General features: G+C 65.1%; 42 protein-coding genes, 1 tRNA gene and 1 other RNA gene (1 of these 44 running past the window's edge). 17 read left to right on the plus strand and 27 right to left on the minus strand.

The genetic code is table 11. From position 1 onward, the window contains the following. A partial coding sequence (locus tag ACH2CY_RS25255) for a beta strand repeat-containing protein (protein WP_395022610.1) occupies positions 1-6,497 on the minus strand: 6,497 nt, incomplete at its 3' end. Between ACH2CY_RS25255 and ACH2CY_RS25260 the strand changes: the two genes are divergently transcribed. Then, complete coding sequence (locus ACH2CY_RS25260) at positions 6,462-7,043, plus strand: hypothetical protein (protein ID WP_395022611.1); 582 nt, start codon at positions 6,462-6,464, stop codon at positions 7,041-7,043. The genes ACH2CY_RS25255 and ACH2CY_RS25260 overlap by 36 nt on opposite strands. Before the next feature lie 415 nt (positions 7,044-7,458). Here the strand turns inward: ACH2CY_RS25260 and ACH2CY_RS25265 are convergent, their stop codons facing one another. The 6 genes from ACH2CY_RS25265 to ACH2CY_RS25290 all read right to left on the minus strand — a co-directional run bounded on the left by ACH2CY_RS25265 (position 7,459) and on the right by ACH2CY_RS25290 (position 14,898). Continuing rightward, entirely contained in the window at positions 7,459-8,925 is a 1,467-nt protein-coding gene (locus ACH2CY_RS25265) for an HlyD family type I secretion periplasmic adaptor subunit (protein WP_395022613.1), read from the minus strand. Positions 8,926-9,099: 174 nt separating this feature from the next. Further along, a complete protein-coding gene (locus ACH2CY_RS25270) occupies positions 9,100-11,250 on the minus strand; it encodes a type I secretion system permease/ATPase (protein ID WP_395022614.1) in 2,151 nt (716 codons plus the stop codon). Positions 11,251-11,853: 603 nt separating this feature from the next. Further along, the gene (locus tag ACH2CY_RS25275) at positions 11,854-12,528 is read right to left on the minus strand and encodes a hypothetical protein (RefSeq protein ID WP_395022615.1); all 675 of its coding nucleotides are present in this window, start codon (positions 12,526-12,528) and stop codon (positions 11,854-11,856) included. Then, entirely contained in the window at positions 12,525-13,460 is a 936-nt protein-coding gene (locus tag ACH2CY_RS25280) for a DUF5131 family protein (protein ID WP_395022616.1), read from the minus strand. Before ACH2CY_RS25280 ends, ACH2CY_RS25275 begins: the two co-directional genes overlap by 4 nt. A 2-nt stretch (positions 13,461-13,462) precedes the next feature. Then, the gene (locus ACH2CY_RS25285) at positions 13,463-13,858 is read right to left on the minus strand and encodes a hypothetical protein (protein ID WP_395022617.1); all 396 of its coding nucleotides are present in this window, start codon (positions 13,856-13,858) and stop codon (positions 13,463-13,465) included. 146 nt (positions 13,859-14,004) lie between these two features. Beyond that, complete coding sequence (locus ACH2CY_RS25290) at positions 14,005-14,898, minus strand: conjugal transfer protein TraD (protein WP_395022618.1); 894 nt, start codon at positions 14,896-14,898, stop codon at positions 14,005-14,007. A 416-nt stretch (positions 14,899-15,314) separates the two neighbouring features. Here ACH2CY_RS25290 and ACH2CY_RS25295 point away from each other — a divergent pair, with 416 nt between their 5' ends. The 4 genes from ACH2CY_RS25295 to ACH2CY_RS25310 all read left to right on the plus strand — a co-directional run bounded on the left by ACH2CY_RS25295 (position 15,315) and on the right by ACH2CY_RS25310 (position 23,103). Further along, entirely contained in the window at positions 15,315-18,932 is a 3,618-nt protein-coding gene (locus tag ACH2CY_RS25295) for an AAA family ATPase (RefSeq protein WP_395022619.1), read from the plus strand. A gap of 294 nt (positions 18,933-19,226) precedes the next feature. Continuing rightward, positions 19,227-19,685, plus strand: a complete 459-nt coding sequence (locus tag ACH2CY_RS25300) for a hypothetical protein (protein WP_395022621.1) — start codon at positions 19,227-19,229, stop codon at positions 19,683-19,685. Between the two features lie 96 nt (positions 19,686-19,781). Next, positions 19,782-21,329 carry a hypothetical protein gene (locus ACH2CY_RS25305; RefSeq protein ID WP_395022622.1) on the plus strand — a complete coding sequence of 516 codons (1,548 nt, stop codon included), beginning with the start codon at positions 19,782-19,784 and terminating at the stop codon, positions 21,327-21,329. Between the two features lie 595 nt (positions 21,330-21,924). Further along, complete coding sequence (locus ACH2CY_RS25310; RefSeq protein WP_395022623.1) at positions 21,925-23,103, plus strand: tyrosine-type recombinase/integrase; 1,179 nt, start codon at positions 21,925-21,927, stop codon at positions 23,101-23,103. Between the two features lie 71 nt (positions 23,104-23,174). On the opposite strand, the gene ACH2CY_RS25315 is transcribed toward ACH2CY_RS25310, so the two are convergent. The 12 genes from ACH2CY_RS25315 to miaA all read right to left on the minus strand — a co-directional run bounded on the left by ACH2CY_RS25315 (position 23,175) and on the right by miaA (position 35,913). Next, positions 23,175-23,250: transfer RNA gene (locus ACH2CY_RS25315), tRNA-Lys, on the minus strand. Positions 23,251-23,373: 123 nt separating this feature from the next. Continuing rightward, positions 23,374-24,546, minus strand: a complete 1,173-nt coding sequence (gene rodA, locus ACH2CY_RS25320; protein WP_395022624.1) for a rod shape-determining protein RodA — start codon at positions 24,544-24,546, stop codon at positions 23,374-23,376. After that, positions 24,546-26,420 (minus strand): penicillin-binding protein 2, encoded by a 1,875-nt coding sequence (gene mrdA, locus ACH2CY_RS25325; RefSeq protein ID WP_395022625.1) that lies wholly within the window; start codon positions 26,418-26,420, stop codon positions 24,546-24,548. Before mrdA ends, rodA begins: the two co-directional genes overlap by 1 nt. Further along, positions 26,417-26,947 carry a rod shape-determining protein MreD gene (gene mreD / locus ACH2CY_RS25330; RefSeq protein WP_395022626.1) on the minus strand — a complete coding sequence of 177 codons (531 nt, stop codon included), beginning with the start codon at positions 26,945-26,947 and terminating at the stop codon, positions 26,417-26,419. The genes mrdA and mreD overlap by 4 nt, the downstream gene beginning before the upstream one ends. A 21-nt stretch (positions 26,948-26,968) precedes the next feature. Beyond that, entirely contained in the window at positions 26,969-27,886 is a 918-nt protein-coding gene (gene mreC / locus ACH2CY_RS25335; protein WP_395022627.1) for a rod shape-determining protein MreC, read from the minus strand. 136 nt (positions 27,887-28,022) lie between these two features. Beyond that, positions 28,023-29,066 (minus strand): rod shape-determining protein, encoded by a 1,044-nt coding sequence (locus tag ACH2CY_RS25340; protein WP_379953501.1) that lies wholly within the window; start codon positions 29,064-29,066, stop codon positions 28,023-28,025. A 351-nt stretch (positions 29,067-29,417) separates the two neighbouring features. After that, positions 29,418-29,984 carry a dimethylsulfonioproprionate lyase family protein gene (locus ACH2CY_RS25345; RefSeq protein WP_395022628.1) on the minus strand — a complete coding sequence of 189 codons (567 nt, stop codon included), beginning with the start codon at positions 29,982-29,984 and terminating at the stop codon, positions 29,418-29,420. An 8-nt stretch (positions 29,985-29,992) separates the two neighbouring features. Next, positions 29,993-31,240, minus strand: a complete 1,248-nt coding sequence (locus tag ACH2CY_RS25350; RefSeq protein WP_395022630.1) for a glycosyl hydrolase family 8 — start codon at positions 31,238-31,240, stop codon at positions 29,993-29,995. Positions 31,241-31,412: 172 nt separating this feature from the next. After that, entirely contained in the window at positions 31,413-32,432 is a 1,020-nt protein-coding gene (ilvC, locus tag ACH2CY_RS25355) for a ketol-acid reductoisomerase (protein WP_395022631.1), read from the minus strand. A gap of 56 nt (positions 32,433-32,488) precedes the next feature. Then, a complete protein-coding gene (gene ilvN, locus ACH2CY_RS25360; RefSeq protein WP_395022632.1) occupies positions 32,489-32,998 on the minus strand; it encodes an acetolactate synthase small subunit in 510 nt (169 codons plus the stop codon). Positions 32,999-33,058: 60 nt separating this feature from the next. Further along, positions 33,059-34,819: an acetolactate synthase 3 large subunit gene (locus ACH2CY_RS25365; RefSeq protein WP_395022633.1), complete on the minus strand. Its 1,761-nt coding sequence runs from the start codon at positions 34,817-34,819 to the stop codon at positions 33,059-33,061. 110 nt (positions 34,820-34,929) lie between these two features. Continuing rightward, complete coding sequence (gene miaA / locus ACH2CY_RS25370) at positions 34,930-35,913, minus strand: tRNA (adenosine(37)-N6)-dimethylallyltransferase MiaA (protein WP_395022662.1); 984 nt, start codon at positions 35,911-35,913, stop codon at positions 34,930-34,932. Positions 35,914-35,941: 28 nt separating this feature from the next. Between miaA and serB the strand changes: the two genes are divergently transcribed. Both serB and ACH2CY_RS25380 read left to right on the plus strand, forming a co-directional pair. Next, a complete protein-coding gene (serB, locus tag ACH2CY_RS25375) occupies positions 35,942-36,853 on the plus strand; it encodes a phosphoserine phosphatase SerB (protein WP_395022634.1) in 912 nt (303 codons plus the stop codon). A gap of 125 nt (positions 36,854-36,978) precedes the next feature. Beyond that, entirely contained in the window at positions 36,979-37,521 is a 543-nt protein-coding gene (locus tag ACH2CY_RS25380) for a hypothetical protein (protein WP_395022636.1), read from the plus strand. Positions 37,522-37,542: 21 nt separating this feature from the next. On the opposite strand, the gene ACH2CY_RS25385 is transcribed toward ACH2CY_RS25380, so the two are convergent. From ACH2CY_RS25385 to hflK, 3 genes are all read right to left on the minus strand, one after another. Then, positions 37,543-38,985, minus strand: a complete 1,443-nt coding sequence (locus ACH2CY_RS25385; RefSeq protein ID WP_395022637.1) for a DegQ family serine endoprotease — start codon at positions 38,983-38,985, stop codon at positions 37,543-37,545. 164 nt (positions 38,986-39,149) lie between these two features. After that, complete coding sequence (gene hflC / locus ACH2CY_RS25390; protein ID WP_395022639.1) at positions 39,150-40,115, minus strand: protease modulator HflC; 966 nt, start codon at positions 40,113-40,115, stop codon at positions 39,150-39,152. Beyond that, entirely contained in the window at positions 40,112-41,314 is a 1,203-nt protein-coding gene (hflK, locus tag ACH2CY_RS25395; protein WP_395022640.1) for an FtsH protease activity modulator HflK, read from the minus strand. Before hflK ends, hflC begins: the two co-directional genes overlap by 4 nt. A 216-nt stretch (positions 41,315-41,530) precedes the next feature. Between hflK and ACH2CY_RS25400 the strand changes: the two genes are divergently transcribed. Further along, positions 41,531-42,691, plus strand: a complete 1,161-nt coding sequence (locus tag ACH2CY_RS25400; protein WP_395022641.1) for an Mrp/NBP35 family ATP-binding protein — start codon at positions 41,531-41,533, stop codon at positions 42,689-42,691. Here ACH2CY_RS25400 and ACH2CY_RS25405 read toward each other — a convergent pair. From ACH2CY_RS25405 to thyX, 3 genes are read right to left on the minus strand one after another with little or no spacing between them, the layout of a single operon-like run. Next, a complete protein-coding gene (locus tag ACH2CY_RS25405; RefSeq protein ID WP_395022643.1) occupies positions 42,645-43,733 on the minus strand; it encodes a questin oxidase family protein in 1,089 nt (362 codons plus the stop codon). The genes ACH2CY_RS25400 and ACH2CY_RS25405 overlap by 47 nt on opposite strands. A gap of 4 nt (positions 43,734-43,737) precedes the next feature. Further along, the gene (locus tag ACH2CY_RS25410; protein ID WP_395022644.1) at positions 43,738-44,310 is read right to left on the minus strand and encodes a murein L,D-transpeptidase family protein; all 573 of its coding nucleotides are present in this window, start codon (positions 44,308-44,310) and stop codon (positions 43,738-43,740) included. 7 nt (positions 44,311-44,317) lie between these two features. After that, positions 44,318-45,256 (minus strand): FAD-dependent thymidylate synthase, encoded by a 939-nt coding sequence (gene thyX / locus ACH2CY_RS25415; protein ID WP_395022645.1) that lies wholly within the window; start codon positions 45,254-45,256, stop codon positions 44,318-44,320. A 73-nt stretch (positions 45,257-45,329) separates the two neighbouring features. Here thyX and ssrA point away from each other — a divergent pair. The 5 genes from ssrA (at position 45,330) to ACH2CY_RS25440 (ending at position 48,044) form a co-directional block, all read left to right on the plus strand. Further along, positions 45,330-45,686: a transfer-messenger RNA gene (ssrA, locus tag ACH2CY_RS25420) on the plus strand. A gap of 107 nt (positions 45,687-45,793) precedes the next feature. After that, the gene (locus ACH2CY_RS25425) at positions 45,794-46,327 is read left to right on the plus strand and encodes an SspB family protein (protein WP_395022646.1); all 534 of its coding nucleotides are present in this window, start codon (positions 45,794-45,796) and stop codon (positions 46,325-46,327) included. A 495-nt stretch (positions 46,328-46,822) separates the two neighbouring features. Then, positions 46,823-47,062: a hypothetical protein gene (locus tag ACH2CY_RS25430; RefSeq protein ID WP_395022648.1), complete on the plus strand. Its 240-nt coding sequence runs from the start codon at positions 46,823-46,825 to the stop codon at positions 47,060-47,062. Positions 47,063-47,174: 112 nt separating this feature from the next. Continuing rightward, positions 47,175-47,570, plus strand: a complete 396-nt coding sequence (locus tag ACH2CY_RS25435) for a TfoX/Sxy family protein (RefSeq protein ID WP_395022649.1) — start codon at positions 47,175-47,177, stop codon at positions 47,568-47,570. A 66-nt stretch (positions 47,571-47,636) separates the two neighbouring features. Further along, positions 47,637-48,044, plus strand: a complete 408-nt coding sequence (locus ACH2CY_RS25440; RefSeq protein ID WP_395022651.1) for a response regulator — start codon at positions 47,637-47,639, stop codon at positions 48,042-48,044. 10 nt (positions 48,045-48,054) lie between these two features. Here ACH2CY_RS25440 and ACH2CY_RS25445 read toward each other — a convergent pair whose 3' ends face one another. Together ACH2CY_RS25445 and ACH2CY_RS25450 are read right to left on the minus strand one after the other, a co-directional pair. Then, positions 48,055-49,197 carry a two-component system response regulator gene (locus ACH2CY_RS25445; protein ID WP_395022653.1) on the minus strand — a complete coding sequence of 381 codons (1,143 nt, stop codon included), beginning with the start codon at positions 49,195-49,197 and terminating at the stop codon, positions 48,055-48,057. A 13-nt stretch (positions 49,198-49,210) separates the two neighbouring features. After that, positions 49,211-53,233, minus strand: coding sequence for a response regulator (locus tag ACH2CY_RS25450; protein ID WP_395022654.1), 4,023 nt, complete (start codon positions 53,231-53,233; stop codon positions 49,211-49,213). 332 nt (positions 53,234-53,565) lie between these two features. On the opposite strand from ACH2CY_RS25450, the gene ACH2CY_RS25455 reads away from it, so the two are divergent. From ACH2CY_RS25455 to ACH2CY_RS25470, 4 genes are all read left to right on the plus strand, one after another. Then, positions 53,566-55,131 (plus strand): trimethylamine methyltransferase family protein, encoded by a 1,566-nt coding sequence (locus tag ACH2CY_RS25455; RefSeq protein ID WP_395022655.1) that lies wholly within the window; start codon positions 53,566-53,568, stop codon positions 55,129-55,131. A 69-nt stretch (positions 55,132-55,200) separates the two neighbouring features. Continuing rightward, positions 55,201-56,610 (plus strand): class II fumarate hydratase, encoded by a 1,410-nt coding sequence (fumC, locus tag ACH2CY_RS25460; protein ID WP_395022656.1) that lies wholly within the window; start codon positions 55,201-55,203, stop codon positions 56,608-56,610. A gap of 12 nt (positions 56,611-56,622) precedes the next feature. Beyond that, on the plus strand, positions 56,623-57,636 hold the full coding sequence (locus tag ACH2CY_RS25465) for an ornithine cyclodeaminase family protein (RefSeq protein WP_395022658.1): 1,014 nt from the start codon (positions 56,623-56,625) through the stop codon (positions 57,634-57,636). Next, on the plus strand, positions 57,636-57,671 hold the beginning of the coding sequence (locus tag ACH2CY_RS25470; protein ID WP_395022659.1) for a ribbon-helix-helix domain-containing protein. The gene runs 201 nt beyond the window's last position; 36 of the gene's 237 nt are visible here — the first part of the coding sequence; the start codon lies at positions 57,636-57,638; its stop codon lies off the right edge, out of view. The genes ACH2CY_RS25465 and ACH2CY_RS25470 overlap by 1 nt, the downstream gene beginning before the upstream one ends.

The following is a 57,671-nucleotide window of genomic DNA, read 5'->3' on the forward strand; positions in this document are numbered from 1 at the left end:
ATGGTGTTGTCCGATGCGTTGCCGGTGCCGTTGATCGCGGCCGTTCCGGTCAAGGTCAGGTTCTCGATATTGGCGGAGAGCGCGTAGCTCGCGGCGCTCTGCACCAGGTCCGTGCCCTCGCCGACATTCTCGACGATGACATCGTCGGTGCGGTCCACGAGATAGGTGTCGTTGCCCGCCCCACCGGCCAGCGTGTCGGCGCCGAGCCCGCCGTCCAGCGTGTCGTTCCCCGCCCCACCGGCCAGCGTGTTCGAGGCGCTGTTCCCGGTCAGGACGTTGTCCAGGGTGTTGCCGGTGCCGTTGATCGACCCGGTCCCGGTCAAGGTCAGGTTCTCGAGATTGGCCCCGAGCATATAATCGATCGAAGCGACCACCGTGTCCTTGCCGAGCCCGTTGACCGGAATGAGTGAATCCACGGTCTTGCCGGCAACGCCGAGATAGGCTTGCGAGACGACGGTCGTGCCGTTCAGGTAGACGGCTTCTTGCTCGTTCGAGGTGTTGTATTTGTAGAGGATGTCCTTGTCGCCATCGGCGTCGAGATCGGCTAGGCCCACGACCGTCCAGTTGGCCCAATAGGGAACCGAAATCGGGGTCTCGCCGACGCCGTCCTTGACGACCTGCAGCTGGGTCACGTTGGTGGTCGCGTTCCAGAGCAGGACATCGGTCTGACCGTCACCGTTGAGATCCGCCGTCCCCACAACCGTAAAGCCCGAAGGTGGCGTATAGGGGGTCGAGGCCGCACCGGTTTCAACCACGACGTCTCCGGCATCGTCTACGTAGTAGGTGTCGCTGCCGTCTCCGCCGATCAGAGTATCAGCGCCCGCTCCCCCATCGAGGATGTCGCTGCCGGCGCCGCCATCCAGGGTATTGGCAGCCGTGTTCCCGGTCAGGCTGTTCGAGCCGCTGTTGCCTGTTCCGTCGACCGCGTTTGACCCGGTCAGCGTGAGGTTCTCCAGGTTCGCGCCCAGGGTCCAGGAGACCGAGCTTTTCACCAGGTCGGTGCCTTCGCTCGCGCTCTCCGTCACCACGTCGCCGGCATTGTCCACCACGTAGGTGTCGTCGCCGGTGCCGCCGACCAGCGTGTCGTTCCCGGCGCCGCCGTCCAGCGTGTCGTTCCCGGCCGCTCCGGTCAGCGTGTTCGCCGCGCTGTTGCCGGTGATCACGTTATCGACCGAGTTGCCCGTTCCGTTGATCGCCGACGTCCCCGTCAGCGTCAGGTTCTCCAGGTTGACGATCAGCGTCCAGTTGATCGACGACTGCACCGTGTCCGTGCCGTAGTTGGCATATTCGTTGATGAAGTCGTTCACATTATCGACGACATAGGTGTCGTCGCCGTTGAAGCCCTCCAAGCGGTCGTTGCTGGCACCGCCATCCAGGAAGTCGTTGCCGCTGCCGCCCTGGATCTGGTCGTTGTAGGCGCCGCCGATCATGCGCTCGACATTGACCAGCATGTCGCCGGCGGCTTCGCCCCAGGAAGATGCCGTCCCATCGTTCCGGATATAGACCGCGGACGCCGCCTTGGAGTAATCCGCCGTGTCGATGCCGGCGCCGCCGTCGATCACGTTGGCGCTGCCGTTCCCCGACAGCACGTCGTTGAAGGCCGAGCCGGTCAGGTTCTCGATACTCGCGTAGGTATCGCCGGCCGCGTCCCCGGTGTTGTAACCCGACGAAGCCAAGTTCACGGTAACGGCGGCGCTGGCCGTCGCATAAGAGGCCGTGTCCGTGCCGCCGGCGCCATCCAGCGCATCCGCGCCGGTACCGCCGATCAGGATGTTGGCGCTGCCGTCGCCGGTCAGCGTATCGTTGAATGACGTGCCGACCAGGTTATCGATCGCCGTATAGGTATCCTTGTAGGCGTCGCCGGTATTCGCGCTGGGCGTCGCCAGATTAGCCGTAACGCCCGATTTCGAGGTCGCATAGGAAGCGGTGTCGTTGCCGGTGCCGCCGTCCAGCGCATCGCCCCCCGCGCCGCCGACCAGCGTATTGTCGCTGCTGTCGCCGGTCAGCTTGTCGTCGAAGCCCGATCCGATCACGGTCCGGATGTTGAAGTAGGTGTCGCCGGACGCGGCACCGGCATTGTTCGCCGGCGTCGCGAGATTCACCGTCACGCCCGCATCCGCGTTCGAATAGGAGACGACCGACGGCCCGACGCCGTTGAAGATGCCGTCACGGTAGACGATGCCGTTGTCGGCGCTTTCGGCCACCGCCACGACGACCGCGGCCCGGTTGAGCGTCCCGGCCGTCAGCTTGGCCAGGAAATCCGCGCGCTGGGCCGCCGACGGTTCCGCGCCGAACAGATTGAGATAGAGCGCGTTGACGAAGGCGCCGTCGGTCAGCGTCCCGTAGCGGGAAGTGAACTCCGCCGAGGCGATGATGTTGGTGGCCAGCAGGGTGCGATTGAGCACGCTGCCGGAAATATACTGCGCCAGCATCTGCTGCTCGTCCGCCGTCATGCTGCGGCCGAGCAGGCCGACATAGATCGCGGACGCCTGGTCCTGGGCCTCGGCTGCCGAAGCCTGGTCGATCCGGATCGAGCCGGATGCGGTGACGATCGTGTCGCCGGTGGTCCCGGCCCAGCCGGTCGTGTTGTTGATGTTCCAGCTCCAGGTGTCGATCCCGGCCGCATCGATCACATGCGTCGCCGATCCCACGCCCGCGCCGCTCACCTTGCGGATCCACTGGTAGGAACCCTCCGCACCCGCATATTCGGTGGTGACGTCGGTGAAGCCCTTGCTGTTGTCCGTGGTCACCAGGCCGCCGACGCTGATGGTCGAGGTCTGCTTCTCCAGCTGGGTGCCGGTGACGTTGTCGAACCAGGTCCGCGTGATCACCGCGCTGCCGTCAAGCGCCATGGCTTTGGTGTAGCTGAAGTCCAGGATGCCATTGGCGTCGTTGTCGACATTGAGCGTGGTGGTCAGTCCGTCGGCGCTCATGACGGTCTCGTTCTTGGAGCCGACGATTCCCCCGGCATAGGTGAAGCTGTCGGTCCTGACCTGGCTGCCGTCGCTCTTCAGGACGGTGACGTCGCTTTCGACCAGATCGACGACGCCGTCGGCATCGGCATCGAAGCCGGTGATCGTCGCGAGGCCGTTCGCACTGATGGTCGTGGTCGCCGTGGCGATCAACCCGCCCCCGGCCGCAAGATCGCTCGCCGTGACGGTGGTTCCGCCTTCCGTATTCTTGGCCGCCAGGATGGTCCGCCCGTAGGCCGGCGCATTGAAGACGCTGTCTCCGGTGATGGTGGTGGTCACGCTGCCATCCGCGTTACGCAACCTGGTCTCGGTCCGATCGAACCCGGCGATCCCGTCACTGTCGGTCCGCGTGACGGTCGTGCGCCCATCGGCACTGGTGGTGACCTCGTCCTGCCGCACCAAGGCGCCGGTCGCGACCTGGGTCAGCAGCCGGACCTCGGTGCTGCTGCCGTCGGTCGCGATCACCTTCGACGTGGCGACGTCGCTGCGCCCGTCACCGTTCACATCGACGGCGAGGGTGGAGATCAATCCGTCGTCGCTGGTATAGCCGACCGTCTTTCCGAGCAGCGCACCCGCCGCGCCGGTGACGGTCACCGTCTGCGTCCTGCTGCCGTCGGCCGCGAGCTCGGTCACATCCATCGCGTTGAGCGCCGTCGTTCCGATGGCGCTGGTCAGCGACAGCGCGGTCGAGCGGGTCAGGCCGTCGTCGCTGAACGTGGTCGTCACCTGGTCGGTCGCGACGCCGGTCTCGGTGAAGGTCGTGGTCCTGCTGCCGTCGGCATTGAGGACTGTCACCGACTTCTGGGTGTCGATGACCTGGCCGGTCGAATCCCGGTACTCGACTGACTTTGACAGCCCGTTGGCGCTGGTGGTCGAGACCACCGTGCTGATGACCGCCCCGGTCGCCGCCGCCATGGTCACGACCGTATTCACCATCTCGCCGGTGGCCTGGAGCACATCGGTCTCGGTCTGCACCGTCTTGCCCGCAAGGGCCCGCGTCGTGCTGACGGTCTTGCGGTCGGCGCTGGTCTGGGTGGTCGTCTGCTGGCGCAGCGATCCATCGGTGTTCTTGTCGGTGACCGTCCGGCTCTGGCTGCCGTCCAGGCGCAGCGCGGTGACGTCGGTCCGCGTCAGGTCGACGGCGTTGTCGCCGTTCTGGTCGAGCTCCGTCGTGGTCGAGAGCTTGTTGCCGCTCACCGTGACAACGCTCTTGTCGATCAGCCCGGCCGCATTGCTGCGCTGGACGGTCTCGGTCCGGCTGCCATCGGCATTCAGGGCCGTGACATCGGTCATCGTCACGTCCACCGTGAGGTCGCCGTTCTGGTCGAGCTTCGTGGTCTTGGAAAGGCCGTTGGCGCTGGTGGCGATGGTGGTCTGGTTAAGGAGTGTCGCCCCCGCATTGTTCGAGATGGTCTCGGTCCGGGTTCCGTCGGCATTCAGGACCGTCACGTCCGTCGTCGTCAGCTCGAACTTGCCGTCGCCGTTCCAATCCTCCTTGGCGGTGACCGAGAGCTTGTCGTCGGTGGTGGTGACCACGGTCTGATACTTCAGGACCGTGCCGCCGGCATAATGCGAGACCGTATCGACGGTATCGCCGCCATTCTCGATGACGATGGTCTCGACCTGATCGAAGGTCGCGTCGCCGTCCAGGTTGGTCTGGACCGTGATATTGCGCTGGTTGAGGCTGGTGGTGGTCACCACCTGGTTGCGCAGCGACGCATCCTTGTTGGTGTTCGAGATGGTGCGGACCTCGTAGTCGGTCGTGTGACCGGCATTGATGACCGTGAAGTCCTTGGTGGTGAGGTCGGCATAGGTATCGCCGTTGAGATCCGACTCGCTCGTGATCTTCAACCCGTCGGCGGTGCGCGTGACGGTCTGCGACCCGCGCAGCGTCCCGTCCTTGTTGGTCGTGGTCACGGTCTCGACCGTGCTGACCCCGGCGGTGATGACGGTCACGTCGGTGACCTTGCTGTCATAAACCCCGTTCCCATCCGCATCGGACAGCATCGTCACCGACAAGCCGTCGGCGCTGGTCGTGGTGATCGACTGGGTGATCGTCGTACCCTGGGCGGTCAGACGCGTCACGGTGTCGGTGCTGATTCCGGCGCCGTCGATGCTGATGATCTCGGTCTGGTCGTTCTTGCCGTCACCGTTCGCGTCGATCTGGACGTTACGCGACCGGCCGTCGTCGTATTTGACCGTCGTGGTCTTGCCGAGCAGCGTCACGCCATCGCCGGCGATGGTCTGCACCACCTGGGTGCGGTAGCCGGTCGAAACAGTGGTCTTGTCGTCGGTCTTCAGGTCGAAGATAGAGTTGCCGTCGCGATCGACCTGGGTGACGGTCTGGACGTTGCCGAGACTGTCGGCGGTCTGGTCGAGCTGGGTCTTGGAGATCAGGGTCGTGCCGTCGCCGGCGGTATCCGACATCTTGGTCTGCGAGGTCGTCGTGCCCGAGACCGTGCTCGAGGTGATGTCCTGCGCCGAGGTCAGGTCGGTGTCGCCGTCGCCGTCGAGATCCGCGGTGATGGTCTTGGTCTGCCCGTCCGCGCTGGTGATCGTGGTGATCTTCGAGACCTGAACGCCGAGCAGGGTCGAGCCGGCCTTGTCGATCACCGTCTCGGTCCGGCTCTTGTCGCCGTTGATGACGGTGTTGTCGGTCACGGTCCAATCGATCACGCCGTCGAAGTTGCGGTCGACCGTCTCGCTCCGCCCGAGGATTTCGCCGCTGGTCTTGTCGAAGCTGGTCGTCCGCGTGGTCGCACTGATCGTGGAGCCGTCCGCATTCTTATCGGTGATGGTGATCGAGAGGCTGGTATCGGCATTGGTGGTCCGGGTCTCGACCTGGCCGTAATAGCCCTGGCCGGTCAGATCGCGGCTGATGGTGGTCGTGCTGCCGCTGATCACCGTCTCGGTCTTGTCGATCAGCACGCCGGCCAGCGTCCGGTTGGTGATGGTCACCGTCCCGGAAACGCTGCGGTCCGTGGTCTGCACCCGGTCCCAGATCCCGTCGCCGTCATTGTCGAACGAGGTGGTGTCGATCTTGGTTGCGGAATCGTAGACCGACTTGGTCTCGCTGGCGATGCTGCCGTCGGCATTGCGCGCCTTGTTGTCGATGGTCGTGACTGCCCCGGAGACGGATTCCGAGTGGTCGAGTGCATAGCCCTGGGCCTCGGTCGCGAGGCTGACCGTCGCCGCCGTGCCGGTGCCGCCACCGACCTTGTCGTAGGTGGTCTGCCCGGTGATCTTCGACCCGTCGGGCAGCGTGATCTCCACCTCGTTCTCGATCAGGTTGATCGAGGCAATGCCGGCCACGGCCAGGGTCTGTAGCGTCCGCGTCCCATCGGCATTGGTCACCCAGACCTTGAACTGCGAGAACTGCGCATCACCGGAATCGAGCTTGCCGTTCTGGTTGGTGTCAAACACAGAGCGCAGCGCCTGCATGTCGCTCTTCGCGGACTTGTCCCACTCGGTGAAGACGATCTCGTTCTTTTGATCGATCTTGCCGTCGTTCTGCGCATCGAACACCAGAACGCCATCGCCGACATCGGCCCAGGCCGTGCGATGCTGATAGCCGTCGCCGGCGGTGTCGAAGAACTGGTTCGATTGGGAAAGATGTGCGATCTGGACCCCGTTGCCGTTGAGGTCGAGGACGATGGGATTCGTTGTCCGATCGCTCGGCTTCGGACCGCCATCCTTCTGCTTAGCTCTGTCAGCCACCTTGTCGCGTTCTTCGGCACTCATCTGGTGGTCGCGGTTGAATTCTCGCTCGCGCGCAATTGCCTGCGCATCTGCCGCCTTTTTCGCTTCCTTGGCGGCGTTCGAGCCACCTCCCGGAAAAGCTTGGAAGCCTGGAGTCGCGGGGTCGAAATCTGGTGGTATATTGATCAGACCATCAGGATCGATATGCAGGTTTGTTGCATCCGGATCCAGGTCATCATCTCTGATAGGCGCCCCGCTCCCACCAAAAAAGCCATGAGGTATAACACCAGCAGGCGCCGTCTCAGCGAACTTCTTGGCATTCTCAATTGCATCCAATACTCGCTGCAGTCTTTCTTCTTCTTTGCGAACTGATTTCGCCTTTTCTGCCAGAGCCATGCTTATGCCCTGCTCAGCGACTGCGGCTCCGCCCAGAATGACAGCTCCGACACCTGTCTCTACTGTAGCGACCGCTCCAACACCGAAACCGAAGGATGCCCAGCCATGAAGGCTTGAATCATCATCCAGTTGCTGCGCCTGTGCTTCAAGCGCGTCAATTTTGTCTTTCAGGTCTGACGTTATGGACATCGGTCTTCCTCATTATAGACTTGAATTGACGGCTGACTCTCATCGATCCCAGTTTTTGAGAAGACTCTCAATAGACTTAAGTCGATACCCAATGTAAACAACCGAAAATAGAATTAGAATGTTGGTAGCCTGAATCAATTCCAACGTCATCGCCGCCTCTCCTCCTGCGTAGCAGTTGCGAATATCGATTGGGCATGAAAGCTCACCGCTCTCGCCCCGCCTCGTCCGTCATGCGCATCAGCGGTGACAGCAGGAACTCGATAAGCTTCCGTTTTCCCGTCTTGATCTCCACCGTCGCCGCCATGCCGGGCGTCAGGTTCACTTCCTTCCCATCGACGTTCATCGTCGTTCTGTCGAGCGTCACGCGTGCGGCGTAGAGGAGTTGGTTTGATGACCCTTCCCTCGCGCTCCCCGCTTCGGAATGCAGGCTGTCCTGCTGCGTTGCGCCGCCACCGACGGAATCCTCCGACACGATCTTGATCTTCCCCGGCACCGTCCCGTACCGCGTGAACGGAAACGCGTCGAGCTTGATCACGGCTTCCTGGCCTTCGGCGACGAAGCCTATGTCCTGGTTCTGGATCATCGCTTCGATCTCGATGCCGCTCTCGTCCGGCACGATCGCCATCAGCGCCTGGCCGGGCTGCAGCATGCCGCCGACGGTGTGGATGGCAAGCTGCTGCACCGTGCCACTGACCGGCGCCGTGATAGTCTTCAAGCGCTGGCGCTCCTCGGCCTTCCGGAGCTCCTGGTCGAGGGCGCTCGCCTGGGTCTCGGCGTCGGCCAGCTCTTTCAGACGGTCGCGCTTGAACTCCTCCTCCGCCTGGGCTTTCTGGCGTTGGATCGAGGCGATCTGCGCTTTGGCTTCCGAGAGATGCGCCAGGGCCGCGTCGCGGTCGCGCTGCATCTCGATCAGCTGCTGCTGCAGCTGCAGCATCTCCATCCGCGGGGTGAGGCCCTTGTCGAGCAGCGACTTCTTGGCATCGACCCGCTCCTGCGCCAGCGGCAGGATCTGGTCGTATTTGCGGATCTCGTTCTGGCTGGCGCGGATCTCCGCCTGCTGGCGGTCAATCTCGCGGTCGAAGCTGGCCAGCTTCTCCGCCTCGCCGGCGAGCTGGCTGCGCTTCAGCGACTGCGCCAGCAGCAGCATCAATGGATCGGTCCCTGCCGGCGGATTGTCGATCAACTCGCCGCCGGGCAGGTCCAGCACCGCGCGCAGCCGCGCGATGTCGAGCCGGGTCTGCGCCAGTTGCTGCGCGACCTTCACCCGGTCGGCGCCGCTCTCGGTCGCGTCCAGCTCGATCAGCACCTGGCCCTGGGTCACGTGCTGGCCCTCTTCCACCGCGATCGTCTTCACGACGCCGCTCTCGCCCGGATTGAGCGCCGGGGCCTGCACGGTCTTGGTGCGGCCGGTCGGCACGATACGCCCTTGCGCCACCGCGACGATGTCGATCTCGCCGACACAGGCCCAGAGGATGGCGATCGCCGCGAACAGTGCGATGGCGAGCGCGATCGACCGCCCGAGCGGCGAGGCCGGCGTCTCCAGGATCTCGACCGCCGCGGGCAGGAATTCCAGCTCGTAATGCCGGCCGCGCTGCTTCTTCGCCGGACCAATGGCCACGGCGACGGGGAGGGCCACGACGTTCTGGGCGGTGTTTGCCGTGGCGGTCATGCGAAACCCGCTCCAGCCATCGACCCCTCACCCCAGCCCTCTCCCTCAAGGGGAGAGGGGGATTCTTGTCGCTGCTGTACGTGACGGCTTCTCCCCGCGCGGCGCGCGGCAAACATTCCCCTCTCCCCCTGCGGGGGAGGGCTAGGGTGAGGGGTCGACGGGTCCATCCACAGCCTACTGCGCCGCATGGACCGCCCCCGCCTGGTACTGGTGCAGCTTGGCGTAACGCCCACCGCGGCCGAGAAGTTCATCATGGGTGCCGTCCTCGACCACGCGGCCGCCTTCGACGGTGATGATCCGGTCCGCCATCCGCACGGTCGAGAGCCGGTGGGCGATGATCAGCACCGTCCGGTTCCTGGCGATTGCCCGCATGTTGTCCTGGATGATCCGCTCGGATTCATAATCCAGCGCCGAGGTCGCCTCGTCGAAGATCAGGATCCGGGGATCGTTGATCAGCGCCCGGGCGATGGCGATACGCTGGCGCTGGCCGCCGGAGAGGCTGTTGCCGCGCTCGCCGATCACCGCATCGTAACCCTCGGGCAGGCCGAGAATGAACTCATGCGCGCCGGCGAGCTTCGCCGCCTGCACCACCCGTTCCATCGGCATGCCGGGATCGGTCAGCGCGATATTCTCCCGCACCGTGCCGGAGAACAGCACATTCTCCTGCAGGACCACGCCGACCTGCCGCCGCAGCCAGGCGGGATCGACCAGGGAGAGATCGATGCCGTCGACCGTGACCCTTCCCCGCTCCGGCACGTAGAGCCTTTGCACCAGCTTGGTTAGGGTGCTCTTGCCGGAACCCGAGGGGCCGACGATGCCGACCATCTGCCCGGCCGGGATTTCCAGGGTGACGTCGGCCAGCACCTCCTGGCCGTCCGGGCGATAGCGGAAGGTCACATGGTCGAAGCCGACCTTGCCGGTGACCCGGCCCGGCGCCGCCTTGTCCAGGCGGTGGCTCGGCTCGGCCGGGTTGTTGAGGATGTCGCCCAGCCGCGCGGCCGAGATCCGCACCTGCTGGAATTCCTGCCACATCTGGGCGAGCCGCAGCACCGGCCCATGCACCTGGTTGGCCAGCATGTTGAAGGCGACCAGCGCGCCCACGGTGAGGTCGCCCTGCAGCACCGCCTTGGCCCCGAAATAGAGGCAGAGCAGGATGGTCGCCTTGTTGATCAGCGCCGCGGCCTGCGAGCCCACGTTCCCAAGCCGCGTCACCCGGAAGGCCGAGGCGACATAGCCCGCGAGCTGCTCCTCCCATTTCCTTTGCATGCGCGGCTCGACCGCCAGCGCCTTCAGGGTCTCGATGCCGGTCACCGATTCCACCAGGAAGGCCTGGTTCTCGGCGCCGCGCGCGAACTTCTCATCCAGGCGCCGCTTGAAGATCGGGGTGACGACCAGCGACAGCGCCACATAGGCCGGGATCGCCGCCATCACGATCAAGGTGAGGGTCGGGCTGTAAAGCCACATCACGGCAAGGAACACGCCGGTGAAGACCAGGTCGATCACCAGGGTCAGCGCATTGCCGGTCAGGAAGCTCCGGATGTTCTCCAACTCCCGCACCCGCGCCACCGAATCACCGACTCGCCGGGCCTGGAAATAGGCCAAGGGCAGCGCCAGCAGATGCCGGAACAGCTTCGCGCCGAGCTCGACATCCACCCGGTTGGTGGTGTGGGCGAAGATATAGGTGCGCAAGCCGCCGAGCAGCACCTCGAACAGGGTTATCACAGCAAGCCCGATCACCAGCACGTCGAGCGTGGTCAGGCCGCGATGCACCAGAACCTTGTCGATGATCACCTGGAAGAACAGCGGCGAGACCAGGCCAAAGAGCTGCAGCGCGAAGGAGGCGACCAGCACTTCGATGAGGATTCGCTTGTACTTGAGGATCGCGGGAATGAACCAGGCGAGGTCGAATTTGCGCACGGCTTCGGCGAGGCTTGCGCGCTTGGCGATGAAGATCAGTTTCCCATTCCACGCGGCCTCGAGCTCGGCGCGGGACATGGTCACCGGCCGGTTCTCGACCGGATCGTGTATCAGAGCTTTGTCTTGCGTGACCTTGGCGACAATAAAAAAGCCGCCCTCTCTGGTGGCGGCGATGGCAGGGAGCGGCGACTTGGCAAGCCGGGCCCAATTCGAGTTTACAACCCGTGATCTAAGCTGCAACTCCTTGGATATGCGCAGGATATCGGTGGCCGATACACGCTCTGCGGCATTGCCGAAGCGATGCCGGAGCTGCGCCGGATCCGCCGGAACCCCGATATATCGCAGCATCAGCACCAGACATGTCAGTCCAGTGTCGACGCCCTGCTCTGCAGCAGTCGCCCCGCTCATTGTATTCGTCGCCCACGCCCCAGCAGCGACTTCGATCCCGTATCGAAGTGTTTCGCTGCCTCCAGTTGCACGCTAACTGCGGGTTGCAGCGAACGTCAAAGGGCAACATCGTGGCGCGACGAATTTGGTGTGGATAAGTTGAAAGCGCGCGGGACGATTCGGGCGATAGGAGAATTTCTTCTTAGGACGGCAGCCGCTCGCTTGCAGACGCTTGCAGAACACGCGTTTTTTTGCGGCGCGCTTGCGCTCTTCTCCTGACTCGATGAGAAATGCATAGGGACATATGTCCCGCTGAATATCGCCAAATGCAGGAAGACTGAACCTTCCGACTCAACAGTGGGGATGTACGGCGACCTCCAGGGCATCGCCGGCAAGGCACTGCAGGAGATCGAAGGTCTCGATCTGCCCTTGCTCGAAGACGCAAGCGAAGTGGAGCTTGCGTCTTAGCTTTGGTGATGGCCCGTTCACGGGCTGGATGCGCCAACGGGCTTGTGCAACAGAATCGGCGTCACCTGACCGATGCCGCTGTGCGGCTTTTCTACCCTGCCAAAACGAATCCGCACAATGTGCAGAACGGTGACCTCGAGCCCGGGCCAACCTTATCTAATTGCGACGAAAAATCTTCTGGCAAGCCAGCGTCACTTTGGCCTCCCTGATGACTTCACGAAACGTAGACCTGAAGGGCCTCCCTTCCTGCGCGTCGGGCTGGTTATCGAAGGCATGACCTGACCAGAACTCCAGGGCGCGAATGGTATCCCGCGCCGAAAGACGCGCCTCCCATGGCTCGGGCGGCCGAAGGCCACCGATCCACGCCGTAACCAGGTGCGGAATCACATGCTTCTTGGGCCAGCCGCCATCAATGACGAGTGTGACCTTGGCAGTCGGCTCCAATGCGCACAATTCGTTCACCTCGACGCGACTTGCACCCAGATGACCACGGCGCATGACAAACGATATCTCATCATCCAAGCCGGCACGCTTTGTCGGGACATAATTCTCCCAGCCTACCCGCCGGCCGAGATCGATCTCGAAGTCCATCCAACCGCGACGCAGGTGAACCTTGCTCAGAGCTTCGCTAAGGACGAGCACGAGGTCGGGATGCGGCTCCAGGATAGCCTTGGCCTGCCGGCTGACGGCGACGCTCCGGCCGCAAGAACTCTGCAGCGACAGACGCTCCAGGATTTCCCGCGTGCGCTTTCGCTCGGCGACGGCGTTGTCCGGGATGCCGTCAGCGAGAGACGGCAGGGCGCCTGAAGCCGATGGATCCTGCCGCGTCACGGAAACGCCAGATGCGCACAGCCGTCGAGCAGGCTGTCGGAAGCGTTGGCCCCGACCCACCTCAGCGTCGTGGCACCCGTCTCCTCGACCGGAACACGCTTGCCGCTCGGCAGCAGCCCAATGGTTTCCGCACGCTTGCGGGTGGTCTCCCAGCACCAGGCCCCGCGCTGCTTGAAGAAGAACGCGATCCCCTCCTGCGCGCACTCGTCCCGAAGCTGCCTCGCCCAATCCGGATGCATCGGCCGCGCCTTGGGTCCGGACTCGCCCCCGACGATGACCCAGTCAAGCCCCAACTCCTTGAGCGTGCCGCCACCGAGATAGTCCAGCGCGGCCCGAAGGTTCACCGCCTCCAGGAGGGGCTCCGCCGAGATGAATCGCGTAGCGGCCTGGGAGGCCAGGAGCAGCGGAATCCGCTCGCAAGCTCGCTCCTGGTCTTCGACCGAGACACCAACCCAGACATTCTCCAGCGGCCAGGCGAGGCTGGCGGTCAGGTCGTACTGCCGCATCTCCGCGAGGACCAGGCCCGGCGTCGCCGGGTCGTTGAGCCACTGCCGCATCCGCTCCGCTCGCTTCGTGAGAACCTGGTACGTGTGCCAGCCGGTCAGCGCCATGACCGCCCACACCATCGCGATTTCCCGGTCCGAGAGCTTCTCGTGGAACAGATCGGACATCGAGTTGACGAAGATCTTGCGCGGCTTGCGCCATGTGAACGGTTCCCGGAGCGCCGGCGCCCAGAGACGCACAACGCCCGTCCAGACCGCGTTGTCGTTCACGGCATCGGTCGTGCGGTCGTACTTCAGCAGATGTGAGAGCCTGCGATGGGCGTAGCCCATCGCATAGCAGTTGGTGCAACCGGGGCTCGCAAGGGAGCACCCTGCGACCACGTTCCACGTATCGTCCGTCCACTCAATGTTCGTGTTCTTCGACGCCATGACTAGTTCCTTTTCATCGTCTTGGGGTTTGGGGTCAGGGGTTCCTCTGCCGCCGGCACGTGCCGGCAGCAGCAATTCGTGATCTCGACGTGCTGGGTCGGGGCAGCCGGCGCGACACGCGCCAGAAGCGCTGCGAGGCGGTCGACGAGGACATCATCGATTGCTGCCGGCGGCAGGGAGTTCGCCGCGGCGCGGGCGGCGGTGGGCCAGGATTCCAGAAGCGGCGCCGCGGCCTGACGCTTCCTGCTACCGCCCTTCCGCAAATCCTCGACGTCGGCGTCGAGCACTGGAAGCCCGGCATCGCGCAGCGCCAACAGGATCAGGCTCTGGACCGAGATGCCTTGCTCGACAGCGGTCCGCCGGATCGCGATCGCGAGGTCCGGGCGAACCCGGAACATGAGCGGCTCGGTCCGCTGGACGGATTGGCTTGCCGCCGCGGCTGCCGGCTTCTGCCGGGAATGGGCGACGCCGTCGGGAGCGGGACTGCCTGGATCTGCAGAACCGGGCGCCGTCTTCGCCTTTGTCTTCCCGCCTTGATTCGATCTCACGATTTCCGCTCCATGTTCGTCCTCTCAGACTTGATGTTGGCATCTCGCGGCGAACGAGCACCTCGATTTCCGGAATTCTTGCGCGCGGCCGACTTGCGCGTCTTGCCTGCGGTCTTGGGCTTGGCCGTCGCGGTTCCGCCGGCCCTGGCGGCGAAGCGCCGGGCGACCGGCATGCTGACGAAGCCGCGCCAGATCGCGGTCCGCCGGTTGAACTCCAGCCCCAGCGCGTGGAGCTCCAGCGCGAGTTCCGGCGGGATCGCCGCGGGATATCGGATCTCGACCCGGCGCCGCCGGCTCCCGGTTTTCCCGGCCTTGGTCTTTGCCGGTCCCGGCTTCGCGGCTGCCGCGACGCCTGCCTCGCTCCACCGCTGGGCTCGTCCGGCGTCATGGCGATGGCGCGCGATGGTGCTGAAGACTCCCAGCAGGACATCGTGGTCCCAATCTGCCAGCCCGGCCTTGACGACGATGCCGCCAAACTCGATGCGCTTCCGATCGAGCGCCGCCCTCGCCTTCATCTCCTCCAGCGACTTGATCCGTTTCCTGGCCGCCGGCTCGACTTTCGCGTTCGCCGCCTGAAGAGCCCGGCCCCCCAGCTTTCGTCCCTCCGCGGCCCATTTCCGCTGCCAGGTCAGGTTCGTCTTGAAATCCGACGCCGCCCGCAAGGCACCGAGCAGCACTTCCGGATTTTCGTCCAGGATGCAGGCGGTCTCCCCCAGCAGCCCCAGGCGCCAGAGGCGACCCGTGCGCTCGCTCCGCGCATCCTGGAACGCAGCCTGGCGCCCGCCCCTGAGCACCAACCGGATGACAGAATCCTGGAGCTCGCCCACGGCGGTCTGCTCCCGTTTTACCGATTCAAGGATCTCCCGGTCGAACTTCCCAATCTTGTTCATCGTCGTCTCCAGTGTTCGGTTCATCTGCTATCGGTCATCCTGAGAGATGGTCTTGTGCTGACCCGCTCGCCACCGATCGAAACAAATTCCTGAATCTCATTCGAAGTCCGCGTCCCGATTTCAGGAAGCCCCGCACCCGGCCCCGGCGCCCCGCGCGCGCGAGGAACCGTCGATCCCGCCCTCGACCAACCTTCCTCAAAAGAGCGATGACCGGCTTTGCCGGTAACGAGCGTCAGCCGCCGGCTGACGAGAGAGCGCAATATGGAATTTGCGCAGAGTGCAAATTCCGGGATTGCGGCGGGCCGGAATGAAGGACAGCCGAGCAATTTCCGGCCGCGGATGCCTGACGCTTCTATCTGGGACTCCCGAGGAGGCGGATTTCCCGTCTCCCGCGCCATGACAGAGGAGTCTCAGAAATGGCTATCGTCCATATCCAGGTTGACGTGTTGTCGACCGCGCGCGGCCAAAGCGCCGTCGGTGCTGCCGCCTATATCTGCCGCGAGCGGTGGACCAGCCACCTGACCGGGGAGACCTATAACTTCCTGCCCGAAGAGGTGAAGCAGGCGCGGGAAGCCGCAGCCCTGGAAGCCGCCGCCGCCGCGATCAAGGCCGAGGACAAGAAGAAGCGCAAACGCAAGACCGGCAAGCCCAAGGAGAAGAAGCCCAGGAAGAAGCGGCGCAAGAGCGACATCATCGGCCGCCCCATGGTCATCCTGCCGCCCGGCGCCCCGAAGCGGTTCAACGATCCCTTGACCCTGTGGAAGGAGGTCGAAGCGGCCGAGATGACCATGGACAGCGAAACAGGATTTCCGCGGGCCAAGAAGAAGGCGACGCTCGCCAAGCACGTCATCCTCGCCCTGCCCAAGGAACTGACCGACGACGAGCGCCGCGATCTGGTTCGCGAATGGGTGAAGCATGCCTATCCCGGCGTCGCCGTGATGGCGGTTATTCACGATGCCGACGATCCCGAGAAGGGCAACCATCACGCCCATCTGCTCGTGTCGACCCGGACCCTCGACGAGAAGGGTTTCGGTAACAAGGCGACCTACCTCGATCCGAAGTTCTTCAATTCCGGAGGCTTGCAGGTCTATGTCGAGTCGCAGGATCTTCAGGGCCAGTGGCGGGATTTCCAGAACCGCTTCTTCCGGCACCGGGGCATTCCGCTGGTGGTCGACGCCTTCATCGAGGGCGGCGGCGTGCACTGGGGCGACGCCCGCTTCATTCCCGACAGCGTCCGGGTGGAGAACGACGAGATCACCCGCGCGGCGGCGCGCGAACGCATCCTCGATCCCAAGAATCTGCTCGCCGACACGATCAAGAACCGCGCCACCTTCACCCGCAAGTGGCTCCGATGGTACTTGAAGGCGCACCACATCCTCGGCCAGGAGGCTTCCGATCTGATCGACCGGGCGATCGCCGATCCGGATGTCATTCCCCTCTACGACCCCGAGTCCGGCAAGGCACTCAATCTCTATACGACCAACGCGGCGCGGAACCAGGAACGGCTGATCCTGGAAACAGCGAGGACGCTCCTCGGGCGCAAACCGACCCAGCGCCAGCTGGCCAGGATGCGCGCCGACATGCCCGGAAGGATCGAGACCATGACCTTCTCCGGGGAGCAAAGGGTGGCCTATGAGCACCTGCTGCTCTCCGGACGGATCGCGATCTGCCGGGGCATCGCCGGCGCCGGCAAGTCGCACGTCATCAAGGGCGCCAAGGCCACCTACGAGGCCGCCGGCTTCCGGGTCGTCGGTCTCGCTCCCACCAACAAGGTCGTAGACACGATGCGGACGGAGGGGTTCGCCTACGCCAACACCCTCCACTCGGAGCGGTATCGGCTGGAACACCCGCGTCGCAACACTCTCCTCTGGAACGCCAACACCGTCGTGATCGTGGACGAAGCCGGCATGATCGATTCCGGAATGATGGAGTGGCTCGTCAAGACCGCTGCTGCCACCGGCGCCAAGCTCATCCTCGTCGGCGACGAGGAGCAGCTGACCTCGGTCGAGCGCGGCGGGATGTTCGCGATCCTGAAGCAGCAACTCGGGGCCGTCGAGCTCAAGGACGTCCGGCGCCAGCATGAGGGCTGGGCTAAGGAAGCGACCCTGGCGCTCTCCGAAGGCCGGATCCCCGAGGCACTGGAAGCCTATGCGGCCCGGGACAGGATCCACTGGGCGGACGATCCTGATGGAGCCACCGACCATCTTGTCACGCGATGGGACGAGGATCGGATTGCCGCTCCCAAGGCCCCCCGCTTCGTCTATGTCGCCACCAACGCGGCGGCGAACAAGGTCAACGACCGCCTCCAGGCAGCCACCTTCCCCGACCGGCTGGATTTCCTGGAATTCGACTGCGTGCGCGGAAAGATCAAGCTCTTTCTCGAGGACCGGGTCCAGTTCCACGAGACCGACAAGAAGCTCGGCATCATGAACGGAGCGGCCGGCAAGGTCGTTTCCATGGCGGCGGACGAGATCGTGGTCGAGACCGATGCGGGGGCGACGATCGTATTCGACCCGACATCATTTACGGGCTGGGGCCTGGGTTACGCCGGCACGGTCTACCGCGGTCAGGGACAGACGCTTCCTAGGACCTACGCCCTCTACGACCACGTGACGGCGTGGTCCAGGCGATCGGCCTACGTCGCTCTCACACGGCACCGTATGGGATTCGATCTCTTCGTGCCCAAGACCCTGGCCCGCGATCTTGGCCAGCTCGGTCGGCAGATGTCCCGCGGCGACGGCAGCGAGGCCTCGCTGACCTACGCGACCCGCGACGAAGCCGGCCTGCTATTCCCGAAGGCAACGATCAAGGCGGTCCAGGATCAAGGAGCGCCCAGGCAAGTCGATGCCGGCGATTCCGCTCCGGACGGCCTCGTCGATCATTGGCAATTCGCGCCGTACCGCCGCTTCGCTGCCGACTACTCCGCCCTCAAGAAGGCGGCCAAAGCCGCGAGCCCCTACTCCCCGATCCACGCGCATTTCAAAGGCGCCAATGAGGCGGCGCTTGATCGCGGAATTCTGCCCGAGACCGGTTACCGCGACCCGCGATGTCTCAAAGACTGCATCTCGAGGAACAACGGTCTCGTCCGCAGGCCCGACCCGGAACTCGTTCCCGCCAAAGGCGAAATCGACGTCCGCGATCTCGTGGTCAACATCGAGAAACTGGAATACGGCGCCTGGTTCGCGATCCTGCGCCGGCTCCGGCAACTCGATCACCATGTTCTGCGGGCGATCGAGAACCAGCTGGACGTGATCGCCAAGCGGATCAACAACGTGATGGCCAAGGCGGATCTCCTCTCCGATCTGGTCGTCGCCCGGCACTTCGTGCGCTTCGCGAGCTTGCTGAAGCGGCGGAACGCCGATGGCACGCTCCGTCAGGCGCGGACCAGCCGCGAGTTTCGGACGCTACGCACGCTCAACCCGGTTCCGCGGCAGGCCCACGGCCGATTCCATCTCCGCCGCAACGATCCCGTCCATGGCTCGGTCCTGGCCGACGTCTTGGGATTTGTTTCGGCACGGGCGCGGCGCCAGGCGATGGCGAACGCCCGGCAGAACACGGCCGGCCGGAACGCCACGCCGGCCAACGCGCCGACCCCGGCGCAGCCGCAGCGGCGTGCGCCCACGGTCGTTCCGCCGTCGCCGCGGCAGATGCCGCCGCTCCCGCGGCACCTGCCACCAGTAGCGCCTTCCCACCCGGCAGCGCCGACATTACCTCCGCAGCGGCCTGCGCCCACGGTCGTTGCGCCGCCGCGGCCGGTGCCACCGGTCCCCCGGCAGGTTCCGCCAGTGGCGATTCCCAAGCCGGCAGCGCCGACACCACCTCCGCAGCGGCCTGCGCCCGCCGTCGTTGCCCCGCCGCCGCAAACGCCGGCGGTCCCGCGGCATGTTCCGCCCGTGGTAACTCCGAAGCCGGCAGCGCCGACACCACCTCCGCAGCGGCCTGCGCCAACGCTGCCGAAGGACGAGCCGTTGCCGCCGCGGGCGTCCAGGACCAACCCGCCGCCGCGCAAACGGGACGACGGACCGGCGCTCTAAGCGCCGGTCCGCATTACTGTGGGGCAGCCACCGCCCTTTCTTCCCAAGCCGCTCAGTCACCCCACGCTCGATAGCAAGTCAGCAAGCAATCGAGCTGGATGAATACGGTCTCCCGCAAACCCATCGTCATCGCCTGACTCGGGCAGAGCGTGCGAACCCCAATCGAGGTCAATGCCATCGATCGCCACCGCAGCTTCGTGCGCGGTGGCGGTCGAGGCCAGGAAAAGGCCGAGGTCGGAAAGCCAGAGACCAAAGTTCTCTGCTGCCGCGCCCTCAAGAGCAGGCATTCATCAGATGACAGTACTTTCCGCGAAGCGACCCAAGAGACCACTGTCCAGCCATCGTACCTACGTGAAGGACTGGGACTGGGACCCGCACGTCGTCCCCTGCACCAGGATCGACGCCGAGGACTTGGCCCAGATGGCCGAGTCGATGGACGAGTTCGCCGTCTACCAGGTCGGCCCCAACACCCTGCCGTCGTCCGAGGTCTCGCGCATCACGGAGCCGCTTCGAGCGCTGGCTTGGCCGGACCGCGATCTGCTGACCGATCCCAAGGAGCTGCGGCGGATTCTCGCCCGTCAGCTTACCGATCGTCTGGCGCGCCTCAAGATCAAGACCGGTCGTCATGTCCTTGCCGGCGTCGTTCTGCGCGTCGAGGAAGGCAATGAGCGGAAGCTTCTCGTTCTGGTCATCGCCTCCGGCCGCGTCGAGAGCTGTGACCTGGAACTGATCGGCCGCCAGGCGGCGGCTTAAGACCCGCGGCCGCGGGCGTCCCACCGTGAACGCCCGCGACCGCGGCTCCCTCCGAGCGACCAACGATGCGGTCGCCCTCTCCTGGAAAGAACGCAGATGGCAAGCCAGATCATCGCCCTCCCCAACGAACTCTTCATCGCCTTCCACCGCGCACACTGGAATATCGCGATGGCAATCCGCTCCCCTGAACTGGAAATGACCTTCATCGGCGATTCCGGCAACGAAGTCTTCGTCTTCACGACGGATTGCCGCTCGGTCGGTCTGACGTCCCGGCCCAGCGGAGACCCCCAGGTCGTCGCTCTCATCATTGCGCCAGACGATGTCGATGTAGCGCAATGGACCTGGCCGCGACCGCTCGGCCATGACGCCGTCGCAGCCCTGATCGACCGGCTCCAGGTCGTGATCGAAGACTCGGATGACTTGACCGCGCACGATCGTTGTGAGCTCGGGGCCCATCTCGCGGCCGCCAGATCCGGGCCGGCGAACGGCCTCCGGCCGATCGTCGCGGCGCAATCATTCAGTCCTTGGCACCCCAAGCTGCTCCTGCAGGGCCAGTGGCTGAGCGTTGCCCACGCGTCCGAGCTGGCGAACCTTGCAAGCAAGCTAGAAAGCTACCGATCGCGCCTTGCTGCCGCCGACTGCGAGATGCTGATCGCCTCCCTCTCCTGCCAGGCCGAGCTCGGACTTCGCCTCAGGCTTGACGCGCGGAGCGACGGTCGCCGTGACCACGTCGCCCGGCTCAAGACGGAGAGCCGCCGCGGGTCATTGCGCAGCTGTATCGATGGCGCCACCCAGCTCGCGGGTGCGACCTGCGGTGCTCTGCATCTTTACGATCCCTACACCATCTACTATCGGCCTTTGGAGCGGGTTCAGCAGCTAGTTGCGATCCATGATGAGATCCAGCCGGCGGCGCGGCGTCAGCGGACGATTCCGAGGTGGCGGATCCAGTGCTGGTTGGATGACGACAGCTCCGCGCTGCGGGAACGGCTTCCCGTACCGAGCTCTATGCCCGTAGAGGCGCTGCCGGATGCGGCGGAGCTTTGGCTTGCGGACAACGATATGGGACGCTGGCTGGGCGTGGACCATTTTGTCCGCGCGGTGCTCTCACATCTCAAGTTCTGCGATCTTTCGCTGTTGCAAGCGGGGAACGGTCGCGTTGGACGGCTCCTGTTCGGGCTCGACCTGCATCGCAGCGGCTGGCCGATTCTGCCCTGGGAGGCAGCAATCGAATGCAACTACGATCTCTACACCGCGAGCCTTCGCGAAGCCCTGTCGTCGGGGCAGTCGCATCGGTTTCTCGAAGCCATGTTCAAGATCCTGGGTGACGCGATCACCATCGGTGACCGGATGATCGAGCTCGTCGTGCCCGAGCGTCCGCGTCTGGCCGAGGCGCTTCGGCATCCGGATTGCCTCGGTCCGGAGGCTTCTCCTGAGGACGCGTGGGAGCGCGCCGAAGAGCTGCTGGGATGCATCTTCATCGAGACCATCAAGGACGAGAAGAATGGACGACTCCTCCTGAGCGACCTCGAGGAGCTCGGCGTTCTCGAGCGGAGCTCGACCCCCGTCGGCGCTCTGTTCGGAGTTCCGGCCGTTCGTCGCCTCTTCTCGGAGTTGCCGAGCATGCTGGGGTACCCGGCAGATTGAGGCACGTTCGGCGCGCCTGGTCAGGGTTCTACAGGTAAACACTTCGATATTGGATCGTCGAGACCGAAGTACCGATAAATAAACTCGCAGCTTCTCAGGCCGTTTCCATCGTCCACGACCCAATAGACATAGCCGGACCAAACACCGGAGCAGACTATGTCGGATGACGAGGACACGAACCCAGGGCCATGCCAAGACGCACGAAATCGCGCTCTTCTGACACCGTCCCTCGCCTGCGCGACGGGGCAGAAGTGCCGCCCGAGCGGCGGCGACTACGTTTGGAAACTATATCCATAGCATGAGCATCGAGTTTGTTGGACGAATAGAACTATGGCGAAAAGAGACCGCATCCCGGATCAGTGGCCTGGGCTCATGTGCGACGAGTTATCTGCGCGATATCTCTCAATGTCTGTGAGCAGTTTCCGAGGACTGGTGAACACTGGAAAAATCCCGCAAGGCAAACGCGTGTTCGACACCTCCATGATTAGGTGGCGACGCAAAACGCTCGATGCGGTGATCGATCAGATCTGTGGACTCCCAGCGTGTAATACGGCGAACAACGATAACTCCGGCGATGAATGGATGGCGGCTATTCATGCGAATTAAGCTCGACTACATTTGGCAACCGAAGGCGAAGGGTAGGACCTACACCTACTACCGACGCGACGGACAGCGTCTGCGGATCGCCGGAGAGCTTGGTTCGGCCGAATTCTTTGCCGACTATCAGCGGATTCACGCAACCTTCGAGAAGCTTAGCCAGCAACCTGCGACTAAGCCCGGCAGCCTCAAGGCGTTGATCACAGACTACAAGACAACGAAGAAGTATCTCGACAGGGCGGTTAAAACCAAGAAGAGCTACCTGCGCTACTTGAGTACTCTCGAGCGAGACTATGGCGACCTGGCGGTCTCCACCATGCCGATGCCGTTCGTTGTGGCGCTCCGCGACAAGTATCAGGACACGCCGCGGACGGCCAATGGTTACATTCAGGTCATGAGCATCCTCATGAAGCGAGCGAAGGAGAAGGGCTGGATCACTCACAATCCCGCGCAAGGCGTTGAACTCCTGGATACTGGAGAGGGCCATCGTCCGTGGGACGAAGACGAGATCGCGGCGTACCGCGCCCGCTGGTCACTGGGAACGCTCGAGCGAACAGCTTTCGAGCTTGCTTTGAACACAGGGCAACGCGGCGGTGATTGTGCGGCGATGGAGCACATTCACATCAAGGACGGTACGATCGCAGTGAAGCAACTGAAACTTGGTGGAAAGCGAAAGAGGATCAGGGGCAAACGCAAAAGCACCGGCGGCGGCCGAGTCTGGGTCCCTATCTCGAATGACCTGCGCGTGGCACTTAATGCATGGGCTGCAAGACAGCAGGCGTGGATTCAAGACCGGCTCAACCGGAAAAGGCCGCTGCCAATCCATATCGACGTGAAGAAGATGATCCTCACCGGCGAGAAAGGTAAAGCCTTCACCGACGGGACCTTCAGTCACAAGATCAACGATGCCTCGAAGAAAGTGCCCGGTCTCGTCGTCGGCGCTAAGATCGGCGGCGTCACCCCGCACGGCCTCCGTCTTGCCGCTGCTACGCGCCTGTTTGAGCTTGGGCTGAGTTGGGACGTGATTGCCTCCATCACGGGCCACGATACGGCTGAGATGGTCGCGTACTACACCGAGCAGAAGCGCAAGGCGAAGCTCGCCATCGGCGCTCTCAATGCCGCGACCGCAGGCACCGCAGAACAGACGGCGACCGAACCTGTAAAACCGAGCCTGTAAGACTGTAAAACCGACGTACCAGTAACGTCCTTGGAACCGTCTGAAAGCCGCGTAAATCCTGGATTTTGGGATGGTGGGCGCAGTAGGACTCGAACCTACGACCCGCTGATTAAGAGTCAGCTGCTCTACCAACTGAGCTATGCGCCCGGACCAGATCCGGAAAGATCAAGGCCGCGCAAACTGGCGCGGCCGGGGCGGGATATAGCAAAGGCATCCGGCTTTGTCGATAGCCCAATTCGCCAACAATCCCAGATAGTTGGGCGAATCTCTCTAGGCGTCCTCGTTGCCCAGGCGGCGGCCGATCCGCTGGTCGCGGTGGATGTTGACCGAGAGGACCAGCCCGAAGCCGATCATGACCGTCATCATCACGGTGCCGCCGTAGGAAATCAGCGGCAAGGGGACGCCGACCACCGGGATCAGGCCCATCACCATCGCGGTGTTGATGAAGAAATAGCAGAACAGATTGAACGACAACCCATAGGCCAGCAGCCGCCCGAACTGGCTCTTGCAGCGGACCGCGATCACCACGCCATAGGCCACCAGCAGCACGAAGAGGCCGAGCAGCACCAGGCCGCCGACCATGCCGAACTCCTCGGCATACATGGTGAAGATGAAGTCGGTCTGCCGCTCGGGCAGGAAATCGAGGTGGCTCTGCGTGCCCTGCCCGTAGCCCTTGCCCCAGACGCCGCCGGAGCCCAGGGCGATCTTCGACTGGGTGATGTGATAGCCGGTGCCCTGGAGGTCGCTCTCCGGATCCATGAAGGTCATGATCCGGGCCTTCTGGTAGTCGCGGAGAATATAGGGCGAGGTCCAGGCGTAATAGGCGACACCGACTCCCATGGCGAGGACCAGCGCGAATTTCCACCAGCGCACGCCGACCACGACGAACATCGCCGCCGCCACCATCATCAGCATGCCGGCGGTGCCGAGATCGGGCTGCTTCAACACCAGGGCCGCCGGCAGCAGCACCAGGATCGTCGGCAAGACCAGCGAGAGCGGCCGCCCGATATCCTCATAGCTCAGGCCATGGAAATAGCGCGCCAGGGTCATGACCAGGGTGATCTTCATGACCTCGGAAGGCTGCAGCTGCACCACGCCGAGATCGATCCAGCGCTGCGCGCCCATGCCGATCTCGCCGGCGAAATCCACCCAGACCAGCAGCAGGACCGAAACCAGGTAGAGCGGATAGACCAGGCGCATCAGGATCTTGAGATCGACCATGGCGACCGCGAACATCATCGCCAGGCCGACCGCGAAGCGCGCCATCTGACGATCCATCCAGGGATCCGCGCTCAATTGCGCCGCCGAATAGAGCATGGCGAAGCCGATCGAGGCGATGCAGCCGATCAGGAAGATCATCGGCCAGCTGATCTGCGCGACCTTGTCGCGCCAAGTCATCCGGTTGCGGGCCGAGACGCCGAGTTGCGGACCCAATCCCCCCATTATGGCATCTCCCGCCTTCCGCCCTCGTTGTTCGGGTTGCGGCGGGCCGGATCGCGGCGCTGGCACTCGATCAGTATGTCGCGGGCGATCGGTCCGGCGTAGCGCGCGCCGCCGCCGCCATGCTCGATCACGACGGCACAGGCATAGCGCGGCTCATGCACCGGCGCGAAGGCGACGAACAGCGCATGATCGCGCTGGCGCCAGGGAGTGTCCTCGTTCTTGCGCACGCCGACCGCGCGTTCGGCCATGGTGATGCGGCGGACCTGGGCGCTGCCGGTCTTCCCCGCCATCTCCATGCCGGGGATGGTGATCCGCGAGGTATAGGCGGTGCCGCGCTGGGCGTTGCAGACCCGGTCCATGCCGTCCTTCACGACGTCGAGCCAGCTCTGTTGCAGGTTGAGCTTGGGATAGGGGCTCGGCCCGTCGGCCTTTGCGGGTTCGTTGGCCTTGAAGAGATGCGGCTTCACCGCATAGCCGCCGTTGGCCACCCGCGCGGTCATCACGCAGAGCTGCAACGGCGTCGCCAGCACGAAGCCCTGGCCGATCGCGTTGATCAGCGTCTCGCCCGGATGCCAGGTCTGGCCGAGCACCGCCTTCTTCCAGGCGCGGTTCGGGATCACGCCTGGCTTCTCGCCGGGAAGATCGAGGCCGGCGACGTCGCCAAGGCCCAGCTCCTTCGCCGCCACCGCGATCACATCGATGCCGATGGTGCGCGCGAGCTCGTAGAAGAATACGTCGCAGGAATGCTGGATCGCCCCGGGCATGTCGACACGGCCGTGGCCTTCCTTCTTCCAGCAATGGACGCGCATGTTGCCGAGCGTGTAGTAGCCCGGGCAGAACACGTTGAAGGCCGGGCTCACGCCGACCTGCTGGGCGGCGATCGTGGTCGCGATCTTGAAGGTCGAGCCCGGCGCGAACTGGCCGGCGATCGCCTTGTTGGTCAGCGGCCGATACTCGTCCGAAGTCAGCTGCTGCCATTCCGCCGGCGAGAGGCCGCGATAGAAGGCCGAGGGATCATAGGTCGGCGTCGAGGCCATGGCGAGGATGTCGCCGTTGTAGATGTCCATGATAACCGCGGCGCCGGAAAATTCCGCGGAGAGCCGCTGCTGCACGAACTGCTGCAGGCCGATGTCGAGGCTGGTGACCAGGTCCTTGCCGGGGGTGCCTTCCTCGCGCGCCAGCTCGCGGATGACGCGGCCGACCGAGTTGACCTCGAGCTCGCTCTGGCCGGCCTGGCCGCGCAGCGGCGATTCATACTGCCGCTCCAGCCCGTTCTTGCCGATCCGGATGCCGGGCAGCGAGAGCAGCGGGTCCTTGTCGTCCTCGATATCCTTCTCGTTCGGCGCCGAGACATAGCCCAAGAGATGCGCGGCGATGCCGCCGAAGGGATAGACGCGCTTCTGGTCGACCTCGATGCTGATGCCGGGCAGGTCGGGCAGGTTGATCTCGACGCGGCTGACCTGCTCCCAGTCGAGGTCCTCCTTGACCGGGATCGGCGCGAACGGCCGGTTGCGCGAGAGCTCCTTCTTGATCTTGGCGCGCTCGCGCTCGGTGATCGGCACCAGCTCGGCGAAATCATCCAGCGTGCGCTCGAGATCGGTGGTCTGCTCGGCCACCAGCATCGCCCGGTAGTTCGGGTAGTTGTCGGCGAGCGGCAGCCCGAAGCGATCGTAGATCAGGCCGCGCGACGGCGGCAGCAGGCGGAGATTGATGCGGTTCTCGTCCGCCAGCAGCTTGTATTTGTCGGCCTGCAGCACCTGCAGGTAATAGAGCCGCCCGGCCAGCGTCAGGGTCAGTCCGGCCTGGCCGAGACCCATCAGCGCGGCACGTCGGTTGAAGACGCGGGACTGGGTCCGGTTGGGAAGCTTCCTCATTGCGCCACTCTGACCAGCGAACGGCGCTGGATCCAGGCGAAAACATAAGCGCAGGGCGGATAGGCGACGGCGCCGATCATGTAGAGGAACAGCGCCGGACGAAGGTTGAAGTCGATCTGCTCGCGCACGATCGTAGCCAGCAGCCACTGCACCAGTCCGGCCACGCCGGACATCAGCAGGAATCCGGCCCAGACGATGATGAAGGGCGCGCTGGCGAAGATCTTGCGCTGGGCCAGGGCAACGCGATAGCCGACCAGGAAGGTCAGCATGTTGACCCCGAGCAAGGTGCCGAGAAGGAAATCGCTGAGCAGCCCGATCGCCGCCACCGCCCAGACCGTCATCAGCCGCGGCCGGTAGAGGGTCCAGTAGTAGATCGGAATCAGCACCAGGTTGGCGTTCATCGGGCCGAGGCCATGCGTGTTCCAGGGCAGCAGTCCCAGAAACAGCAACAGCACCGCCAGCGCCACCGGTATCGAGCGGCGCAATGCAACATCGATCTGCTGTCCTACGGTGGGCCTGAGCGCCATCTCAAGTAAGCCGCAAAGCGGCTATTGCGCGCGGGGCAACTTGCCCAGAGCAGGCGAAGTCACGTCCGTCGCCTGCGACGTATCGATGCCGAGATCCTGCATCAGAATGCCGGGCAGGCTGTAATCGACCAGCCGGATGTATTCCATCCGGTCGAGCTGCGCATAAAGCTGGACCAGGATATGGCCGTCGGCGACGCGCATCACTTCGCCCACCGGCAGGCCGACCGGGAAGTTGCCGCCGACACCCGAGGTGACGATGCGGTCGCCGACCTTGATGTCGACGTCGCGCGGCAAGTATTGCAGCTCGGGACTATCGGAGTTGTTGCCCGACAACACCGCCTGGTCGCGCGTGCGCTCGACCACAACCGGCACGCGGGCGCTGATATCGGTCAGCAGCAGCACGCGCGAGGCGCGCTTGCCGACCTCGAGCACGCGTCCGACGAGACCGGCGCCGGTGATCGCGGCCTGGCCCTTGACGACGCCGTCATTCTGCCCGGCGAGCACGATCAGCGAGCGCACATAGCTTGAAGACGCATCGGCGATGACCGGGGCGGTCACGTAGCTCGCGCGCGGGTCGGGGGTGAATTTCAGAAGATCGCGCAACGCGGCGTTCTGGCTCTGCAGCTCGCGGCCGATCGACTGCCACTCGAGCAGCGTCTGGTTCTCTTGCGCGAGGCGGGCGTTTTCCTGCTTCAGCGCGACCAGCTCCTGCACCGTGCCTGCCGCTTCCTTGGCGCTGGCGATCGGCCGCGACGCGGCCTCCATCACGGGAGCGATCAGATCGATGAGCAGGGTGCGAGCGCGCGAGACGACGACAGTGTCGGCCTTGCCGACCAGCATGATGCCGAAGGACAGGAGGATCAGGAGAACAAAAGCGAACCTTTGAGTCCAATTGCGTGCCGCAACCGCAACGCTCACAGATCCGACACGCTGTTTCACGTATGCCCTCCTTACGCGGGCAACCGCTGAACCCAACTATTTCCGTCGCTTAGGCCATATTTTCACAAGTCGTGTGCGGCCCGCAACGAAAAGCTAAGGCAGTATCGCAGAAAGTGGTTAACGAAGTGAATCCGGGTTAGTACATATTGATGAGGACATGGCGGTGCGCCTTGATGTCCTCGAGGCACCGCCCGGTGCCCAGAGCGACGCAGCTGAGCGCGTCGTCGGCGATCGAAACCGGCAGGCCGGTCGCATGCCGCAGCACGTAATCCAGGTTGGCGAGCAGCGAGCCGCCGCCGGTCAGCACGATGCCCTTATCGACGATATCGGCCGCCAGCTCCGGCGCGGTGTGCTCCAGGGCCACCTTCACCGCCTCGATGATGGCGCCGACCGGCTCGGCCAGGGCTTCGGCGACCTGGCGCTCGGTGATCACCAGCTCCTTCGGCACGCCGTTCATCAGATCGCGGCCCTTGATCTCCATGACGCGGCCGTCGCCGTCTTCCGGCGGGCAGGCCGAGCCGATTTCCTTCTTGATGCGCTCCGACGAGCCTTCGCCGACCAGCAGGTTATGATTCCTGCGGATATAGGCGATGATCGCCTCGTCCATCTTGTCGCCGCCGACGCGAACAGAGCGGGAATAGACGATGCCGCCGAGGCTCAGGACCGCGACTTCGGTGGTGCCGCCGCCGATATCGACCACCATGGAGCCGGTCGGCTCGGTCACCGGCAGGCCGGCGCCGATCGCCGCGGCCATCGGCTCCTCGATCAGGTAAACCTTGCTGGCGCCCGCGGATTCCGCGGATTCCTGGATGGCGCGGCGCTCGACGGCCGTCGAACCTGACGGCACGCAGACGATGATCTGGGGCTTCGCGAAGATCGGGCGGCGGTTATAGACCTTGGTGATGAAGTGCTTGATCATCTCCTCGGCGACCTCGAAATCGGCGATGACACCATCCCGCAAGGGTCGGATCGCCTGGATGTTGCCGGGGGTACGGCCCAGCATCATCTTCGCCTCGTCGCCGACCGCCAGCACATGCTTCTTGCCGCGGGTATCGGCGATCGCCACCACGGAAGGCTCGTTCAGCACGATGCCGCGACCCTTCACATAGACCAGCGTATTCGCGGTCCCGAGGTCGATGGCCATATCGGAAGACATCATGCCGAGCAGTCTGGTCAACATTGAGAACCCGCACCCGTTACGCCCGACCGCGTCGCCTGAATCGATTGTCAGGAGCAGCGCGATAGCGGGCCAAAATGGCAATTTTCAGGCTGACTCGACCTTGCCGGAAAACCGCTGGAATTGCCCCCGACTCGGCGGCCTCGCCGACCCGGAAATACGCGGTAATTAACTTGGATTTGTCACGCCTTAGCGGCTGCGCGCGCCGAGATTCCAGACCGAGTCTGCAAACCTCATAAGCCGCGCCGGCCGCGAGACTTTTACCGCCGCCCCCATAGGGCCACAAGCGAATTAATAGATCGTTTCGAAGCCTCCGCCCGTATTCCCAAAAAGGATTCCCAGGCGGGCGCTTTTTCAGACCGGCAGGGCCCATAGGGCGAAGAGCGGACGGGCATGCGAGCGCATGGCATGCCGGACGTTGGGCTGGTTGTAGAGCGTGCCGCCGATGCCCGGCGTGAACCAGCCGGTGCCCTCCCGCCACCAGTCACCCTCGGAGAGGACCAGATAGATCTCCTCCGGCGGGTGATGATGGACCGGATAGTCGGTGTGCGGCGCTAGAAGCGTGGCGCCAATCCAAAGATCCTCGCGCGGCTCCAGCCCGTTCGGACCGACCAGCATGGTGTTGGCATGGCTCTGCTGAAACCGCTCGTCGCCGCCCGGACGGCGATACCAGGTCAAATCAGCCGCGATCTCCCGCACGGCGGCGTTGAGCGGCGTCGACAGGACCAGCGCTTCGTCGAGCAGATCGCAGATCGGGAACCGCACCGGCTGCGGCGCCGGCTCCGCCTCGGGCATGCTGCCCAGCCGCGCCTCGACGCGCTCCAGCACGCGCGCGGTATCTGCCGAGCGCGCGGCATCGGCTGCGACCGATCGGCACAGCAGGTCGAGCACGGCCTGAAGTTTCTTGTCGCGTGAAGCCATGGCGATCTCTACCGCACCGGCGACCACCAATGCCCGGCCATGGCGAGCATGACCTGCAGCTTGATGCTGTCGGGGTAATAGCCCTCGGGCGGCGTCGCGACCATCCGGGCCCAGAGCGCATCCACCCATTCCTGGGCGCCGGGAACCTCGGCCGGCACGCTCATCGCGGCGACGGCGAAGGGCGCCATGAAGGCCTGGCTGAACGAGGGATCGATCACCGTGCCGTCGAGCTTGTAGCTCTCGGCGATGGCGGTGGGATCGTCGCCGGTCGCCTTCCGGATCCATGCGGTCATGCGCCGGACCGCATCGATCGAGCGCCGGTCGCCGCTGACCAGCGCATCGACCCCGAGCCGCCAGGGCGTGCGGCAGGCATTCCAGGCATAGTCGCCGTCGGTCGGCGCTTCCAGGAACTTGGGCGGCGCCGGCTCCGGCGCATCGGTGGTGCCGGTGATGAAATCCGGCAGCAGCCCGGTCAGCGGCGCGTAGGTCACCTGCATATGCGTCGCGAGGTCGAGATGGGCATCGATGGTCGGCAGCCAGTCGTCGGGATTGACCGTCGCGAAGGCCCGGAAGTGATCGACCATCCAGTCCGAGGACCGCGTGGCCTTGGCATAGTCGCCGTCCGGCGCCACCCAGTCGCCGAGCAAGGTGAGATGCGTGGCGGGATCGACCGTGTGCTTCACGATCGCCTCCAGGGTCCGCTCCGCCTCCGCGCGGTAGTCGACCGCGCCCCGCGAGCCCCACTGCACATCCGCCAGCAGCAGGGCATAGGCGATGTCGAGATCGCCGTCGGTGGCCGAATCCCGGCCCATGATGTCCTGGCAGGTCTCGCTTTGGGCCCAGGCCATCAGCCACTTGTTGTAGCTGCTCGGATGCCGGCGGACATAGTGCAGCAGCTGGTCGAAGACCGGCTGTGCTTCCGGATCATGGCCCGCCATCAGGGCGACGATCACCATGCCGTAGCCCTGGCCCTCGGAGACCGTCACCGCCTTGCCCTCCGCCGCGTCGGCGCGGATGCGCAGCTGGCCCGCGCCGCAGCCGGGAATCACATAGTTCTCTTTCCAGCTGTCGTAGAAAGCGGCGACGGCCTGGTCGAGCTGGTCGGTGCTCTGGGTCGGCCTGAGGGTGCCGCGCGGAAACGGCACATGCGAGGAGGCGAAGGGGCGGCTGGGCGGATCGGCCAGTGCCGCGCCGCAAAGGAAAAACGCGGCCGCCGCGATGCCGAGCACGATCCTGAAAAAGCAAGAACGCCGCATGCCCCCATCCCGGCCTTCCCCCTGAAGGGGGAAGGAGAAGAAAGGCGATGCGGCGCGATCGCGCTCGAAGTCCCCTCCCCCCTTCAGGGGGGAGGTCGGGAGGGGGGCCTGTTGCAGCCGTGACGCTTCCATCGCTTGCCTGGTGGAAGATCCAGCGGCCTCCCTCAAGCGATCAATTCTTGGTCTTGTCGACCAGCTTGTTCTTGGCGATCCACGGCATCATGCCGCGCAGCTTCTCGCCGACCTGCTCGATCGAATGCTCGGCGGAGCGGCGGCGCATCGCCTTGAAGCTCGGCTGGCCGGCCTGGCACTCCAGCACCCAGTCGCGGGCGAAGCGGCCGGACTGGATGTCGTCCAGCACGCGCTTCATCTCCTTCTTGGTCTCCTCGGTGACGATCCTCGGGCCGCGGGTATAGTCGCCGTATTCCGCGGTGTTGGAGATCGAGTAGCGCATGTTGGCGATGCCGCCCTCATAGATGAGATCGACGATCAGCTTCACCTCGTGCAGGCATTCGAAATAGGCCATCTCCGGCGCGTAGCCCGCCTCGACCAGGGTCTCGTAGCCGGCCTGGATCAGGGCGGTCAAACCGCCGCAGAGCACGACCTGCTCGCCGAACAGATCGGTCTCGCATTCCTCGCGGAAGTTGGTCTCGATGATGCCGGAACGGCCTCCACCAATCGCACTCGCATAGGAGAGCGCCAGCTCCAGGGCGTTGCCGCTCGGGTTCTGATGCACCGCCACCAGGCAGGGCACGCCGCCGCCGCGCGAATACTCGGAGCGCACGGTGTGGCCCGGGCCCTTCGGCGCGATCATGACGATGTCGAGGTCCGGGCGCGGCTCGATCAGCTTGAAGTGGATGTTGAGGCCGTGCGCGAAGGCGAGCGCCGCGCCCTGCTTCATGTTGGCCGCGAGCTCGTTGCGATAGAGATCGGCCTGCAGCTCGTCCGGGGTGAGGATCATGACCAGATCGGCCCACTTCGCCGCTTCCGCCGGGGTCATCACGGTGAGGCCGGCGGCTTCCGCCTTCTTCTGCGAGGCCGAGCCCGGGCGGAGCGCCACGCGGACTTCCTTGACCCCGCTGTCCTTCAGGTTGAGGGAATGCGCATGGCCCTGGCTGCCGTAGCCGACAACGACGACCTTCTTTCCCTTGATCAGGTTCACATCGGCATCACGATCGTAATAGACACGCATCTCGAAACTTCCTCTTTGCAAACGAAATGGGAGTTGGGGGCTTCTAAGCTTTGGCTCTACGCCTCAGGACCGCGGGCGATCGCGACCACGCCGGTGCGCGACACGTCGATCAGCCCGAGCGGCTGCATCAGATTGATGAAGGCATTCACTTTCTCGGTCGATCCGGTCATCTCGAAGACGAAGGATTCGATCGTCGCATCGACCACATGGGCGCGGAAGATGTCGGCGATCCGCATGGATTCGACTCGCTTCTCGCCGGTCCCCTGCACCTTCACCAGCGCCATCTCGCGCTCGAGCGACGGCCCTTCGACGGTGAGGTCGGTGACCTTGTGCACCGGCACCAGGCGGCGCAGCTGGTTCTTGATCTGCTCGATGATCATCGGCGTGCCGGAGGTGACGACGGTGATTCGCGAGAGATGCTTGGAGACATCGGTCTCGGCGACGGTCAGGCTCTCGATGTTGTAGCCGCGGCCCGAGAACAGGCCGATGACCCGGGCCAGCACACCGGCCTCGTTGTCCACCAGCACCGAGATCGTGTGCCGTTCCGATTCGTCGCCCTTGCTCACGGCCAAAAACTCCGTCCCGCTCTTTGCGCTGCTGCGTTCCGACATGGTCTATCCCCCGGGCTACACCAGCACCATGCCTTCTTCCGAGATCGGCTTCGCGGTCTGGTCTTCCGGCCCCAGCAGCATCTCGTTATGCGCCGCGCCGGACGGGATCATCGGGAAGCAGTTCTCGCGCTCGTCGACCGCGACATCGACGATGACCGGTCCCGGCGTCGCCAGCATCTTGGCGATGACACCGTCGAGGTCGCCGACCTTCTCCGCGCGCAGGCCGGTGGCGCCGAAGGCATCGGCCAGCTTCACGAAATCCGGCAGCGCGTCGCTGTAGCTCTCGGAATAGCGGCCGCCATGCAGCAGCTCCTGCCACTGGCGCACCATCCCCATCCACTTGTTGTTGAGGATGAAGATCTTCACCGGCAGGCGGTACTGCACCACGGTGGACATCTCCTGGATGTTCATCATGATCGAGGCCTCGCCGGCGACGTCGATCACCAGCGATTCCGGATGCGCCACCTGCACGCCATAAGCCGCCGGCAGGCCATAGCCCATGGTGCCGAGGCCGCCGGAGGTCATCCAGTGGTTCGGCTGCTCGAACTTCAGAAACTGCGCCGCCCACATCTGGTGCTGGCCGACTTCGGTGGTGATGTAGAAGTCCTTGTCCTTGATCGCGGCATAGAGACGCTGCAGCGCGTATTGCGGCTTGATCACCTGGTCCGACGCCCGGTACTTCAGGCAATCGCGCGCGCGCCACTTGTTGATCTGGTCCCACCAGGCCGCGAGCGCTTTCGCATCGACCTTGATCTGCCGGGCTTTCCAGATCCGCATCATCTCTTCGACCACATGGCCGACATCGCCGACCACCGGGATATCGACCCGGATGTTCTTGTTGATCGAGGAGGGATCGATATCGACGTGGATCTTCTTCGAGCCCGGCGAGAAGGCCGCGAGCTTGCCGGTCACGCGGTCGTCGAAGCGCGCGCCGATGTTGATCATCACGTCGCAGTCGTGCATCGCGAGATTGCTCTCGTACATGCCGTGCATGCCGACCATGCCCAAGGACAGCGGATCGGAGCCCGGGAAGGCGCCCAACCCCATCAGCGTCTGGGTGCAGGGAAAGCCGGTCATGCGGATGAAGTCGGTCAAGACCGCGCAAGCCTGCACACCGGAATTGATGCAGCCGCCGCCGATGTAGAACAGCGGGCGTTTTGCGTGAGCGATCGCCTCGACCGCCTTCTCGACCTGGGCGCGGTCGGGACGGACCGGCGGGTTGTAGCTGCGGTGCTTCTGGCCGGCGTGGTTGACGTATTCGTACTTCGCCTGCTGCACGTCCTTCGGCAGGTCGATCACCACCGGGCCGGGACGGCCGCTCTTGGCGACGTGGAAAGCCTCGTGGACCTTGCGCGACAGCTCCTCGATCGATTTCACCAGGTAATTGTGCTTGGTGCAGGGCCGGGTGATGCCGGTGGTATCCGCTTCCTGGAAGGCGTCGTTGCCGATCAGATGCGTCGGCACCTGGCCGGTGAGACAGACGATCGGAATCGAATCCATGAGCGCGTCGGTGAGGCCGGTCACCGCATTGGTGGCGCCGGGACCCGAGGTCACCAGCACGCAGCCGACCTTGCCGGTCGAGCGCGCATAGCCCTCGGCGGCATGCACCGCCGCCTGCTCGTGGCGGACCAGGATGTGCTTGATCCGGTTCTGCTTGAACAGCGCGTCATAGAGCGGAAGGACGGCGCCGCCGGGATAGCCGAAAATGACATCAACGCCCTGATCGATCAGCGCTTTGACAATGATTTCCGCTCCAGTGATCGGTTCGACCGCCATGATCCACTCCTAGAAGGGGTTTTAACCCTTTGAAACAACCGGGGAATACTGCATGCCCCACGCATCGCCGCCAGCCCTTTTTTCGGGCCAGGGCGCGGCACCGTAGTGGCTCAGTTTTGGTGGGTCAACAGGAAATCGCGAATTTTATAACGTAAGGGCGCAAGGTAACTTTGCGAAAATTTCATAGCTTCCCGGTCTGGAGCTAAGAAAATTGCTCCAGCCAGCTGCCGGCGGAACCAGGTCCCCTGCCGTTTGGCATAGTTTCGGGTCGCCTGCTGCGCTGCCGCGACCGCCTCCTCCAGGCTCCATGCGCCGTCCAGGTGCCGGGCCAGTTCCCGGAAGCCCAAAGCCTTGAAACCGGCCTGCTCCTGGTCGGCATCCGGATACGACCTGCGCGCCGCCGCCACCTCGTCGAGGGCGCCCTTCGCCACCATGGTGATCAGCCGGTCGTCGCAGGCGGCGTAGAGCTGGTCGCGCGCCGGCGCCGTCACGAAGGAGAGCGCCTCGACCGCGAGCGGCGGGTTGCTCGGCTGCCGCTGCCACCAGGCGAGCGGCTTTCCGGTCGCGGCGAGGACCTCCCAGGCCCGCATCAGCCGCTGGCTGTCGCTCGGCCGGAGCTTCCCCGCAGTCTCCGGATCGCGCGCCGCCAGCCGCGCATGCAAGCCCTCGGCGCCGAGCTCCGCCAGCAGCGCCTGCGCTTCGCTGCGATGCACGGGGTCGATCTCGGGGATCGGTGCAAAGCCTTCGAGCAATGCCCGCAGATAGAGCCCGGTCCCGCCGACCAGAAAGGGCACGCGCCCCGCGCCCCACGCCACCTGGATTTCGGCAGCCGCCAACTCCGCCCAGCGCGCCGCCGTCGCCGGATCGTCCAGCGGCAGGATCCCATAGAGCCGATGCGGCACGGCGGCCATCGAGGCGGCATCGGGCTGCGCGGTCAGGATCGGCAGGTCGCGATAGATCTGCATCGAATCCGCGTTGATGACGATGCCGCCGAGATCGGCGGCGAGATCGAGCGCCAGGGCCGACTTGCCGCTGGCCGTGGCGCCGGCGATGACGATCGCTTTCAGCTTGTCGGTCGCGTCTCGCTTCCCCATAGTCCCGCCCACGATTTCGGGAATCCCCATGACCCATATCCTGACACTTGTCGCCGGGGAGCGCGCGAGGCTCGCGCCCAAGCTCCTCGAAACGCTCGGCGCGGCCCTGCGCGATGCCGGCGCCGCCACCGGCGAAATCAACTGGCTGGCGCCGAACGACCGCGCCTGCGACCTGCCCTTCGCGCAGCTGGCCGATGACCGCGCCCATGAGATTGCGCGGGCGACGCTAGCCGATCTGCCGGTCGATTTCCACGCGCAGCCGGTCGAGAACCGCCGCAAGCGCCTGCTGATCGCCGACATGGATTCCACCATCGTCACCGCCGAGACCCTGGACGAGCTCGCCGCCGAAGCCGGCCTGAAGGACGTGATCGCCGAGATCACCCGGCGGGCGATGCGCGGCGAGATCGACTTTGCCCAGGCACTGGTCGAGCGGGTCGCCATGCTGGCCGATCTGCCGGAAGCCGCTCTGGCAAAGACCGCCGCGAACCTCACGCTGATGCCGGGTGCCGCGACCCTGGTGCACACGATGCGGGCGAACGGCGCCTTCACCGCGCTGGTCTCCGGCGGCTTCAAGTATTTCACCGCCAAGGTCGCGGCCCGCACCGGGTTCGAGCTCGATCTCGCCAACGACCTCGCGATGGCCGAGGGCCGGCTGACCGGCGAGCTGCAGGGCCCGATCCTCGACAAGGACGGCAAATTGAACGCGCTGCAGACCTTGAGCGCCGAGCGCGGCCTGACCCCGGCCGATGCCGTCACGGTCGGCGACGGCGCCAACGACCTGCCGATGCTGCTGGCCGCCGGCCTCGGCGTCGCCTATTACGGCAAGCCGCTGCTGCGCCAGCAGGTCCGCGCCCAGGTCAATCACAGCGACCTTCGAACTCTTCTCTTCTTCCAGGGTTATCTGGCCGAGGAATTTGTTTCCCCGGCCGAGGACTCATGAAGCAAGGCATCGCTGTCGCTTTCGCAATCCTGCTAACCGCCTGCAATCAAACGCCATCTCCGGAACCGTCGCCGCCACAGGCAAGCGCTGGCGCCCAGCCGCTCGAGCCCTGCGACACGGATTTCGTGGTCGTCACGCCCGCGACACCGGCTTGCGGCATCAGCCTCGGCACCGATGGCAGCGTGACCGCCGGGGAACGCCATTACCCGCCGGTCATCGCGAGCTATCAACAGGATGCGACGGGGCAGGTCGAGATCCCGCCCAAGCGGCTCATCCTCTTCCCGCCGGCGCCGCAGAGCGGCCTGCGCATCATCCAGGCCTGCGAAACCGCCGACCCGAACAGCCTCTGCTGGGCGGTGCGATTGATGAACCCGACCACCGGCATCCTGCAGAACGTGGTCGCCGGCAAATACGGTCCGGAGCACTGGATCCGCTGGAGCCCGCAGCAGCGCCGCGTCGCGCTGTTCAGCCAGAGCGAAGGCGCTCAATGGCTCTATATCGTGGATACCGCCAGCGGCTCGACTGCCAGCTATCCCGATCCGTCGGAGAACGCCAATTGGCAGATCGACCGCGAGTCCTTCACCTGGAGCGGCGACAACGCGTTTACGGTGAAGGTGAAGAGCTGCGAAGCTTGCGCGTTCGAGACGCGCAGCTTCACCCTGCCCTAATTCGCTTGGCCTGAGCGACCCTTAGCTCTTGCCGATCTTGACCGCGACCCACTGGAAGTCGCCCTTGCGGTTCACCAGCAGCGTCACCACGCGGTAGCCGTTGTCCTGCGCCGCCTTCACCCGCTCGCGCACGTCGCCGGGGGATTTGACCGCCTTCTGGTCGACCTCGACGATCACGTCGCCGGGCCGCAGGTCCTTCTCCGCCGCCGGACCGTCCTGGGCGACATCGGTCACCAGCACGCCTTCGGCGTCGCCGCCGAGGCCGTACTTGTCCCGGCCCTTCTGGTCCAGGGACGCGAGATCGATGCCGAGGCTCTCGATCTTGCTGCCTTCGTCTTCCGGCGCCGGTTGCTGGCTGGCCGGCTCGACGCTGGCCTGGTCCTCGTTCTCCGGATACTCGCCGACCTTGGCGCTGAGGTTGACTTCCTTGCCCTTGCGCCAGACCACGACGTCGACCGTCTTCTGGACCTGGGTCTCGGCGACGATGCGCGGCAGGCCGCGCATCTCGGTCACGTCGCGGCCGTCGAACTTCAGCACCACGTCGCCCTGCTTGATGCCCGCGGCTTCGGCCGGGCCGCCTGGCGTCACGCTGGCGACCAGCGCGCCCTTGGCACCCGGCAGCTTCAGGCCTTCGGCGAGGTCGGGGCTGACCGACTGGATGCGCACACCGATCCAGCCGCGGCGGGCATGACCGAACTCGCGGATCTGGTCGATGATCGGCTTGGCGAGATTGGACGGGATCGCGAAACCGATGCCGACCGAGCCGCCGGAGGGCGAGTAGATCGCCGAGTTGATGCCCACGACCTCGCCGTCCATGTCGAACATCGGGCCGCCGGAATTGCCGCGGTTGATCGAGGCGTCGGTCTGCAGGAAATCATCATAGGAGCCCTGGCCGATGTCGCGCTGGCGCGCCGAGACGATGCCCGCGGTCACCGAGCCGCCGAGGCCGAAAGGATTGCCGATCGCCAGCACCCAGTCGCCGATGCGCATGTCGTCCGAATTGCCCCAGTTGACGAAGGGCAGCGGCTTGCCGGCCTCGATCTTCAACAAGGCGAGATCGGTCTTCTCGTCGGTGCCGATCAGCTTCGCCTTGAACTCCTCGTTGTCGTGGGTGATGACCGTGATCTCGTCGGCATTCTCGATCACGTGGTTGTTGGTGACGACGAAGCCGGTCGCGTCGATGATGAAGCCGGAGCCGAGCGAGGTCGCGCGCCGCGGCTTGGGCGCCTCGCCGCCCTGCTGGCGGTCGAGGAACTGGCGGAACAGCTCGTCGAGGTCCTGGCCCTGGTTGTCGGCGCTCAGGGTCTGGGTGGTCGAGATGTTGACCACCGCCGGCAGGGATTTCTCCGCGAGATCGGCGAAGCCATCCGGCACGCCGCGCGCTGCGGCCGTCCCGATCAGACCGCCGCTCAAACCCGCCGCCAGCAGCGCGGCCAGGACCACCGATCGCAACAGCTTCAACACAACGCTCCTTCGTGAAGTCGAACACGCCGCCGGGCAGCCCCGCGGCCATTTCCGATCATAGCAACGCCACCGCCCCGGCGGCAATTTCCCCCATGACCCCGCAGGGTCACTTTATCGGGGGTATTGCGGCCGGATTGTGGCGAATACGCTGGGATTCCGGGCGTTTACTGGCTACCCGATTCCGGAGCGGCGCCTTCGGCCGGCTGTTCCGGCTGCAGTCCCGGCGCCGCCTGCGGCTTTGCCGGGGGCGGCGCGGCCGGGGTATCCGGGTTCCGGTCGAAGAAGCGGAAGAAGTCGCCGCTGGGCGCCCCGACGAAAGTCGTATTCTCGCCGCCCAGCCCGAGCTGCATCGCCTGCATCGAGCGGTAGAAGTCGAAGAACTTCGGATCGCTGCTGTAGGCCTCGTTGTAGATCCGGGTTGCTTCGGCATCGCCCTCGCCGCGGGTGATCGACGCTTTGCGCTGCGCGTCGGCCAGGGTTACCACGCGCTCCTTGTCGGCTTCCGCCTTGATTTCCAGGGCACGCCGGGCGCCGTCCGCGCGGATGCCGGCGGCTTCCTGCGCGCGCTGCGAGCGCATTTGGTTGAACACCGCCTCGCTGTTCTGCGGCGGCAGGTCGACGCGCTGGAACCGGACATCCACGATGCGGATGCCGTAGGGCGCCGCCGCCTGCCGGGTCAGCTCCTGGGTGATCAGCGACATCAATTCGGCGCGCTTGGGCGTCAGGATGTCCGTCATCGGCGTGTTGCCGACCGCCGAGCGCAAGGTCGAGATCAGCACGGCGCCGATCTGGCCTTCGGCGTTCATGGTCGTCTTGGCGACCTGGTAGAACTTCAGCGGATCGGTGATCTGGTAGCGCACGAAGGCGGAGATGACGACGCGCTTCTGTTCCCGGGTCAGCAGCAGCTGCGGCTCGACGTCGAAGTTGCGCACCCGCTTGTCGAGATAGGTCACGTTTTCGACGATCGGCAGGCGGAAGTAGAGACCCGGCTCCTTGATGATGCGCTTGGGCTCGCCGAACTGCAGGACCAAAGCCGATTCCCGAAGCGTCACGGTGAAGGCCGCCGCGTAGAGTCCGATCGCGGCGAGGATGACCGCGGCGATGGCGATGACTGGAATACGGTGTCTCACTGGCTCGCTCCCGCCGGCGCAGCCGACTGCTGGTTTGCATCAGGTTGCGGCATGACCGCAGGGGAGTTGCCGAGGGACGACGATCCGCCGCCGGGCGTCGATGTGGTGCCCTTTTTCAACAACTGATCCAGCGGCAGATAAGGGATCGCTCCGTTGCCGCCGGCCGACTGGTCGATCAGCACCTTGTTCATGCCGCCGAAGATGTTCTGCATCGATTCCAGATAGATCCGGCGCTCGGTCAGGCTCGGATCGAGCTTGTACTGCTCATAGACCGAAAGAAACCGCTGCGCCTCGCCATGGGCGTTGGCGACCTTCTCGGCTTTGTAAGCTTCGGCCTGCCGCACCATCTGGACCGCTTGGCCCTGGGCGCCCTGCACCACCTTGTTGCGATAAGCCTGGGCGTCGTTCACCGCGCTGGTCGCGTCGTTGCTGGCGCGCTGCACGTCCAGGAAGGCGTCGATCACTTCCTGCGGCGCACCGACGTCCTGCAGAGAGACCTGCTCGACGTTGATTCCGGCGTGATAGCTGTCGAGCATCTTCTGCGCCAGGGTCATCGCCTGGGTCTCGATCTTGGCGCGGTCGGCGGTGGTCGCGGCCTGGAACTCGGATTGGCCGATGATCTCGCGGATCGCCGATTCGACCGCCTTCTTGACGGAGTCTTCCGGCTCCTGGATCTCGAACAGATACTGCTGGACCTGCTCCGGACGGATGCGCCAGAGCACGACCGCCTCGATCTTGATGATGTTCTCGTCCTTGGTCAGCATCAGACTCTCGCCCTGCACCTCGGTGCTGGTGGTGGCGGCTTGGCGAAAGCCGATCTCGGTGCGGAAGCGCTGCTGCACGTCGGGCGTTTCGACATGGCCGATCGGCACCGGATAGTTCCAGTGCAGGCCCGGCTCGACCGGCGGCCCCTTGTACACGCCGAACACGGTCTCGACGCCGACCTCGCCCGGATTGACCACGTAGAAGCCGGTCGCGCTCCAGAGCGCCACCACCCCCGCCGCAATCAGGCCGAGGCCGCGCCAGGAGCCGAATCCCCCCGGCAGGACGGACTTCATCCGGTCCTGGCCGCGGCGCAGCATCTCTTCAAAATCAGGGGGACGATTGCCGCCGCCGCCACCGCCGACGGGACCGGTACCGCGACCCCAGGGGCTCTTGCCACCGCCGCCCCAAGGACCGCCCTGATTGTTCCAAGCCATGAAGTACCCCTCGCCGCCTCGGCTGTTCTTGTTGGTGGTCCGCCCCGGCCGCCAATTCGGTAGGCAACCCAGGGGCAAGGCCTTATATGACAGCCCGGAAGCCGCCGCAACGCGCCGGCCCCGGTTTCGCCCCTGGTCTCCCGAAGGGTCGTCTGTGGCGCGAAATATGGGAATCCTGCCCAATAAGATCAAGGTTTGGAAAGCATAGGGAAGAAGATGGCCTCGGTGACGGAAGCCCAGATTCGAGACGCATTGCGCGCGGTTCCGGCGCCCGATGGCGGCGGTGACATCGTGGCGCGCGGCATGGTGACCGGCCTCGTGCTGAAGAACGGCAATGTCGGCTTCTCGATCGAGGTCGACCCGCGCGAAGGCCCGAAGCTCGAGCCGCTGCGCAAGGCCGCCGAGAAGGCCGTCGAACAGCTTCCCGGCGTGCTTTCGGTCACGGCGGTCCTGACCGCGCATCGCGGCGGCGGCGCGGCGGCACCGCAGCCGCACAGCCACGATCATGGGCATGACCACGGCCACACGCATAATCATCCGCAGGGCGCGCCACAGCAGCGCAGCGCCCCTGGCCGCACGCCGGTCGCCGGTATCCAGCACATCATCGCGGTGGCCAGCGGCAAGGGTGGCGTCGGCAAATCCACCACCGCCGTCAACCTCGCCCTCGGCCTTTCCGGTCTCGGCCTGAAGGTGGGCCTGCTCGACGCCGACATTTATGGCCCGTCGATCCCGCGCCTGCTCGGGATCAGCGGCAAGCCGGACACCACGCCGGAGAAGAAGCTGAACCCGATGCAGAAGTTCGGCCTCAAGGTGATGTCGATGGGCTTCGTCGTCGCCGAGGACACGCCGATGATCTGGCGCGGCCCGATGGTGATGAGCGCCATCACACAGCTGCTGCGCGAGGTCGATTGGGGTCCGCTCGACGTGCTGGTTTGCGATCTTCCGCCCGGCACCGGCGATGCGCAATTGACCATGGCGCAATCGGTGCCGCTGTCCGGCGCCGTGATCGTCTCGACGCCGCAGGACATCGCGCTCATAGACGCGCGCAAAGGGCTCAACATGTTCAGGAAGGTCGACGTGCCGGTGCTCGGCATCGTCGAGAACATGAGCTACTTCACCTGCCCGCATTGCGGCGGCCGCAGCGACATCTTCGCCCATGGCGGCGCCCGGGCCGAAGCCGACAAGATGCAGACGCCCTTCCTCGGCGAGATCCCGCTCGACATCCAGATCCGCGAGACCTCGGATGCCGGCACGCCGATCGTGGCCAAGCAGCCGGACTCGCCGCACAGCGCCGCTTATCGCGCCGTGGCCGAGCAGGTCTGGCGCCAGCTCAATGACCAGCCGCTGCGTCCGGCGCCGCGGATTGTAATTCAGTAGGGGCCGGCGGCGAGGCCGGCTGTTCGCTCAGCAGCCCGACCTTGCGCGCCGCGAGATAGCGATAGTGCCGCCCACCGCCGGCGCGGCTCTCGGCGAGGCAGGAGAAGACGAGCTTGATCGCATGCTCGTCCTCGCTGGCGACGGCCGCCGGCAGGATCGCATTCCAATCCGGCAGGTCCGCGGCGATGCGTTCCGCGGCCGCTGCGGCCGACGGTATCTCCGGCCGATCCAGCGAGAGGTAGAGCGCCAGCAGCGCGCGCCAGACCTCGCGCGCGAAGCCGCGGCGGTCGATGGCGAAATCGCTGAGGATCCGGGCCGCATGCAGGCCCGTCACCGCATGCAGGCTGTTGAAGTCGTCGGCGCCGAGGAACAGCAGGGCCGCGGTCTGCCGCAGCCGCTCGAGCGTCAGGTCATCGACCTCCAGCGACGCCGCAATCAGCGGAAACAGCGTCGTGTCGGCCGCCCGCAGCATCTCCCGGTCGATCAGCGCGTCGGCATCGGGCTCGAACTCCAGCCCCGGCCAGCTGCGCGTCTTCAGCAGGACTTGCAGCGGGTCGTCGCTCGACGCGAACGGCAGTTCGGCCGGCATGTCTGGACGCTCCGGCAGCGCCAGGTATCGCGAGGCCCAGTAGGCCAACCCGACGGCGATCTCCTCCGGATCATCGGCGATAACGCCATAGGCGGTGCGGATGATCGGATGAAACGCCGCGGCGGCGAGCCCCGCCGCAAGCCCTGGCAGGTAGGCGCGCAAGGCCGCCCGCGCATTGAGGCGCCCGATCTCGCGGCGAAAGAAGCCGAGATAGTCGAGATAGGCGGATTCATCCCCGAGCCGCTCCCGCCAGTTCTCGGCATTGATGCCGTCGCCGGGCGTCCCCACCGGCTCCATCCTGGCCAGATAGGCGAACGCGTAGCTCTTCACGCGCTCCGGCGTTGCACCCATGCGCTCGAGCGCGATCAGGGTCATCGAGCAGTGATTGCTGAGCCCGCCTTGATAGCTCGGGTGGTAATGCCGCGCCTTCGCGAGCAATGTCTTGAGCAGCATGGGATCAGGGCCTGATCTCGATCGGCGTGCCGAGCTCGGTCGACGACCAGATGATGTCCATGGCGATGTTGCTGACGCCGATGCAACCGTTGGTCAGCGGCGACTTGGTGAACCAGCGCCAGAAATACTTCTGTCCATGGATCATGATCTCGCCGCCTTGCGCACCCCGCGCGAGGTCCGCCTTGCTCGGATAGGAGACCAGGATCGCCCGGTGATAGTCGGTCCCGGCATCGCGCCAGTCCAGCGCATAGCGACCCTCCGGCGTCCGCTGGTCGCCTTCGCGCCGCTTCTGGCCGAGCGGGTTCTTGCCGAGCGAAATATCGACCTCATAGAGCCGTGCGCCGTCGCGCATCAGCCAGAGCTTCCTGGCGCTTTTATCCACCAGCACCTGGTCCACCGGGCCGATGAACAACGCGATCATCGGACCGGTCATCGTGACGAAAGCAAGAAAGCCGAGCAGCGGGAGCGCAACGGCGCAACACAGCACCGTCAACCTGCGGCTTGGACGCCAGCCTCGCGGCCTCGGCAGAACGAGCGGCGGCGCGGTCTCGACCGCGATGGCAGCAACTTCGGACATCGCCAAATCAGTGCTCGCCGTTCAGCACGGCCTGTAGCTCGGACCATTCCCGCTTGCCGAGACCGCTGGTCTCGAGCGTCACGGTTTCGCCTTTGAGCATCCGCCGGATCGCATCGAGTGCACCCTTCGAGAGCGTGGTCGCGTGCAGCCGATGCTGCTCGAAGGCCTCCGCCGTCAGCGGCACCCATTTCCTGAGCACATCCACCATCGCGTCAGCATAGACGCGGATCTCGTACTGGGCGTGCGGATCGGCGCGCAGGCTGAGGAAATGCATGAAGTTGTGGAGATCGATCTTCCAGTACCACTGGGTATAGAAGTTGAGGCTGAGATTCATCCGCGCGAGCTCGCGGGCGAGACCCTGCTTCTCGGCGTCGATCGTCTCGCCGGCTTCGGTCTCGTTCAGCATCTCGGCATAGTGGTCGTAAACGGTGGTCGAATCCTGCTTCAGGATATCGAGCACCCGCGCCGCTTCCGCGCCGGTCAGCACGTCGCCGCGCCCCTGGCGGTTCGCCACGGATTGCGCCGCCAGCTGCCCGGGCGCCGGGATGTAGAACTCGCGATCCAGGATCGAGTAGCGCGCCGAATACTCGTTCACGTTGGCGGTGCGATGGCGGATCCATTGCCGCGCGACGAAGATCGGCAGCTTCACGTGGAACTTGATCTCGCACATCTCGAAGGGCGTCGAATGCCGGTGCCGCATCAGATAGTGGATGAGGCCCTTGTCCTCGCTGACCTTCTTGGTGCCCTTGCCATAGGAAACCCGCGCCGCCTGCACCACCGCGTTGTCATCGCCCATGTAGTCGATGACCCGGACGAAGCCGTGATCGAGCACCGGGATCGCCTGGTAGAGCACCTCTTCCAGGGCCGGCGCCACCGGCCGGCGGGTCGACGCGGATTCGGCGCGCTGGCGGTCGATCTCGGCTTGCTGGTCCTGGGAAAGCGGCATGATTCGGGCAGTCCGGTATTCGCGAAACGGGCGGGACTTTTACGCGATCCGGACGCCGGGGGCAATTAATGGCCGGTTTGATTTAGGGCCAGTCCTTGCCTATATTAACGATTGTCGGGCAACCGACTATGGCGATAAACGCTCTGTAGAATAAGCGTTGCGGACCCGGGGGCAGTACCCGGCGCCTCCACCAAATTCATCCTCCTGAGCCTCGGCGCAGGAGGACTTATGGGGGCGAAACAGGATCGACGCGCGTGGTAAAGGCAGAGTTTTTGCTCGGCATGGTACCGCCGTTATCGGGCCATTTCAGAGATGCCAACGACAACGTTGCATCTGATCTTCGTCTGGCGGCCTAATAGCCCTCGCGGGCTATAAGCTGTTGACTTAGAACGCGGTTCGGGGGGCGCCGGGCAACAGAATGCCCCCCACTGAATTTTCGACCGGATCCCGGACGAAGGCGCCCACAAAGAGGCGCCGCCCCTGTAGATTGACAGGGCAGGGTTCAAAGGGAAGCGGCAGGGGAACGGCTGGATCGGCATGGCAAAGGACGAACTGGGGTACGATCGGATTGTCGAGCGGCAGCTTCGCGGCGTCGCCCGTGAAGTCCTGGCCCAGGTGTCGACCAAGGGCCTGCCCGGAGACCACCACTTCTACATCACCTTCCGCACCGATTTCCCCGGCGTCTCCATGGGGCCCGGGTTGAAGGCGCAATTCCCGAAAGAGATCACAATCGTGCTCCAGCATCAGTTCTGGGGTCTCGAAGTGACCGACGAATCCTTCGCGGTGACATTAAGTTTCAGCGGCAAGCACGAACGCCTGCACGTACCCTTCGAGGCGCTGGTGAGCTTCACCGATCCATCGGTGAAGTTCGGCTTGCAGTTCGAATTGAAGAATCAGCAAGTCGAGCTGCAACCCGCCGACAAGGCGGCGCCGGTCGTCGCCGCGAAAGAAGAAGCGCCGGCCGCGCTGCCGAAGAAATCCGACGCGACCAAGCCCGCCGAAGGCAACGCCGCCGACGGCGCAAAGCCCGCGACCGTCATCGCGCTCGACAATTTCCGCAAGAAGCACTGACCTCTCGCCGGCGCGCGCGAATTTTCGTGCGCAATCTCACATTGTGGCGGGTTGACGCAGCGCGTTCGACTCGGTATGTTGCGCGCGCCTCTCAAATCAAGGAGGAGGTTGTCGAATGACTTGCAACATGAACGGCGTTTCGCACGCCTGATTCGATACCGGCGACGGCAGCATGCCTTCGCTCTGCGACTCCTTGAATTAAGCCAGAACATTTAAGACAGCGCGTCCCATCCTCGGGGCCACTCTGTTGGACTCTTGATTTTCCGCGGCTTTCGCGCCGCCGGAGCTCTGGAGTCACCGTTCTTCCGCCGATTCAAAGAGTCGCGGCCGCGAAAGCATCGCGTCGCTCGCCTGCATCGAGTTGATCAACCGCTGAAACCGCCGCAGCGCCGCGCGCATCCCGAGAGGGTCGTTCGACGAACGAGAAGTCATGTCCCGATGCATCCCTGGGTGCATCCGCGCGCGACGCTTCGGCACAACCTTATGGAGAAGAAAATGGCGCTCTATCTGAGCTTCCTGAACCTGATCGCCGGCTCGCCGGGCATCCTCGACCGTTTGACGACCGCGCTGAGGCGCGATCGCAAGCGGGGCCCAAGGCCGATCCTGCTCTCGCAGTCCGGCCAGGCGCCGCCGCGCCGGCGATTCCGCGGTGAACTGTGGCGGTATCGCATCCAGTCGATCCGCCTAGTCGAGCTCTCGCCGCATCTGCGGCGCGACATCGGCCTCGACAGCTAGTCGCCCGCAAAGCCCTCCCCCGACTGCGAATGCGGACATTCGTCCGCGGGGCGGGGGAGGGTGGCGGCGATAAATCCATTGCCGCCGGCCTGCGCGCATCTACCATCGCCGCATGCCCAAGCCGCCTTCCCTGCAACAGAAACTGGTCGATGAGATCGACGCCAAGCTGGCGCCGCTCGGGCATTTCCGCGCCCGACCGATGTTCGGCGGCTATGGCCTCTATCTCGATGGCGTGATCTTCGGTCTCGTCGCCTGGGACCGGCTCTGGCTGCGGGTCGATGATCGCAGCCGCCCGGATTTCGAGCAGGCCGGCATGCCGCCCTTCGCCTATTCCCGCGGCGGAGCGTCGGTCAGTCTCAGCTATTTCCGCTGCCCCGACCCCGTCCTCGGCGACTCCGCCAAGCTTCGGAAATGGGTCCGGGAGGCGCGCCGGGCCAGCGTCGAGCGGCCGAAACCCCGCCGGAAACGGCCGCCAGCCGGCCGCTCGAGGAATCCCGCCCGCAGTTGATCTGAATCAATGATCTCTATTGCCCGCTGGGTCATGGTGCCCCCGTACTGAAGTCAGGAGCACTCCATGTCTGCGGTCGGCAAAGGCGACACCTCGCCCTTGGTCTTGGTGGTGGACGACGAGCCGTCGGTCCGGGCCACGCTTTCGCTCTGCCTGCGCGCCGCCGGCTACCAGACGATCTGCGCCGAGGACGGCCGCGCCGCCCAGCAGCTGATCCACGATTTCAGCCCCAGCGCCATCGTCGCCGACATCTTCATGCCGGTGCAGGACGGGCTCGGGCTGATGAACTGGCTGCGCGAGCAGGGCATCAAGATTCCGGTGGTGGCGATCTCCGGCCATGGCCGCTCGGTGGATTTCGACGGACTCGGCATGGCCCGCCGGCTCGGCGCCAGCTCGATCCTGGAGAAGCCCTTCCCCGCCGGCGCGCTCGCGGCGGCGGTGGATTCCGCGCTCGACGCCGTGGCCTACGCCTGACCTCCCCAAATCAAGCCTCGACCAGCCGCTCCGCCTGACGGGCGATATCGCCGTCGGTATCGGCGAACTTCAAGGCGATGGTGCGGAACTCCTCGCGGATCTCCAGGAACGCATCGGCGATGTCGGGATCGAAATGCCGGCCGCGTCCCTCGGCGATCATCTCGACCGCGCGCTCGTGCGTGAACGGCGGCTTGTAGACCCGGCGGCTGATCAGCGCATCGTAGACATCCGCCACCGCCATCAACCGCGCCGAAACCGGAATCGCCTCGCCCGCCAATCCCTCCGGATATCCCGACCCGTCCCATTTCTCCTGGTGCGACAGGGCGATCTCCTTCGCCAGCTTCAGGAACTCGACCGGCGTACCGAGCTGCCGCTCCGCATGCTCGATGGCATCGCGGCCCAGCGTGGTGTGGGTCTTCATGACCTCGAACTCTTCCGGAGTGAGCTTACCGGGCTTCAGCAGGATCTTGTCGGGAATACCGACCTTGCCGATGTCGTGCAGCGGCGCCGACTTGAACAGAAGATCTATCGCGTGATCGGTGAAGTAGCCGGCGAAGCGCGGATGGTCGCGCAGCTTGACCGCCAGCGCTTTGACATAGTGCTGGGTGCGGCGGATGTGATTGCCGGTCTCGTTGTCCCGGGTCTCCGCCAAAGAAGCCATGGTGAAGATGGTGACATCCTGAATCGCCTGGACCTCGCGCGTGCGGCGAATCACCTCGTTCTCGAGATAGGCGTTCTTGTCCTTCAGGAAGTCCTGGCCGGCTTTCATCTGCAGATGGGTCTTCACCCGCGCCAGCAGGATCGGCGGGCTGATCGGCTTGGTGATGTAGTCGACGGCGCCGGCCTCGAGGCCGACACGCTCGTCATCGCTGCTCGACATCGCGGTCAGGAAGATCACCGGGACATGCCGCGTCCGGGGGTCTGCCTTCAATCGCCGGCAGACTTCGATGCCGTCGAGATCGGGCATCATCACATCGAGCAGCACCAAGTCCGGCGGCAGGTCCGAATGCACAATCCGCAGCGCCTTCTCGCCGGAATTGGCCACCTTCACCCGATAGTGGCTCTTCAGCAGTCCGGTGATCAGCGACAGATTGACCGGCGCATCATCGACGGCGAGGATGGTCGGGACGTTGCCTGATTCGACGGTTTCCATAAGTCCCATCCTTTCAGAGCGCGAGATCGGCGGTTTGGGCGCCGCGGCTCAATTCCTGCAAAGCAGCATCGAAATCGAAGGCATGCGACGCCTCGGCCAGAGCCTCGAACCCCGAGGCGCCGAGGGCCGCACGCAAGGTCTCGGCCTCGGCATCGACCAGATCGACGGCGTCGCTGTCGTCGCTCTTCAACAGGGTCATCAGCCGGCGCATGACGTCGCGCTGTCGCTCGGTATCGTTGGCCGCGCCGTTCTGCGGCCGCGCTTGCGGCGCCGGCAGCGAAGCCCAGAGCTCGGAGATGAGATCGCGCAGGCCGGCGCGCCAGACACCGAGCAGCGGATCGATCTTCTCGCGCGGCGCGCGCTCGCGGATGGCCGCCTCCAGCAGCCCCGCCTGTTCCTGCAGCCGGGTCGCGCCGACGTTGCCGGCCAGCCCCTTCGCGGTATGGGCCAGGCGTTGCGCGGTGGCGAGATCGCGGGCGTCCAGCGCCTCCTGCAGCAGCTGCGGCGCCTTGGTCTGGTCGCGCGCGAATTTCAGCAGCAGGTCGCTGTAGAGCCGCCGCTTGCCGAGCACGCGCGAAAGGCCGAGCTTCACATCGAGCCCGTCGATGTTGAGGCCGGCGGGGTCGAAGCCGTCGGCGAAATCGGCGGCGCTCGCCGGGTGACGGCGCGGCTCAGGCTCCGCCTCTGCGCGCGGCGTCAACCAGCGTGCCAGGGCGCCGAACAGCGCGGCCGGGTCGATCGGCTTGGCGACATGGTCGTTCATCCCGGCGTCGAGGCATTTCTGCCGCTCCGCCGCCATGACATTCGCGGTCATCGCCACGATCGGCAGGCTGTCGAAGCGCGGCTGCTTGCGGATCTCGATGGTCGCGGCGATGCCGTCCATGACCGGCATCTGCATGTCCATCAGCACCAGGTCGAAGCTGCCGTTGGGCGCCGCGCGGAGCTTCTCGAGCGCTACCGCGCCATTCTCCGCCACCTCGACCTTGAGGCCGACTTCCTTCAAGAGCTCGGTCGCGACATCCTGGTTGAAGTCGTTGTCCTCGACCAGCAGAACCCGGGCGCCCTGCAGATTGGCCGGCAGGGTGACGAGTTCCTCACCCGCGGCCTGGCTCTCGCCCCTAGACTCATCGGGTACGGTTCCGAAGATGCGGATCGTGGTGTCGAATAGCAGCGAGGGCGCTACCGGCTTGATCAGCACGGCTTCGATGCCCGCGGCGGGCGCCCGCTTCAGCACATCCTCGCGGCCATGCGCCGTCACCATGATGAGGTGCGGCGCGGGCGCGAGATCGAGGGCGCGGATCGCCGCAGCGGTCTCCAATCCGTCCAGCGCCGGCATCTGCCAGTCGAGGTAGACCGCCTGGATCGGCTTTCCGGCCGCGGCTTCGGCCTTCAGCGCCGCGACCGCCTCGGCGCCGGAACCGGCCTGCAGCGTTTCGAAGGTCATGTCCGACAGCATCTCGGCGAGCACCATGCGGGCGTGCGGGTTGTCGTCCACCACCAGCACCTTGAGCCCGCGCAGGTCCGGGTTCGGGATCAGCGCCTTGCGCTGTGCGGCACCCTTGCCGAGCTTCGCGGTGAACCAGAAGGTGCTGCCCTGCCCGGCCTCGCTCTCGACCCCGACCGTGCCGCCCATCAGCTCGGCGAGGCGCTTCGAGATCGCGAGCCCGAGGCCGGTGCCGCCGTATTTGCGCGTGGTCGAGCTGTCGGCCTGCTGGAAGGACTGGAACATCCGGGCCTTCTGCTCCGGCGTCATGCCGATGCCGGTGTCGCGCACCGAGAAGCGCAGCACCACATAGTCGTCGGCGATCGCATCCGCCTTGACCGCGATGTGGATCTCGCCGGTCTCGGTGAACTTGACCGCGTTGTTGGCATAGTTGATCAGGATCTGCCCGAGCCGCAGCGGATCGCCGCGCAGGGTCGCCGGCACCGTGCGATCGACCTCGATGATGAGCTCCAGTCCCTTGGCGCCGGCCTTTTCCGAGACCAGGGTCGAGACGTTCTCCATCACCTTCTCGAGGTCGAAGTCGATCTCCTCGGTCGAGAGCTTGCCGGCTTCGATCTTGGAGAAGTCCAGGATGTCGTTGATGATGCCCATCAGGTGCTGGCCGGCCTGCTGGATCTTCTTCACGTAGTCGCGCTGCCGCGGGTCGAGCGCGGTCTTCAGCGCGAGATGCGACATGCCGATGATCGCGTTCATCGGCGTGCGGATCTCGTGGCTCATGTTGGCGAGGAAGTCGCTCTTGGCCTGGGTCGCCGCCTCGGCCGCCTGCTTGGCGTTGAGGATCGCCTCCTCGGCGCGCTTCCTCGGCGTGATGTCGCGGACGTTGGCGAAGGCGACGTGCTCGCCTTCCATCTCCAGCATCATCAGCACGACTTCGCTGAAGAACGGCTCGCCGCTGTCCCATTTCCGATTGCACCAGTCGAAGGTGACCGGCCGGCCGGTGCGCACGACTTCGTCCAGCGCCGCCTTGACGACGTCGGCCGAGGCCTTGCCGTCCGGCTGGGTCGGCGGGGTCAGGCGAGGATCCATGATGTCCAGGCCCTGCATCCGCGCGCGGTCCGGAATGCCGAACAGCCGCAAGGCCGCCGCATTGCAGTCGAGGAAGCCCTGGGCGTTGAACAGGAAGAAGGCGTCGAGCGTGTTGTCGAAGATCATGCGGAACTTCTCTTCCGCGCGCTTCCTTTCGGTGATGTCGGTGCAGAAGCCGCAGACCGCGTAGGCCTTGCCGATCTCGTCCATCAGCGGGAACATGGTGTTGATGGCGGTGTGCATGCCGTCGACCAGCGGCAGCTGCTCCTCGGCGATCCGCACCTGGCCGCTCTCGATCACATACTTGTCGCTGGCGACGATCTCCGCGGCCGAGGCCGCCGGGAAGAGCTCATGGTCGGTCTTGCCGACCGCGTCGCCGTCCTTGAAGCCGAAGGCCGCGCTCCAATGCTTGTTGACGAAGAGATACCGGCCATCGACGCCCTTCTGGTAGATGAGGGCCGGCGCGTTGTCCATGATCGCCTGCAGCTCGGCGCGATGCCGCTCGGCGTCGCGTTCGGCCTTCAGGCGCTCTTCCACTTCGTGGCGCAGGCGACGGTTCGAGACCACCGCCCAGGCCAGCAGCAGCGCGATCGCCAGCGGGATCGGCCAGTATTTCGCGGCGATATCGCCCCAGTCGATCGACGCGACATGCGGCAGCCAGCGGTCGCGGATCTCCTGGCGCTCGGCGTCGCTGATGGTTTCGATCGCGCGGTCGATCAGGCCGGCCAGTTCCGGCCAGTCCTTGCGGACGGCGAAATGCAACTCGCTGGTCTTGAAGCCGGCCTCGCCGCGCAGGTCGAGGTTTGCGAGGTTCAACCGGCTGATCAGGAAGGTGGAGACGATGAGGTCGCCGACATAGGCGTCCGCGCGCCCGGATGCCACCGCGCGCAGCGCCGCCTCGGTGTCCTCGACATTGACGATCTTGACGGTCGGCACCTTGACCGGCAGCACATCGTTGATCGCGTAGCCCTTCTCGATCACCACGATCTTGCCGGCGAGGTCGTCGATCGAGCGGATTCCGGAATCGCTGCGCCGGGCGACCACCACGTTGTTGCTGGTGATGTAGGGCTTGGAGAAGGCGAGATAGGCTTCGCGCTCCGGCGTCTGGCCCACGGAGACCAGGAGGTCGACCTCCTGGCGCTTCGCCGCCTCGAGCACGGAGCGCCAGTCGGCATAGACAACCGGCTCGACCATGATGCCCAGCCGCTGGGTGACGAGCGCGAGATAATCGGCGCTGATGCCTTGATGCCGGCCGGTGCGATCCATCAGGTCGAAGGGCGCCCAGCCGCCCTTGTAGAGACCCAGCCGAATCGGCTGATGGTTGGCGAGCCAGGTGCGTTCTTCCGAGGTCAGCGGCACCCAGACAGAGTCGTCGTGCTGCTGAGCCCAGGCGGCGACGCTGATCGACAGCAGCGCCGAGAGCGCAAAGCAGACGGCACGCAGCATGCGGGCGAGCGTCGCCGTTGCGCGATCGATCGTTTGGCGCCGGTTGCTCGCCGCGATCATCCGGTGACCACCTCCGCTCAAGCATCCCCCTCGGGCCGATGGGATTTTACAGAAGTCTAAGGTGCGAAGATTTACCGGACGTTAAGCCTGTTCAGGCCGGATGGACCGGCTGGCGCTTCGCATTAGACGATTGAAGACAAAGGATTTTTCTTCACAGCCGCGCCGCGCGGCAGCGGCTCTGGGCCAGGTCAAATCACACCCGGACTATGATGCTAACCCTGATCTCTAAACAGGCGGGCCTCTCGTTCGCAGCACGGCGGGCCTCATCGCGGCGTGAGAAAATCACAACGGCGCCGGCGCCGTGCCGCGGCTACCGTCCGCATGCAGGCAGCATGGGGCGGGCCATCATGAATGAGGCGGCGATCGGAACGCGCGGTGGCCGGCGGCGCGGCCGTCCGGCGGAAGCCGCGCCCGGTCCGCGGCGGAGCGAAGCTTATCGCCGGCTGCGCAACCCGTTCGCGCCGCAAGCCGTGTTCTCCGACGACCGGATCGAGGCGATCCATGCGACCGCGCTGCGGGTGCTGGAAGAGCTCGGCCTCAAGGTGCTGCTGCCGGAAGCACGGCAGATCTTCGCCGCCGCCGGCGCGCGGGTCGATGAAGAGAGCCAGATGGTGCGGATCGGCCGCGACATCGTCGAGGCCGCGCTCGCCTCGGCGCCGCGTTCCTTCGAAGCCCGCGCCGGCGATCGCGCGCGCGACCTCCGCCTCGAGACCGGCGCCCTCACCTTCGTCGCCGGCTCCGGCACGCCCAACGCGACCGACATCGCGCGCGGCCGCCGCGCCGGCAGCCTCGCGGATTTCCAGGACCTGACCCGCCTCACCCAGAGCTTCGACGTGCTGCATATGCAAGCACCCTATGTCGAGCCGCAGGACATCCCCATCCATCTGCGCCATCTCGAGATGATGCGCACCCAGCTGACGCTCTCCGACAAATTCCCCTTCGTCTATGCCCGCGGCCGCCCGCAGGTGCTGGACTGTTTCGAGATGATCCGTCGCGCCCGCGGCCTGAGTGAATCCGAGTTCGCGGCGGCGGCCCACAGCTACACGATCATCAACACCAACTCGCCGCGCCAGCTCGACATCCCGATGGCCCAGGGCATCATCGATTTCGCCCGCGCCGGCCAGATCTCGGTGATCACGCCCTTCTGCCTCGCCGGCGCCATGGCGCCGATCACCATCGCCGGCGCGATCACCTTGCAGCATGCCGAAGCCCTCGCCGGCCTCACGCTGGCGCAGCTCTGCCGCCAGGGCGCGCCGGTGGTCTATGGCAGCTTCAGCTCCAACGTCGATATGAAATCCGGAGCACCCGCCTTCGGCACGCCCGAGCATTTCAAGGCGACGCTCGGCTCCGGCCAGCTCGCGCGCCATCTCGGCCTGCCCTGGCGCGGCGGCGGCGGCAGCGCCGCCAACATCGCCGATGCGCAAGCCGCCAACGAGACCCAGTTGGCGCTCTGGGGCGCCGTGCTCTCGGGCTGCAGCATGCTGGTCCATTCCGCCGGCTGGCTGGAAGGCGGCCTCGCCTTTTCCTTCGAGAAGATGATCACCGACCTCGAGGTCCTGCAATCGATCGCCGAGCTCTGCGTCGCCACCCCGGCGGATGCCGACGCCATCGGCTTCGATGCGATCGCTGAAGTGAGCCCCGGCGGCCATTTCTTCGCCACCACCCAGACCATGGCGCGCTACCGCAGCGCCTTCTACGAACCGCTGGTCGCCGACCTTTCCAACTACGGCAACTGGACCGAGGCGGGATCGAAGACCGCGACCGAACGCGCGCAAGGGGTGTGGCGCAAGATCGTCGCCGAGTTCCAGCCGCCGGCCGCGACGCAGGGCATCGCCGAGAGTCTCGACCCCTTCATCGCGCAACGCACGGCGGAAGGTGGCGCCGCGCCGGTATCCTGACGGGCCTTTTCCGCCGCCGGATTTCCCGGTAAAAGCCGCAGAACGAAGCCTCATCCGGAGCCCCTTCCCATGGCGAAAGCCGCCCCGAAGACCACCACCCGCAGCGAAACCGATTCCTTCGGCCCGATCGACGTGCCGGCCGACAAGCTCTGGGGCGCGCAGACCCAGCGCAGCCTGCAGAATTTCAAGATCGGCGGGCAACGGATGCCGGTCGGCCTGATCCGCGCTTTCGGCCTGCTGAAGCAGGCGGCGGCGCGCGCCAACATGAAGCTGAAGAAGCTCGACCCGAAACTCGGCAAGGCGATCGACGCGGCGGCGGCGGAAGTCGCCTCCGGCGCGCTGGACGAGCATTTCCCGCTGGTGGTGTGGCAGACCGGTTCCGGCACCCAGACCAACATGAACGTCAACGAGGTCCTGGCCAACCGCGCCAACGAGATGCTGGGCGGCAAGCGCGGCGACAAGAAGCCGATCCATCCCAACGACCAGGTGAACTACGGCCAGTCGTCCAACGACAGCTTCCCGACCGCGATGCACATCGCCGCCGTCCGCCAGGCGCTGGACGAGGTGATCCCGGCGCTGACGCATCTGCAGAAGGCGCTCGACAAGAAGGCCAGGGAGTTCGGCAAGATCATCAAGATCGGCCGCACCCATCTGCAGGATGCGACGCCGGTGACCTTGGGCCAGGAGTTCTCCGGCTATGCGGCGCAGGTGAAGAACGGGATCGCCCGGGTGAAGGCCTGCCTGCCGCGCCTGCTCGACATTCCGCAGGGCGGCACCGCGGTCGGCACGGGCCTCAACGCCGCCAAGGGCTTCGACAAGGCCTTCGCTGCGGAGCTTTCGGCGCTTAGCGGCGTCAAGTTCGTCGCCGCCGAGAACAAGTTCGAGGGCATGGCGGCGCATGACGCCTTCGCCGAGATCTCCGGCGCCTACAACGTGATCGCCGCCTCGCTGATGAAGATCGCCAACGACATCCGGCTCCTGGGCTCCGGCCCGCGCTCGGGTCTCGCCGAGATCAACCTGCCGGAGAACGAGCCGGGTTCCTCGATCATGCCGGGCAAGGTCAACCCGACCCAGGCCGAGGCGATGACCATGGTGGCGGCCCAGATCATGGGCAACAACGTCGCCGTCACCGTCGCCTGCTCCAACGGCCATCTCGAGCTCAACGTCTTCAAGCCGGTGATCATCCACAACGTGCTTCAGTCGGGCCAGTTGATCGCCGATGCCTGCATGAGCTTCACCGACAATTGCGTGGTCGGCATCACCCCGAACCTGCCGCGGATCAAGCAGTCGCTCGACCAGTCGCTGATGCTGGTGACCGCGCTCAACACCCATATCGGCTATGACAACGCCGCCAAGGTGGCGAAGAAGGCGCATAAGGAAGGCACCAGCCTGAAACAGGCGGCGATGGCGCTCGGCCTGCTGACCGAGAAGCAGTTCGATCAATGGGTGCGGCCGGAAGACATGCTGGGGCCCAAGTAAGACACCGCCGCAGTGAGCGTCGAGCAGCAAGTCCACATCACCTATCTGAACGGCGCGGATGTCGCTGCGCTCGCCCTGAGCGACGACGAGATCCTGGGCGCCGTCGAGTCCGGGTTGCGCGCGCAAGGGTCGGGCGCGACGGTGATCGAGCCGCGCGTGCATCTCATTCCGGAGAGCTCGGCGCAGGGACATTTCAACGTGCTGCGCGGCGTGGTGAAGCCGCTGGGCTTCGCCGGCGTGAAGGTGGTCGGCGACTTCGTCAACAACTACAAGCTCGGCCTGCCCTCCGAGATGGCGATCCTCAACCTGTTCGATCCCACCACCGGCATGCCGAAGGCGATCCTCGACGCGACCGCCATCACCGACATGCGCACCGGGGCGATGACCGCGCTGGGCGCGAAGCATCTCGCGCGGAAGGATTCCCGCGTGCTCGGCCATGTCGGCGCGCGCGGCACCGCTTATTGGAACGTGCGGCTGCTCGACCATCTGTTCGACTTCGCGGAGATCCGGGTCCATTCCAAGCGGCCGGAGAGCCGCGATGCCTTCGCGGCACGGCTCTCCGCCGATCTCGGCAAGAAGGTCGTGGCGACCGACAATTGGGAAGATTGTCTGAAGGGCGCCGACATCCTGGTCGAGGCCTCGCGCCTGCCGGCACCCGAGCCCCTGTTCAAGACCGAATGGATCAAGCGCGGCGCCTTCGTCGTTCCCTACGGCACAATGAGCGCGGTCGAGCTCAGCCTGACCGACATCATGGACAAGATGGTGGTCGATGACTGGGGCCAGTGCCGCAAGGGCCTGCCCTTCGGCGCGCTGCGCGCCCATGTCGATTCCGATCGGCTGAGCGAAGCCAACCTGCATGCCGAGCTGGGCGAGATCGTCGCCGGCAAGAAACCCGGCCGCGAAAGCGACGACGAGACCATCCTGTTCTGGCATCGAGGCCTCAGCCTCAGCGACATCGCGCTGGGTGCCGCCCTGCTCGACAAGGCGGCGGGCCGCGGCCTCGGCCAGAGCCTGCGTTTCCGCTGATGGCGGACTCGCCGACCCGGCTCAGCAAGCATTCG

Source organism: Dongia sp., assembly GCF_041905885.1.
Lineage (GTDB): Bacteria > Pseudomonadota > Alphaproteobacteria > Dongiales > Dongiaceae > Dongia.

Excerpts from the sequence above, each read along its gene's own strand:
- ACH2CY_RS25300 (WP_395022621.1), top strand. The coding sequence starts at position 19,227 with ATGACAGTACTTTCCGCGAAGCGACCCAAGAGACCACTGTCCAGCCAT.
- ACH2CY_RS25305 (WP_395022622.1), top strand. The coding sequence starts at position 19,782 with ATGGCAAGCCAGATCATCGCCCTCCCCAACGAACTCTTCATCGCCTTC.
- ACH2CY_RS25455 (WP_395022655.1), top strand. The coding sequence starts at position 53,566 with ATGGGGCGGGCCATCATGAATGAGGCGGCGATCGGAACGCGCGGTGGC.
- ACH2CY_RS25310 (WP_395022623.1), top strand. The coding sequence starts at position 21,925 with ATGCGAATTAAGCTCGACTACATTTGGCAACCGAAGGCGAAGGGTAGG.
- serB (WP_395022634.1), top strand. The coding sequence starts at position 35,942 with ATGACCCATATCCTGACACTTGTCGCCGGGGAGCGCGCGAGGCTCGCG.
- ACH2CY_RS25365 (WP_395022633.1), bottom strand. The coding sequence starts at position 34,819 with ATGGCGGTCGAACCGATCACTGGAGCGGAAATCATTGTCAAAGCGCTG.
- ACH2CY_RS25290 (WP_395022618.1), bottom strand. The coding sequence starts at position 14,898 with ATGAACAAGATTGGGAAGTTCGACCGGGAGATCCTTGAATCGGTAAAA.
- hflK (WP_395022640.1), bottom strand. The coding sequence starts at position 41,314 with ATGGCTTGGAACAATCAGGGCGGTCCTTGGGGCGGCGGTGGCAAGAGC.
- ACH2CY_RS25450 (WP_395022654.1), bottom strand. The coding sequence starts at position 53,233 with ATGATCGCGGCGAGCAACCGGCGCCAAACGATCGATCGCGCAACGGCG.
- rodA (WP_395022624.1), bottom strand. The coding sequence starts at position 24,546 with ATGGGGGGATTGGGTCCGCAACTCGGCGTCTCGGCCCGCAACCGGATG.
- ACH2CY_RS25285 (WP_395022617.1), bottom strand. The coding sequence starts at position 13,858 with ATGTTCCGGGTTCGCCCGGACCTCGCGATCGCGATCCGGCGGACCGCT.
- ACH2CY_RS25435 (WP_395022649.1), top strand. The coding sequence starts at position 47,175 with ATGCCCAAGCCGCCTTCCCTGCAACAGAAACTGGTCGATGAGATCGAC.
- ACH2CY_RS25340 (WP_379953501.1), bottom strand. The coding sequence starts at position 29,066 with ATGTTGACCAGACTGCTCGGCATGATGTCTTCCGATATGGCCATCGAC.
- ilvC (WP_395022631.1), bottom strand. The coding sequence starts at position 32,432 with ATGCGTGTCTATTACGATCGTGATGCCGATGTGAACCTGATCAAGGGA.
- ACH2CY_RS25350 (WP_395022630.1), bottom strand. The coding sequence starts at position 31,240 with ATGCGGCGTTCTTGCTTTTTCAGGATCGTGCTCGGCATCGCGGCGGCC.
- ACH2CY_RS25295 (WP_395022619.1), top strand. The coding sequence starts at position 15,315 with ATGGCTATCGTCCATATCCAGGTTGACGTGTTGTCGACCGCGCGCGGC.
- ACH2CY_RS25410 (WP_395022644.1), bottom strand. The coding sequence starts at position 44,310 with ATGTCCGAAGTTGCTGCCATCGCGGTCGAGACCGCGCCGCCGCTCGTT.
- ACH2CY_RS25280 (WP_395022616.1), bottom strand. The coding sequence starts at position 13,460 with ATGGCGTCGAAGAACACGAACATTGAGTGGACGGACGATACGTGGAAC.
- ACH2CY_RS25425 (WP_395022646.1), top strand. The coding sequence starts at position 45,794 with ATGGCAAAGGACGAACTGGGGTACGATCGGATTGTCGAGCGGCAGCTT.
- ACH2CY_RS25345 (WP_395022628.1), bottom strand. The coding sequence starts at position 29,984 with ATGGCTTCACGCGACAAGAAACTTCAGGCCGTGCTCGACCTGCTGTGC.
- ACH2CY_RS25445 (WP_395022653.1), bottom strand. The coding sequence starts at position 49,197 with ATGGAAACCGTCGAATCAGGCAACGTCCCGACCATCCTCGCCGTCGAT.
- ACH2CY_RS25430 (WP_395022648.1), top strand. The coding sequence starts at position 46,823 with ATGGCGCTCTATCTGAGCTTCCTGAACCTGATCGCCGGCTCGCCGGGC.
- ACH2CY_RS25400 (WP_395022641.1), top strand. The coding sequence starts at position 41,531 with ATGGCCTCGGTGACGGAAGCCCAGATTCGAGACGCATTGCGCGCGGTT.
- ACH2CY_RS25270 (WP_395022614.1), bottom strand. The coding sequence starts at position 11,250 with ATGAGCGGGGCGACTGCTGCAGAGCAGGGCGTCGACACTGGACTGACA.
- miaA (WP_395022662.1), bottom strand. The coding sequence starts at position 35,913 with ATGGGGAAGCGAGACGCGACCGACAAGCTGAAAGCGATCGTCATCGCC.
- fumC (WP_395022656.1), top strand. The coding sequence starts at position 55,201 with ATGGCGAAAGCCGCCCCGAAGACCACCACCCGCAGCGAAACCGATTCC.
- ACH2CY_RS25265 (WP_395022613.1), bottom strand. The coding sequence starts at position 8,925 with ATGACCGCCACGGCAAACACCGCCCAGAACGTCGTGGCCCTCCCCGTC.
- thyX (WP_395022645.1), bottom strand. The coding sequence starts at position 45,256 with ATGCCGCTTTCCCAGGACCAGCAAGCCGAGATCGACCGCCAGCGCGCC.
- mreD (WP_395022626.1), bottom strand. The coding sequence starts at position 26,947 with ATGGCGCTCAGGCCCACCGTAGGACAGCAGATCGATGTTGCATTGCGC.
- mrdA (WP_395022625.1), bottom strand. The coding sequence starts at position 26,420 with ATGAGGAAGCTTCCCAACCGGACCCAGTCCCGCGTCTTCAACCGACGT.
- ACH2CY_RS25405 (WP_395022643.1), bottom strand. The coding sequence starts at position 43,733 with ATGCTGCTCAAGACATTGCTCGCGAAGGCGCGGCATTACCACCCGAGC.
- ACH2CY_RS25440 (WP_395022651.1), top strand. The coding sequence starts at position 47,637 with ATGTCTGCGGTCGGCAAAGGCGACACCTCGCCCTTGGTCTTGGTGGTG.